This window comes from Streptomyces sp. NRRL WC-3626 (genome assembly GCF_000718785.1).
Lineage (GTDB): Bacteria > Actinomycetota > Actinomycetes > Streptomycetales > Streptomycetaceae > Streptomyces > Streptomyces edwardsiae.
Genome location: NZ_JOCA01000023.1, coordinates 57507 through 113244, shown reverse-complemented (window position 1 = coordinate 113244; position 55738 = coordinate 57507). Strand labels below are relative to the sequence as shown.

Sequence of the window (55738 nt, the reverse complement as noted above, 5' to 3'; positions counted from 1 at the left end):
GGTGTCCTCGCGTCCATCATCAGCGCCCTGGTGATCACCCGGGTGCTGGCCGAGTTCGCCGTGGCCCGCCGCTGGGTGCACCGGCGTCCGAAGATGACCGGTCTGGCGTCCATCGGCCGGGTCCGTACCTACCTCACTCGACGCGACCCCCAGCTGATGCGGCACCCGCGCCGCTGGCTCGCGGTCTCCGCCGTGGTCCTGGTCGTCGCCGGCTCCGGCATCGCGGTGCGCGGGCTGAACTTCGGTGTGGAGTTCACCGGCGGCCGGCTGATCGAGTACTCCACCACGAACACCGTCGACCCGGACCACGCCCGTGAGGCGCTCTCCGACGCCGGTTTCCCGCAGGCCGTCGTGCAGTCCTCCGGGGACAACCGGCTGACGGTGCGCACCGAGGAGCTGACCAACGCGCAGGCCGTCGCGGTGGCCGAGGCGATCGACGAGGCCGGCGGCGGGGCGGAGAAGGTCCGCGACGAGCTGATCGGCCCGAGCCTCGGTGACGAGCTGCGCCGCAACGCGCTGATCGCGCTCGGGCTGGCCCTCGGCGCCCAGTTGCTGTACCTCGCCTTCCGGTTCCGCTGGATGTTCGGCACCGGCGCGGTCAGCGCGCTCGCCCACGACGTGGTCATCCTGACCGGGATCTTCGCGTGGCTGGGCAAGCCGATCGACGGGGTGTTCCTGGCGGCGCTGCTCACCGTGATCGGCTACTCGGTGAACGACTCCGTCGTGGTCTTCGACCGCATCCGCGAGCTGTGGCGGAAGGACAGTAAGGCGCCGTTGGCGCAGGTCACCAACCGGGCCATCCTGCAGACGGTGCCGCGTACCGTCAACACCGGTATCGGTGTGATCTTCATCCTGGCCGCGCTGGCCCTGCTGGGCGGCGACTCGCTGACCGACTTCGCGCTCGCCCTGCTGATCGGCATGCTGGTGGGCACGTACTCGTCGGTCCTGACCGCGTCGCCGCTCGCCATTCAGCTCGACGCGTACGGCAGCGGCCGCAAGGGCGGCCGTGGCCGGGGCGGCTCCGGACGGGCGAAGTCCGGCGCCGGGGACCGTCCGGACCGGACGAGGACCGCCGCGCGGACCCGGTAGCGGCAAGCAGAACCGGCGGAAGGGGAGGGACACCCGCGGATGTCCCTCCCCTTCCGCGAGTCCGCTCCCCTAGGCCGCCACCGTCTCCCCCGGCTGCCGTTCGAACTGGGTGCGGTAGAGCTCGGCGTAGCGTCCGCCGGCGGCCAGCAGTTCCTCGTGCGTGCCGCGTTCCGCGATCCGGCCCGCCTCGACCACCAGGATCAGGTCGGCGGCCCGGACGGTGGACAGCCGGTGGGCGATGACGACCGCCGTCCTGCCCTCCAGCGCCTCCGTGAGCGCCTCCTGCACGGCCGCCTCGGAGGTGTTGTCCAGGTGGGCGGTGGCCTCGTCGAGGATGACGACGCGCTGACGGGCCAGCAGCAGCCGGGCGATGGTCATGCGCTGGCGTTCACCGCCCGAGAGCCGGTAGCCCCGCTCCCCCACGACCGTGTCCAGACCGTCGGGCAGGGCGCGTACGAGGGTGTCGAGGCGGGCGCGGCGCAGGGCGTCCCACAGTTCGGACTCGGCCGCCTCCGGACGGGCCAGGAGCAGGTTGGCGCGCACGGTGTCGTGGAAGAGATGACCGTCCTGGGTAACCATCCCGAGAGTGGCGCGCAGCGAGGCGGCGGTCAGCTCGCGGACGTCGACGCCGCCCACGCGTACGGCCCCCGAGTCGACGTCGTACAGCCGCGGCAGGAGCCCGGCGATGGTCGACTTGCCCGCGCCGGAGGAGCCGACCAGGGCGACGGTCTGCCCGGGTTCGGCGCGGAAGGAGATGCCGTGCAAAACCACGTCACCGCCGCGTGTGTCGAGGGTGGCCACCTCCTCCAGGGAGGCCAGGGAGACCTTGTCGGCGGACGGGTAGCCGAAGTGGACGTCGTCGAACTCGACGGAGACCGGGCCCTCGGGCAGTTCGCGGGCGTCCGGCTTCTCCTGGATGAGGGGCTCCAGGTCGAGGACCTCGAAGACCCGCTCGAAGCTGACCAGCGCGCTCATCACCTCGACCCGTGCCCCGGCGAGGGAGGTGAGCGGGGCGTAGAGCCGGGTGAGCAGCAGGGCCAGGGCCACGACGGCGCCGGGTTCCAGGGTGCCGCCGAGGGCGAGCCGGCCGCCGACGCCGTAGACGAGGGCGAGCGCGAGGGCGGAGACGAGGGTCAGGGCGGTGATGAACACCGTCTGCGCCGTGGCCGTACGGACGCCGATGTCCCGTACGCGGCGGGCGCGGACGGCGAACTGCTCCGACTCCTCCTCGGGGCGTCCGAACAGTTTGACCAGGGTGGCGCCGGGGGCGGAGAACCGCTCGGTCATCCGGGTGCCCATGGCGGCGTTCAGGGCGGCGGCCTCGCGCTGCATCCCGGCCATCCGGCGGCCCATACGGCGGGCCGGGATCACGAACACCGGCAGCAGGGCCAGCGCGAGCAGGGTGATCTGCCAGGAGAGGGTCAGCATGACGGCCAGGGTGAGCACGAGGGTGACCAGGTTGCCGACCACGGTCGACAGGGTGTTGCTGAAGGCGCGTTGGGCGCCGATGACGTCGTTGTTGAGACGGGAGACCAGCGCTCCCGTACGAGTGCGTGTGAAGAACGCGACCGGCATCCGCTGTACATGGTCGAAGACCGCTGTCCGCAGGTCGAGGATGAGTTCCTCGCCGAGAGCGGCCGACAGCCGGCGGCCGAGTACGCCGAGGGCCGCCTCCGCGACGGCGATCAGCGCGATGAGCAGGGCCAGGCGTACGACCGTGGCCTCGGCGCCGCCGGAGACGATGGCGTCCATGACCCGCCCGGCGAGTACGGGGGTGGCGACGGCCAGCGCGGCCGTCGCCGTGCCGAGGAGCACGAACAGGGCCAGCCTGCGGCGGTGCGGGCGGGCGAAGGCGCCGATGCGGCGCAGTGTCGCCCTCGTCAGGGGTCGGTGCTCGTCCTCGGCGGTCATGACGCTGCGCAGCTGTGTCCACGCTGTGGTCTCCATGCTCATGCGGACGACGGTAGAACCTCGAGCATGATTGAGGTCAAGGACGGCCCCGCCCCGCTGCCCGGCCGTCAGCGGGCGTCCGGGCCGCCGCAACCCGCCGTTGGCTCGCGCCGGAGATCCTCGGGGGCTGTGACGGGGACGATCCGCCGGATCCTGTGTGTGCTGCCGCTGCTGCTGGTGACCGTGGTCGCGGTGCGGCACCGGTCGGTGCTGGCCGAGGGGTTCGCCCAGCTGGCGACCGCCCGCTGGCCCTGGCTGCTGGCGGCGGCCGGCGCGACCTGTCTGACCTGGGTGGCGGCCGCGTGCACCCGGCAGGGCGCGGTGCTGGAACGGCTGCCCCGGCGGCGGCTGCTGGCCACGCAGTTCGCGGCGGGCGCGGCGAACCATCTGCTGCCCACCGGGCTGGGCGCGAGCGCGGTCAATCTGCGGTTCATGACGGTGTGCGGGCTCCCGCCGGCCCGTTCCTCGGCGGCGCTGGCGCTGTATCTGCTGGCGGAGTCGGTCGGCCGGGTGGGGCTGCTGGCGGCACTGCTGGTGGCGTTCCCCGGCGCGCTGCGGTTCGGTTCGCTGCTGCCCGAGGGGGCGTTCGGTCCGCTGCTGTTCGCGGTCGGCGGGCTGCTGGCCGTCGTCGTGGTGGCGCTGACGGCCGTACGGCGGCTGCGGCGGATGGTCGTGGGGTTCCTGCGGACGGCGCTGGGCGAGGCGCGGTCGGTCCACGCGCTGCCGTCCCGGGCGCTGGCGCTGTGGGGCGGGGCGCTGGCCTTCCCCGCGCTGCAGGCGGCGGCGCTGGTGCTGGTGGGGCTGGCGTTCGGGCTCGCGGTGCCGCCCGCGCACATGGCGGTGGCGTACTTGGCGGCGACGGTCGCGGTGGCGCTGGTGCCGACTCCCGGCGGGATCGGCTCCGTCGAGGCGGCGCTCGTGGTGGCGCTGGTGGCGGTGGGCGGCGCGGCGGCGGTGGCCACGGCGGTGGTGCTGGTCTTCCGGATCATCACGGTGTGGCTGCCGCTGCTGCCGGGGGCGCTGACGCTGGGCGCGCTGGTGCGGCTGAAGGTCATCTGACCGCCGGGCCGGGCCCGTTGGTACGAGCCGCCCGGTGGGATACGGCAGGATGAGCGATCGCGCCGACCGCAGGTCAGGGACGGTCGGCGCGCCTACTTCCCGTAGAACTCGAACAGGTGACGACACGTGACACGACTTCACATACGCCCGTCGGCCCGGGTGTCCGCCGGAGGTGAGCGGTGACCCGAGCCCTCACCGGACACGATCTGGCGTACGCCGGTATCGCCCTCGTGGCCGGCCTGCTGGCGGCGTTCCTGCTGCGGATGCTGCTGCGCTGGCTGGGCCGGCACGCCGATCGCACCCGCTGGCGCGGGGACGACGTCCTCGTGGACGCGCTGCGCATGATCGCGCCCTGGGCGGCGATCGCGGCGGGTGCGGCCTCCGCGGCGGCGGCGCTGCCGCTGACCCGCGCCGTGCAGCACAGCGTCAACCAGACGCTGACGCTGATGGTCATCTTCGCCGCGACGATCTCGGCGGCGCGGGTCGTGGCGGGGCTGGTGCGTTCCGTCACGCAGTCCCGCTCCGGGGTCGCCGGGTCGGCGACCATCTTCATGAACATCACCAGGATCCTGGTCCTCGCGATCGGCTTCCTGGTGGCGCTGCAGACGCTGGGCATCTCGATCGCCCCGCTGCTCACCGCCCTCGGCGTCGGTGGTCTGGCGGTCGCGCTGGCGCTGCAGGACACGCTCGCCAACCTGTTCGCGGGCATCCACATCCTCGCCTCGAAGACCGTGCAGCCGGGTGACTACATCCGGCTCAGCAGCGGCGAGGAGGGCTATGTCGAGGACATCAACTGGCGCCAGACGACCGTCCGTGAGCTGTCCAACAACCTGGTGGTCATCCCGAACGGGCAGCTCGCCAAGACGAACATGACCAACTTCATGCGTCCCGAGCAGCAGCTGACCATCCTGGTCCAGGCCGGGGTGTCGTACGACAGTGACCTCGAGCAGGTGGAGCGGGTGACGAAGGACGTGGTCGCCGACGTGATGACGGAGATCACCGGGGCGGTGCCGGAGCACGAGCCGGCGGTGCGGTTCCACACCTTCGGGGACTCCCGGATCGGCTTCACCGTGATCCTGGGCGTCGGCGAGTTCAGCGACCAGTACCGGATCAAGCACGAGTTCATCAAGCGTCTGCACCGCCGCTACCGCGAGGAGGGCATCCGCATCCCGTCGCCGGCCCGGACGGTGGCACTCCAGCAGGGCTCGGTGGTGTTCCCGCAGCAGCGCGGCTCGGACGCCGCGGAGGACGACATGACGGCCACCCGGCCCATCTGAGCGCATCGGCCGGGTGATCTCCCGCCGCCCGGGAAGGCCCGCGGCGGGAGATCGACCGGAAGTGGGCGCGGACCCCTGTCGAGCCCGGGTCGGTCACGAGATATCTTGATGTCGAGCAATGTTGCAGACGTGGAGCGGAGCACCCGGTGACTGACTCGACCATCATCTATACGCACACTGACGAGGCCCCGGCCCTGGCGACGTATTCCTTCCTGCCGGTGGTCCGGGCGTACGCCTCTCAGGCGGGTGTCACCGTGGAGACGCGTGACATCTCGCTGGCCGGGCGCATCATCGCCCTGTTCCCGGAGTACCTGGCCGAGGACCAGCGCGTCCCGGACGCCCTCTCGGAGCTCGGTGAGCTGGCGAAGACGCCGGCGGCCAACATCATCAAGCTGCCGAACATCTCGGCGTCGATCCCCCAGCTCAAGGCCGCGATCGCCGAGCTGCAGGGCCAGGGCTACGCGCTGCCGGCCTACCCGGACGACCCGAGGACCGACGAGGAGCGCGACATCCGCGCCCGCTACGACAAGGTCAAGGGTTCGGCCGTGAACCCGGTGCTGCGCGAGGGCAACTCCGACCGCCGCGCCCCCGCCTCGGTGAAGAACTACGCCAAGACCCACCCGCACCGCATGGGCGCCTGGTCCGGCGAGTCCAGGACCAATGTGGCGACCATGGGTGAGAACGACTTCCGCTCCACCGAGAAGTCCGCCGTGATCGCCGAGGACGGCGCGCTGCGCATCGAGCTGGTCGGCGACGACGGCACCACCACCGTGCTGCGCGAGTCCGTGCCGGTGAAGAAGGACGAGGTCGTCGACGCCTCCGTGATGCGTGTCGCCGCGCTGCGCGAGTTCCTGACCGCGCAGGTCGCCCGCGCCAAGCAGGAGGGCGTGCTGTTCTCCGTGCACCTGAAGGCCACGATGATGAAGGTCTCCGACCCGATCGTCTTCGGCCACGTGGTGCGCGCCTTCTTCCCGGAGACGTTCGCGCGGTACGGCGACAAGCTCGCCGCGGCCGGCCTGACCCCGAACGACGGTCTGGGCGGTATCTACAAGGGCCTGGAGTCACTGCCCGAGGGCGCCGAGATCAAGGCGTCCTTCGACGCCGAGCTCGCCGGGGGCCCGGAGCTGGCGATGGTCGACTCCGACAAGGGCATCACCAACCTGCACGTCCCCTCGGACGTCATCGTCGACGCGTCCATGCCGGCCATGATCCGCACGTCGGGCCACATGTGGGGCCCGGACGGCCAGGAGGCCGACACCCTCGCGGTGCTCCCGGACTCCAGCTACGCCGGTGTCTACCAGGCCGTGATCGAGGACTGCCGGGCCAACGGCGCCTACGACCCGTCCACCATGGGCTCGGTGCCGAACGTCGGTCTGATGGCGCAGAAGGCCGAGGAGTACGGCAGCCACGACAAGACCTTCGAGATCGCCACCACGGGCACGGTCCGGCTGGTCGACCAGGCCGGCAACACGGTCCTCGAGCAGACCGTCTCCGCCGGTGACATCTTCCGCGCCTGCCAGACCAAGGACGCGCCGATCCGCGACTGGGTCAAGCTGGCCGTCACCCGCGCCCGCGCCACGGGCGCCCCGGCCGTCTTCTGGCTGGACGCCACCCGCGCCCACGACGCCAACCTGATCGCCAAGGTGGAGCAGTACCTCACGGAGCACGACACCGAGGGCCTGGACATCCGCGTCCTGAACCCGGTGGAGGCCACCAAGCTGTCGGTGGAGCGCATCCGCCGCGGCGAGGACACCATCTCGGTCACCGGCAACGTGCTGCGCGACTACCTCACCGACCTGTTCCCCATCCTGGAGCTGGGCACCAGCGCCAAGATGCTGTCGGTCGTCCCGCTGATGGCGGGCGGCGGCCTGTTCGAGACCGGTGCGGGCGGCTCCGCACCGAAGCACGTGCAGCAGCTGGTCAAGGAGAACTACCTGCGCTGGGACTCCCTCGGTGAGTTCTTCGCGCTGGTGCCGTCGCTGGAGCAGTACGCCTCGGTCACGGGCAACACGCGGGCCAAGGTGCTCGCCGACGCCCTCGACCGCGCCACGGCGACCTTCCTCAACGAGGACAAGTCCCCGACCCGTCGTGTCGGCGGCATCGACAACCGCGGCAGCCACTTCTACCTGTCCCTGTACTGGGCGCAGGAACTGGCCGCGCAGAGCGACGACGCCGACCTGGCGAAGGCGTTCGCCCAGCTCGCCGAGGTGCTCGCCACGAACGAGTCGACGATCGTCGACGAGCTGAACGCCGTCCAGGGCAAGCCGGCCGAGATCGGCGGCTACTACCAGCCCGACCCGGCCAGGGCCGCCGAGGTCATGCGCCCGTCCACCACGTGGAACGAGGCGCTGGCGTCCCTGAGCTGACGCTCCCCGCGTACTCCGCCCCGGCCGGCCTCGCGCCCGGCCGGGGCGGAGCCGTGTCCGGCGGCTGCCCGCTCACCAGTCGCGCGGGGCGATCAGCTCCTCGACGTCGGCGTCCGCGAAACCGTAGGCCCGCGCCACGAACCAGAACTCCCCGCCTATCTCGTCCCGGGCCACCGTCTCGATCTCGCTGCCCGCCTCCACGAAGGCGTCCTGAAGGTCGTTGAACTCCTCGGTGGCGGCGTGGGTCAGCGCGTAGAGCGCGGCGAGGCCGGCGGGGCGCTCCGCCTCGATGCGCTCGCACAGCGCGAGCAGTACGGCCCGGCCGCGGTCCACCACATGGTCGGGGTAGTAGGCGCTCCGGTACAGGGCGCTCAGGAACGGGTGGGCGGTCACCTGCTCGTTGCTGATCGGCATGGGGCCTCGCTGGTCGGCGTTGTCAGTGGGATGTGGCACCTTGATCATGCCGTGCACCACTGACAATCCCCCTGGAGCAGCCGAATGACCGCTACACCGCCGTCCTGCGAACTTCTGGCCGGTGACCCGGACTCCCCCGTGATCCTGCATGTGCCGCATTCCTCGCGGGAGATACCGGCGGACGCGCGGTCCCAGATCGTGCTGGACGACGCCGGCCTCGAGCGGGAGCTCGACCACATCACCGACTCGCACACCGCGGCGATCGCCGAGGCCGCGGCCCTGGCCGCCGGTGTCACGCCCTGGCGTTTCGTGAACGGGCTGTCGCGGCTGGTCGTCGACCCCGAGCGGTTCCCGGACGAGCGGGAAGAGATGCTGGCCGTCGGCATGGGCGCGGTCTACACGCGGACCACGCACAAGGACGTGCTGCGGCCCGACGGTTTCGACCCCGAGCCGCTGGTCGAGCGGTACTTCCGGCCGTACGCGCGGGCGATGACGCGGGCTGTCGCCGGCCGGCTCGCGGCGACCGGGCGGGCCGTGATCATCGACGTGCACTCGTATCCGAGCGCCCCGCTGCCGTACGAGCTGCACGGCGACGGGCCCCGCCCCGAAGTCTGCCTGGGGACCGACTCGTTCCACACCCCGGCCGCCCTGCTCGACGCCGCGCGCGAGGCGTTCGCGCCGTGCGGGGAGACGGGGCTGGACAGCCCGTTCGCGGGGACGTACGTGCCGCTGGAGTTCTACGGCGAGCGTGCGGAGGTGTCCGCCCTGATGGTGGAGATCCGCCGCGACACCTACATGACCGAGCCGGGAGGCCCCGCGGGCCCGGGCCTGCGCGACCTCGCCTCGGCACTCGCCACCCTGATCGACAGGCTCTCCAGCAAGAACAGCCCCTCCGGCGTCTGAGGACCGGGGGTCCGGGGGCAGGGCCCCCGGGGAACGGGAAGGGGCGGCGGGGGCGAAACCCCGGGCCGGCAGCCGGGAGGGGCAACGACCGCCCCTCGGCAATCCGCGAAGGCGTCAGGCCCGGAGCCACTCCGTGACGACCACATCCGCACCCGTGTACAGACGAAGCGCGAACGGACCGGCGGGCGGCTCCGTGGGGCCGAAGCGGCCCAGATCGTCGGCGGTGAGGGAGACCGCCTGCAACGGACCCCCGAGCACCTCCACACGGCCCGGCCGAGGCGGCAGCACCTGCCCCAGCAGCCCCTCCGCCGTCACCTCGACGTCCAGCGTCACCTCCCCGGCGGTGAACGTGAGCATGCGCGGCACGTCCGTCGCTCCCCTGACCGGAATCGCGTCGACCAGTGAGTCGAAGGTCAGCTCGGCCACCCGGGCGTCGAGGTCGTGCAGCGCGTACGCCTCGACCGCGAGCTGCAGCAGCGCCGGAGGGAGCGGGTCCAGGACCGCGGCCGCCTGCCGGAGTTCCTCCTCCAGCAGATCGGTGTCGAAGTCGTCGTTCAGGCCGTCGCTCACGTCGCCCCCCGTTCCTCGAGCCGGGCCCGCAGCCGGCGCAGACAGCGCTGGCGCAGCGGTCCGATGCTGCCCACCGCGATGTCGAGCGCGGCGGACACCTCCTGATAGCTGGGCGGCGGCGACGCGATCAGTACGCGCAGCAACTGCCGGCACCGCTCGCCCAGTTCCTCGAACTCCTGCCACAGCCGCCGCACGCGTTCGCTCTGCGCGGCCGCCTCCTCCGCCTCCAGCAGCGACTGCTCCGGCGCACCGTCCTCGCTGACCCGGTCCAGCAGCTGCGGATCGTCCGTCAGCATCAGCCGGCGGGCGTCCCTGTGCACCTTCAGACATTCGTGCCGCGCGGTACTGGCCAGCCAGGAACCGGCCTTGTCGGGCTCCCGGAGCCGCCCGAGATGCTGGGCGAAACGGAACCACACGGTCTGGTAGACCTCGTGCGCGTCGGCGTCGGAGAGCCGGTGCGAGCGCACCACGGACCACACCAGTGGGCCGAGCCCTTCCACGATCGACTTCCAGGCCGCCGCGTCACCGTCGACAGCGGACCGGACCAACGCGCCGACTTCCCTACGCTCCACGGTCACACCCCTCGTGTACGGCCAGTCATCGTACGCCGTGGAGGGGAACGCTCCGGTCGTCATGTCCGTGCGGTGGGTGGTGAGACGGACACGGGGCGCCAGGTGGGCGGAAGGAGCGCGGGGACGTGCGCCCCGCGCACTTCGGCGTACTCGGTGTTCGCGTCGAGGAGTTGGCGCCGGGCCTTGCGCGGGTCGGTCTCCGCCTGGGCGGTCATGTGGGCGGCGACCATACCGACGGCGACGGGGGTGGCGAACGAGGTCCCGCTCCACTGGGCGAGCCCTTCGAACATCACCTGGTCCGGCTTGCCGGTCGTGCCGTCCTCGCTCAGCACGCCGCTGTGGCGCGGGTGGTGGCAGGTGCAGGCATAGGTGAAGCCGTAGCGGCAGGCGTCGTACGTGGAGTGCTGGTACACGTACGGGACGGGCGTCTCGAAGCCGGTGAGGGCGCCGGTGAGCCGCTCGCCGGGCGCGTACGCCTTCACCCAGCCGCCGTGGTTGCTGAAGCAGGCGCCGAACTCGCCGTCCCCGCGCAGCGCGCCGACGGACAGGACGGCGTTCTCGTAGCCGGGCAGCGCGGCGTAGGCGGCGGGCCAGAAGGGGGTGGCGCTGCCGTTGTTGCCCGCGGCGGCGACCAGCAGCGTGGGGTGGTCGAGCAGTTCGCGCATGAAGGCGTCGACGCCGAGGAGTCCGTCGGTGCGGCCGTTGGACGTGCCGGCGGAGAGGCTGATGACGTCGGGCCAGCCGTCGCGGTCCACGGCCTCGAAGAGTTTCTCGCCGAACTCGGACTCCAGGACGGCCCCGGCGTCGTTGAGCGTGCCGCGGACGGTGATGTCGGTGTTGGGGGCGACGGCGGCGACGAGTCCGGCGATGAACGTGCCGTGCCCGCAGTACTCCCGCAGGACCCCGTCGCCGTCGCACTCCTCCACCTGGGCGTCGCCGCGGGTGTGGGCGAGCAGCGGGTAGGAGCCGTGGTCGTGCATGAGGCCGGTGTCGATCACGAGCACGCCGACGGCGGTCTCGGGGTCGTGGGCGCCGTCCGCGGCGGCCGGGTTGGGCTGTGCGCCGCGCCCCACGGGCACGGGCTCGTCGCCGGGGCAGGCGTTGACGGCGATGGACACCACATGGTTGCGGCTGACGAGGCGGCGGCCGGTGCGGCCCTCCGCCGCAGAGAGGGCGCGCAGGGCTCCCGCGACCGCCGGGTCGCCGCTGCCGTCGCCCTGGCCGGGGTCGGCGACCCGGATGCGGGTGATGCCGGAGCGGTTGGTCTGCGGGCTCGTCCGGCGCACCTGGTCGGGGGTGAGGCCGGCGAAGGTGGTGAAGTGCTGTCGCACGGTGTCCTCGACGACGCGGGCCTCCTCGCCGTCGCGGGCGAGGACGACACCCTTCTCGTAGAGGAACTCGCCCGCGTCGTCCGGCCCCATCGCCAGCGGGACGTCGGGCATGGAGCGCTGGATCTGGGTGAACTGCTCGCGGAATCGCTGTGGTGCCATGGAATTCCTCCACTGGTGCGACGGCGGCCGGTGCCGCGGAGCTGTCGTGTAAGGAGAGCCGGGAAACGGGGGTTTGATACAGCGTCACACCTGTGAGGCGTGATGACCGAGAACTACCATCGTGGGGTGACAGCGGGAAGCGACACGGTGCTGGAACTGCTGCCGATGGTGTTCGCGGACCCCGGTGAGGCGCGGGCGAGGGCGGAACAGGTGCTGGGCGACCGTCCTCCGGCCCTGCACGCCTCCGTGGCCCATCAGGTGATCGGCATCTGGCAGCGCGACTTCGGCGATCTGCGGCTGGCCCTGACCCATCTGCGGCGGGCCCGTACCTGGGCGGCCCGCGCGGACTCGGCGGAGCGGGAGGCGGACGTCCTCGCCACGCTCGGGGTCGCGCTGGTGCACGCGGGGCGCACCCGGCAGGGCATGGACGCGCTGGGGCGCGGTGTGGAGCGCGGCAGCGGGCACACCCGCGCGCGGGTGCTGTTCCGCCGGGCGTACTCGTGGTGGGTGCTGGGACATCACAAGGAGGCGCTGGAGGACGTACGGCGGGCCATTCCCGTACTGCGGCAGGCCGAGGACGTGATCTGGACCGCGCGGGCGCTGACACTGCGGGCGACGGTGCATCTGGCGCTGGGTTCGGTGGAGCGGGCGGTCGCCGACTTCACGGCGGCGGAGGCGTTGTGGGAGACGACGGGCCAGGAGCACGACAAGGCGGACGCGGTGGAGAGCCGGGGGCTGGCCGCGTTCCGCGCGGGTGACATGCCGGCGGCGCTGCGGCTGCTCGACGAGGCGGAGGAGCGGTACGCCAAGCTGGGCACGCCGACGTTCATGCTGAACATCCGGCGCTGCGAGGTGCTGATGGCGGCCGGGCTGGCCGCGGAGGCGCTGGCCGAGGCGGACTCGGCGGTCCGGGCGCTGGACGAGATCGGCGGGCAGTCCACGCGCAAGGCGGAGCTGCTGCTGGCCGCGGCGCGGGCGGCCCGCCTCGCGGGGGAGCCGCAGACGGCGATCGCGCGTGCGGCGCTCGCGGTGCGGCTGTTCGCCGGGCAGCGGCGCACCTGGTGGGAGACGCACGCGCGGCTGGTGCTGATCGGGGCCCGGCACGCGGCCGGGCACGCCTCGGGACGGCTGGTCGCGGACGCGGCGGCGGTGGCCGGGCGGCTGGCCGCACTCGGGGCGCCGGCCGCCCCCGAGGCGTCCCTGCTGGCCGGGCGGATCGCCCTGGACCTGGGTCGGACGGCGGAGGCGGAGCGGCATCTCGCGCTCGCCGCGCGGAGCAGACACGGCGGGCCGCCGCTCGCGCGGCTGACGGGCTGGGCGGCGCAGGCGCTGCGCGCGCGGGCCGCCGGTTCCCCGCGCGGGGTGCTGGAGGCGTGCCGGCGCGGACTGGACGTGCTCGACGACCACCGGATGACGCTGGGCGCCTCCGAGTTGCGGGCCCGCGCCACCGCGCAGGGCGCGGAGCTGGCCGCGCTCGCCCAGCGGGCGAGCCTGGTCTCGGGCGGGCCGCGGCGGCTGCTGGTGTGGAGCGAACGCTGGCGGGCCACCGCGCTGTCCGCACCGCCCACCCGGCCGCCCGCCGACCGCGCCCTGCTCAGCGGTATGACCGCCTACCGGGAGATCGCCGCCCGCGCGGAGGAGGCCCGCATGGAGGGCAGGCCCGTACCGGCGCTGGAGCGGGACCAGCGGCGGCTGGAGCGGGAGATCCGGTCCCGGACGCTGCACATGCGCGGCGAGGCGCCGGACGGCGGGGACGGGTTCGACGTCGGACGGCTGCTCGCGCGGCTGGGGGACGACACGTCCCTGGTCGAACTGGCCGTGCTCGACGGGCGGGTGCAGGTGCTGCTGTGCGGGCGGGGGCGGGTGCGGCGGTTCGAGGCGGGGCTGCTGGCGGCGGCGGAGACCGAGGCCGAGCACATACAGGCGGGGCTGCGGCGGCTGGCCCATCCGGGGGCGCAGGCGCGGCTGCCGGTGGTGGAGGCGGCGGGCCGGCGGCTGGAGGAGCTGCTGCTCGGCCCTGCCGCGGCGCAGCTCGGCGAGGGCCCGGTGGTGATCGTGCCGCCGGGGCGGCTGCACCGGGTGCCGTGGGCGCTGCTGCCGTCGCTGCGGGAGCGGGTGGTGAGCGTGTCGCCGTCGGCGAGCAGCTGGCTGCGTGCCAAGGAGACGGCGCCGCCGCCCGGGGGGCGTCAGGTGCTGGTGCGCGGTCCGGGGCTGGCGACGGGCGGTGCGGAGGTGCCGGAGCTGGCCGCCCGCTACGGCGGTGCGACGGTCCTGGAGGACGACCACGCGACGGTGCCGCGGGTGCTGCGCGAGCTGGACGGGGCGGGTCTCGCGCACATCGCCGCGCACGGCGCGTTCCGCGCGGACGGTCCGATGTTCTCGTCGCTGCGGATGGCCGACGGGCCGCTGATCGTGCACGACTTCGAACGGCTGGACCGCAGTCCGTACCGCATCATCCTGTCCTGCTGCGACACTGCACGGTTCGCGTCGGTGGGGGCGGATGAACTGCTGGGCCTGGTGACGGCGTTGCTGCCGTTGGGGACGGCGGGGGTGGTGGCGTGCAGTTCGCCCGTCAACGATGCGGCGGTCGTCCCCCTGATGGGGGCTCTTCACAGAGGGCTGGGGGCCGGGTTGTCGCTGGCGGAGGCGTTGCGGGACGCGCGGGGAACGCTGCCGTCGGATGCGGTGCATCGGGCCACGGGGTGGGCGTTCAGCGCGTTCGGCGCGGCCTGAACTTCGCCGTGGGCGGCCGCGGGTGGGTGGGGGCCGCTCTCGGACAACGCCGAAAGCCGTACCGGACATCGTCCGGTACGGCTTTCGGGCTACTCGTCGGGACGACAGGATTTGAACCTGCGACCCCTTGACCCCCAGTCAAGTGCGCTACCAAGCTGCGCCACGTCCCGATCGTGATGACGCAGGTCAAGCCTACCCCATCGGTACGGAGGCGAGGTCAACGCCGTATGGCCGGCTCCGGCGTGACCGACCGCTCCGGGTCGGGGCGGCCGGACTCAGCCGGTGGCGACCAGCCGACGCGGATCGCCGTCGCGCTGTGCCGTCCGTGAGGCGCGCAGCGCCGCGATCCCGATGAACACCATCGACGCCGTACCGGCCAGCGCGAAGGCCGTGAAGCCCCGGTCGCCCTGGTCCGCGGCGAGCAACTGGCCGCCGAGCCACGGTCCGAAGACCGCGCCGAAGCGGCCCATGCCGGAGGTCCAGCCGACCGCGGTCGGGGACCCCGCCGCACAGCGTCAACGTTTTTGTTGACAATCTCAGGAACAATGTGAGGGGTGCGGTGGCCGTCAGGCGGTCGGCGGGGTGCCGTGGGTGTGGAAGGACTCGATGGTCTTCAGGCCCCAGGCCTGTCCCCTGGCCCGCTCCGCCTCGGTCCAGGTGATCAGCGGCCAGTCGGGCGCCAGCACCAGCCGGGTGAGCGGATTGCACAGCTCGACGCGGTTGCCGCCGGGCTCGTAGACGTAGAGGAAGAAGGTCTGCTGGATGGCGTGCTTGTGCGGGCCCGTCTCGATGAACACGCCGCTGTCGATGGCGAGGTCGGCGGCGCGCAGGATGTCCTCGCGGGTGTCCGCCGCGAAGGCGATGTGGTGCAGCCGTCCGGAGGAGCCGGTCCAGTCCTCGGTGTAGACGACGTCGTACGACTTGTCGGTGAAGGTCAGCCAACGGGCGGCGATCCTCCCGGAGTCGAGCCTGATCTGCTCGGTGGGCCGGGCGCCGAGGAGGTGTTCCTGGAACTCGGCGTTGGCGAGGACGTCGGAGGCGAGGAAGTTGACGTGGTCGAGGCGGCGGACGCCCACGCCCCGGTTGGGTTTGGCCTGTGGCTGGTTCTTCAGCGCCGGACGCAGTTCCTCGGGCGCCCGGTAGTGCTCGCTCTCCCAGTACAGGGCGTGCTCGTGGCCGTCGGGGTCGGTGGTGAGGTACAGCCTGCCGATACCGGGCTCGTCCTCGGCCCATGTCCCGGGCCGTCCCGCCGCCTTCAGGGCCGCGACCCGGCGGTGCAGCGCCTCCTCGCCCGAGGTACGCAGTGCGAGCCGGCCGAGGCCCGGCTGTTCGCGGGCGGTGAGCACCAGACTGTGGTGTTCGTAGTCGTCGTAGGTGCGCAGATAGACGGTGTCGCCGTCCCGGCCGTTGACCGTCAGGCCCAGGTAGTCCGTGAAGAAGGCGACGCTGGCGTCCAGGTCGGGTGTGAACAGCTGGGCGTGGCCGATATGGGCGATGTCACCGAGCGGCGGAGTCAAGGGTGCCTCCAGGGCGTTGTGCGGGGATCGGCGCCGTGGCGGCGGACCGGGGGAAGACGGTGCCGTCGAGGATCTTGCGTGCGGTGCGGACGACGGCGGTACGGCGGACCACGGCGGAGCCGGGGTCAACGTGGACATCGACCTCCAGGAACCCGGTGGGGTGTTCGACGCGTACGCGGTCGGACTCGGGGAGTTCCGCGATCCCCTCCCCCACGCCGCCCGGGACGCGCAGTCCGGCGGCGACGCTCGCGGCGCCCAGGACGCCGATGGAGGTGTGGCAGCGCACGGGGATGAAGGTGCGGGTGGTGACCGCGCCGCCGTGCCGGGGCGGGGCGAGCAGGGTCGGTTTGGGCACGGTGGCGCCCTCCACGTCCCCGAGGCCCATCAGATGCCCGGCGGCCAGCCGGATCTCCCGGAGGCGGCCGGCGAGCACGAGGTCCTCCTCCAGGTCCCTGGGCGTCTCGTACCCGGTGGCGTTCAGCGCGGCCGCCGGGATCAGCACCACCGGCATGCCGTTGTCGACGCAGGTCACCTCGGTGCCGGCGACGGTGTCGCGGACGTTGCCGGTGGGCAGCAGCGGGCTGCCGCCCTGCGGGAACTCGATGACGACCGGGGCCGCCGTGCCCGGTACGCCCGATATCTCGGCCGTACCGGTGTAGTCGACGCGCCCGCCCGGAGTGGGGAAGGTGGCGACGGCACGTTCGCCGGTGTTGAGCATGCGGACGCGTACGGACGTCCGGTCGTCCCCGGCCGGGACCAGCCCGCGTTCGACGGCGAACGGGCCCACTCCGGCGAGGATGTTGCCGCAGTTCTGCCGGTCGGTGACCTCACAGGTGTCCACGGCGACCTGGAGGAACAGATAGTCGACGTCGGCGTCCGGGTCGGCCGAGCGGGAGACCACGGCGACCTTGCTGGTCAGCGGGTGGGCGCCGCCCAGGCCGTCGATCTGGCGCGGGTCCGGACTGCCCATGATCCGCAGCAGCAGGGCGTCGCGGGCCGCGGGCTCGGCGGGCAGGTCGTCGGCCAGGAAGTAGCCGCCCTTCGACGTGCCGCCGCGCATCAGCATGCAGCGCACCCCGTCGGGGGCGGTCACGATCCTTCCCCGGCCGTGTACTCGTCGTACGACCGGTAGGTCACGCCCAGTTGCTCCAGTTTCTCGCGCAACCCGTAGCGGTCCAGGCCGAGTTGGCCCTCGATGAAGGCGGCGCGGGAGGCGGCCTCCTTCTTCTCGCGTGCCTCGGACGCCTCCGCGACCCGGCGGGCGCGCTCGCGGGGGACGACCACCACGCCGTCGTCGTCGGCGACGATCACGTCACCGGGACGGATCACCTGCCCGTCGACGGCGACCGGTACGTTCACCGAGCCGCCGGTCGCCTTCACGGTGCCCTGTGCGCAGACCGCCCGGGTCCAGGCGGCGAAGCCCATCTCCCGGAGCTCCTGGGTGTCACGGATGCCCGCGTTGATGACCAGGCCGCGCACACCGCGCCGTCGCAGGGCGGTGGCGAACAGTTCGCCGAACATGCCGTCGGTGGAAGGGGAGGTGGTGGTGACGACCAGGAGGTCACCCTCGCCGCACTGCTCCACGGCGGCGTGGATCATCAGGTTGTCGCCGGGCCAGGAGAGCACGGTGACCGCGGTGCCCGCGACCCGTACGCCCTGCTGGACCGGGCGGATTCCGGGGCCGAGCAGACCGGTTCGGCCCATCGCCTCGCTGATCGTGGCCACGCCGTACCCGGCGAGCGCCTCGACGTCCTCGGGCTCGGCCTTCGGGGGGTTGGTGACGACGACGCCGCTCATGCGAGCTCCTTCGCGATCTGCGGGTACGGGCGCATGAACGCCTCGGCCATGGTCTTGTGCGGCAGGCCCAGGTTGGGGCCGGCGTTGCGCCTGAGCTGGACGCCGCGACGGACGGCCAGGTCGGTGTAGTAGTCCCACAGGTGCCGCTGGGCGGCGAGGCACTCCATGGCCTCGCGCTTGGTCTCCCACACCTCGGTGATGTCGAGCAGGACCTCGGGCCTGAAGCCGCTCATCTCGGGCTGGTGCGGCTCGAAGTAGAAGACGGGCGGGGCCCCGATGATCTCGCCCTCGCCCGGATAGCCGACGGCCTGCGCGAGGACGCGGGCCTCCAGGGCCATGCGGTTGGCGGCCGGGTGGTCACCGTTGTACGGGTCCTCGACGGGGTGGGTGAGCACCACGTCGGGCTGGGTGGCGCGGTAGACCTCGACGAGCCGGTCGGTCAGTGAGGGGGTCGCGAGCAGCGGATAGTCGCCGGCGTCGAAGAAGCGGACCTCGGCCCCGAGGGTGGCGGCGGCCTCCTCGGCCTCCGCCCGCCGGATCGCCTTGATCTCGTCCAGCTTCCTGCCCTCCCGCCACGCCTTGGCGGACTCGCCGCGCTCGCCGAAGGTCAGGCAGGCGATGGTGACCTTCTCCCCGCGCGAGGCGGCCAGGGCGATGGCGCCGCCCGCCCGCCACACGAAGTCGCCCGCGTGCGCGGTGACGACGAGCGTCGAACGGGGAACGGCGGCGGGCGCGTTGCCATGCGTCATTACTCGGAATCTCCTTGGTGACAGGTGACGCCCGCCCCGGTGCGTGGGTCAGTCGCGCAGCGCCTCGATCACGCTGGTGAGGTGGGCTCGGACGGCCGCCTCGGCCGCCTGCGGGTCCCTGGCCGCGATCGCCTCGATCATGGCCAGATGCTCGCTCAGGGACTGCTGCGGACGCCCCGGTCGCAGCGCCAGCTGGAAGCGATGCCGCACCAGTTGGGCGTTGAGCCGCTCCAGGAGCTCCACGGCCGTCAGCTGGCCGGAGAACTCGCGGATCCTGGCGTGGAGTTCGTGATTGAGATCCGAGTAGGTGAGCGGTTCACCGTCGGCCACGGCCTTGCGCATCGACGTGCCCAGGTCCTTGAGCTCGGTGACCTGTGCGTCGGTGACGGCGGCCGCCGCCTTCGCCGCGCAGAGACCTTCGAGGACCAGGCGGCATTCGGTGATGGCGACCGCTTCCTCCACGGTCACCACCCGCACCCGTGAACCACGGTTGCGGATCCGCTCCACCAGCCCCTGGGACTCCAGCTCTATCAGCGCGGCCCGGATACTGGCCCGGGTCACGCCGAACTGCTCGGCGAGTTCGTTCTCCACCAGCCGCTGCGCCGGCGCCATGTCGCCGCGCAGGATCGCCTCCCGCAGCTGCCCGAGCGCAAGCTGTTTCGCCTGCTCCCCGGTGCCCGGACGGGCTTGGTTCGGCATGGTTGCCCTCCCTGAGTGAGTGCCTGTCGAACGTAAATCTAGCCAGACAAGATTGTCAACAATTTTGTTCGCCAGATGAGATCCGATGCGGAGGGCGCGACATTTGTCCTGTCAAAAGGTTGACATGATCCCGGTCGCCGCTCAGGGTGGGCGGGACAGCACGGGGAACGGGCCGGAGAGAGGCTTTTCATGGTGGATGCGCTGGGTGTCGCCGTCGTCGGATTCGGCTGGATGGGGCGGGTGCACACCCAGGCGTACGCGCGCGTACGGCACCACTATCCGCAGCTGGCCCTGCGCCCGGAGCTGATCACGGTCGCCGAGGAGGTGCCGGGCCGGGCCGAGGAGGCCGCCGCGCAGTTCGGGTTCGCCTCGACCACCCGCGACTGGCGGGAGGTGGCCGCCGACCCCCGGGTCGGAGCCGTCAGCATCACCGCGCCGAACTTCCTGCACCGCGAGATCGCCGTCGCGATGGCGGAGGCGGGCAAGCACATCTGGATCGAGAAGCCGGTGGGGCTGGGCGCGGACGACGCCCGCGCGGTCGCGGACGCGGTCACGAAGGCGGGAGTCCAGGGGACGGTCGGCTTCAACTACCGCAACGCGCCGGCGGTGGAGGCGGCGCGCGAGCTGATCGCCTCCGGCGGCATCGGGACCGTCACGCATGTCCGTATCCGGCTGTTCAGCGATTACGCCGCCCATCCCGAGGGTGCGCTGACCTGGCGCTACGAGCGCGCCCGCGGGGGCAGCGGGGTGCTCGGCGATCTGGCCTCGCACGGCGTCGACCTGGCCCGGTTCCTGCTGGGCGACATCGCCTCGCTGACCGCGGACACGGCGGTCTTCGTGCCCGAGCGGTCCCGCCCGGCGGGCGCCACGGCCGGCCACTCCCGTGCGGCCGGCGGCGAACTCGGGCCGGTGGAGAACGAGGACTACGTCAGCTGTCTGCTGCGGTTCGCCTCCGGGGCGCGCGGCGTGCTGGAGGCCTGCCGGGTGTCGGTCGGGGAGCAGAACAACTACGGCTTCGAGGTGCATGGCACCGAGGGGGCGGTGTTCTGGGACTTCCGCCGAATGAACGAACTGGGCGTCAGCCGGGGGACGGGGTACCAGGACCAGCCCGTCAGCACGGTCTACGTCGGCCCGGGACACGGTGAGTTCGGCGCCTTCCAGCCGGGTGCCGCGAACGCGATGGGGTACGACGATCTGAAGGTGATCGAGGCGTACCGGTTCCTCCGCTCGGTGGCGGAAGGGGTTCCGTACGGGGCGTCGCTCGCGGACGCGGTCCACAGCGCGGCGGCGCTGGACGCGATGACGCGGTCCGCGGAGAGCGGTGCGTGGGTGACCCTCTGAGCTCTTTCGCCCCCGCCGCCCCTTCCCGTCCCGTCCCGAGGGGCGCTGCCCCTCGACCCCGGACCTGCGGGTCGGTGGGGGTTGATCGCGCAGTTCCCCGCGCCCCTTCAGGGGCGCGGGGAACTGCGCGAAGGGGGTCTGGGGGCGGAGCCCCCGGAGACGGGACGGGAAGGGGCGGCGGGGGCGAGCGAAGTCCGGCCGCGTCACGGCGCGGGCATGTTGTACGGGGTCACCACCTGGATGGCCGAGGGGAGGGTGGGGCCCGCCGGCGGCAGCGCGCCATGCGCCCGCATCACCAGATGGCACGCCTCCCGCACATCGTGCCGCAGGTCGTGGTGGAGCACCGCGGACAACCGGTGCTCCCGCAACAGCCGGGTGTTGTCGTGGTCGAGGTCGTGCGCGACGAAGACCGCGCACTCACGTTCGGCGTCCTCGAAGGCGCGCAGGGTGGCGATGTTGCCGCCCCCGATCGAGTAGACCGCGCGAATCCCCGAGTCGCGTTCCAGCGCGGCCCGCACCAGGTCGTACTGGGTCGCGTCCAGCCCCTGCCCCTCCGCGATCTCGACGAGGGCCCGCCCGGGGAACCGGGCGCGCATCGTGGCGCGGAACCCCATCTCCCGCTCCTCCTCGTTGCGGAAGGAGCCGCTGGAGAGACTCGTGAGCACATTGCCGGGGCGGTCCCCCAGCCACTGCCCCATCAGGTACGCGGCGGTCGCCCCCGCCGCCCGGTTGTCGCTCCCCACATGCCCGATCCGCGCACTCGCCGGCAGATCCGTCACCAGCGTCACCACGGGAACGCCCGCAGCCGCCAGCCGCCCGACGGCAGCCGTGACCTCCGGAACGTCCGGCGCCTTGAGGAACACCCCCTGTGAGCCCCGCCGCCCGATCCGGTCCAGCACCGCGACCAGTTCCCCCACCGGCCCCGTCTCCCGGAAATGGAAGCGGGAACGGATCACCGCCGGGCGCAGGGACGGAAGTTCGGCCTCCAGCGCCGCCCGGACGGCCGTCGAGAACCGCTCCGGCGACTGCATCACGATGTCCACCATGAACGTCCGCCCCACCAGCCGGACCTGCGTGCGCTGCCGGTCGAGGTCGGCGATCGCCCGGTGCACCTCACGCGCGGTGCTCTCCCGCACTCCTCCCCTGCCGTTCAGGACCCGGTCCACCGTGGCCTCGCTCAACCCGGCCTGACGTGCGATTTCCCGGATCGGGAAGGGGTGCCCCATGGCTCGGCTCCTGAGGGGTTTTTGATGGGTCTCTGCTGGTTGTTCGAAGGGTTTGTACTGACAAGAATGGCATCAGCCGCGTCGCTCCGTGACCCGAAGGGACGACCCCATGTCAGCCTCCGCCCACCACCAGACACCCGCCCCGGCCGCCTGGCTGTCCGAGCGGCACTGCGACCTCGACGCCTTCCGCGCCCTGGTGGAGCAGTCGACCGACCTCGACGCCTACCCGCACGCCAGTGCCGTCGAGCGGAACGTGCCGCTGTACGACGCCGACCGGCTCGCCCTCGCCGACCGCCGTGCCGTACAGGCCGAGCTGGTGCGCGCGTTCGCGGACGGCCCCGGCATCGTGGTGATCCGCGGAGCCTTCGCCGATCCGGCGGTGGTGGACCGTATGACCGCCGTGTTCGAGGCTCTGATCGCCGAACAGCGCGCCACGGGCGCCGCCGCCGGCGACCACTTCGCCAAGCCGGGTGCCAACGACCGGGTGTGGAACGCCTTGGAGAAGGCGGCCCTGTACGACCCGGAGGCGTTCGCCGAGTACTACGCGAACGAGGCGACGGCCCTGGTCTCCTCGGCCTGGCTCGGCCCCGGCTACCAGGTCACCTCGCAGGTCAACGTGGTGAACCCGGGCGGTGCGGCACAGACCGTGCACCGCGACTACCACCTCGGCTTCCTCTCCGACGAGGTCGCCGCCCGCTACCCGGCGCATGTGCACCGCCTCTCCCCCGTGCTCACGCTCCAGGGCGCGGTGGCGCACTGCGACATGCCCGTGGAGTCCGGGCCCACGCTGTATCTGCCGCACTCGCAGAAGTACGAGCCCGGCTATCTCGCCTGGCGGCTCCCGGAGTTCCGGGCGTACTTCGAGGAGCACCACGTACAGCTCCCGCTCGCCAAGGGCGACGCGGTGTTCTTCAACCCGGCGCTGTTCCACGCCGCGGGCGCCAACCACTCGGCGGACATCCGGCGCATGGCCAACCTGCTCCAGGTGTCGTCGGCGTTCGGCCGGGCGATGGAGACGGTGGACCGCGAGGCCGTGGCGGGCGCCGTCTACCCGGTGCTCCTGAAGCGCCGGGGCGAGGGCGCGGGCGAACAGTGGCTGGAGAACGTGATCGCGGCGAGCGCCGAGGGCTACCCCTTCCCCACCAACCTCGACAGCGACCCGCCCGTGGAGGGCCTCGCCCCGCCGTCGCAGGCCGATGTCGTACGACGGGCCCTGCGCGAGGGGTGGACCGCGCGGACGCTGCGCGGCGAACTGCGGGCCGGCGCCAAGCGGCGCGAGAGCTGAAGGGACCCGGAGACCGGCATGGGACTTCTCGACGACAAGGTCGTCCTCGTCAACGGCGGCAGCCAGGGCGTCGGCGCGGCCGTCGCGCGGGCCGCGGTCCGCGAGGGCGCGGTCGTGGCCGTCAGCGGGCGGCGCGCCGAACCGGGTGAGGCACTGGTGGCCGAGCTGGCCGCCGCGGGCGGCAAGGCGATGTTCGTACGTGCCGACCTCGCGGACGCCGAACAGGCCAAGGCCTCCGTCACGCGGACGGCGGAGGCGTACGGGCGGATCGACTGCCTGGTGAACTCCGCCGGCCTCACCTCGCGCGGGACCCTGCTCGACACCACACCCGAGCTGTTCGACGAGCACATCGCGATCAACCTCAAGGCGCCGTTCTTCGCCATGCAGGCCGCCGTCGCCGACATGGTGCGGCGCGCGGCACCCGGCACCGTCGTCAACGTCATCACCTCCTCGGCGCACGGCGGACAGCCGTTCCTGGCGCCGTACGTCGCCGCGAAGGCCGGGCTGATCGGCCTCACCCGGAACGCGGCGCACGCCCACCGCTGGGACCGGATCCGGATCAACGGCCTGAACATCGGCTGGACCGCCACCGAGGGCGAGGACGCCACCCAGCGCGCCTTCCACGGCGCCGGGGACGACTGGAGGGAGCAGGCCGCCGCACGGCTGCCGATGGGCAGGCTGGGCCAACCGGACGAGATCGCCGACTTCGTGGTCCTGCTGCTCTCCGACCGCTCCGGGGTGGTCACCGGCTCCGTGATCGACTGGGACCAGAACGTCCTCGGCGGCCTCGACTGATCTCCCCGCACCTCTCCGCCCGTTCGTACCCGCAAGCAAGGAGCACCGTCCCCATGCGCATCGGAATCCTCGGTCTCGGCCGTATCGGCGCCTTCCACGCCGAGACCCTGTCGGGGCTCGACGCCGTCGAGTCCCTCGTCGTCTCCGACCCGTTCGCGGACGCCGCGAAGTCGGCCGCCGAGCGGTTCGGCGCCGAGGTCGCGGACTCTCCCGAGGCCCTGCTCGCCGCCGGGGTGGACGGCGTGGTCGTCGCCGCCGCGACCGACGCCCACCCGGGGCTGATCCTGGCGTGTGTGGAGGCGGGCGTGCCCGTCTTCTGCGAGAAGCCCGTGGCCCGCACCATCGGCGAGGGCGTGGAGGTGCTGAAGGCCGTCGGGGGCCGTGACGTGCCGGTCCAGATCGGTTTCAACCGCCGCTTCGACGCCGGTTTCGTCGCCGCGCGGGCCGCCGTACGCAGCGGGGAGCTGGGCAAGCTGCACACCGTGCGCTCGACGACGCTGGACCCCGCGCCGCCGCCGGCCGCGTACGTCGCCGCGTCCGGGGGCATCTTCCGGGACTGCTCGGTGCACGACTTCGACATCATCCGCTGGGTGACCGGCCGGGAGGTGACCGAGGTGTACGCGGCCGGCGGCAACCGGGGCGCCGACTACATCCGGGAGGCCGGCGACGCCGACACGACCGGCGCGGTCCTCACCCTCGACGACGGCACCCTCGCGGTGGTCTCCAACAGCCGCCACAACGGCCGCGGTCACGACGTCCGCATGGAACTCCACGGCTTCGCCGACTCCATCGCGGTGGGCCTGGAGGAAAAGCTGCCGCTGCGGTCGGTGGAGCCCGGCACGACCTTCCCGGCGGGCACCCCGCACGACTTCTTCATGGACCGCTTCACGGACGCCTACCGCGCCGAACTCACCGCGTTCACCGAGGTCGTGGCGGGCTCCCGCCCCTCGCCGTGCACGATCGCGGAGGCCCTCGAAGCGGGCTGGATCGCGGAGGCGTGCACACTGTCCCTGCACGAGCACCGTCCCGTCACCGTCGAGGAGGTACGGCAGGCATGAGCGAGTCCGGCCGGGAACCCCTGCGTATCGGCGTCCTGGGAGCCGCGCGGATCACCGAGCGCTCCCTCGTCGTCCCGGCCCGGACGACCGGCCACCGCCTGGTCGCGGTGGCCGCCCGCGACCGCTCCCGCGCCGAGGCGTTCGCCGCGGCCCACGGCGTGGAGCGGGCTCTCGGCTCGTACGCCGAGCTGCTGGCCGACCCCGAGGTCGACGTCGTCTACAACCCGCTCGCCAACGGCCTGCACGGGCCGTGGAATCTGGCGGCGCTGGCCGCGGGCAAGCACGTCCTGAGCGAGAAGCCGTCGGCGAGCAACGCGGCGGAGGCGGAGGAGGTCCGGGAGGCGGCCGCCCGGTCGGGCGCGGTCTTCATGGAGGCGTTCCACTACCTGTTCCATCCGGTCACGCGGCGGCTGCACGAGCTGCTGGCCTCCGGTGAGCTCGGTGAACTCCGGCATGCACAGGCCATGGTGGCGATCCCCGCGCCGGAAGCCGCCGACCCCCGCTGGTCGTTGTCCCTGGCGGGCGGTGCGCTGATGGACCTGGGCTGTTACGGCGTGCACGCGCTGCGGATGCTCGCGCCGTGGGCGGGCGGTGCGCCGCGTGTGCTGTCGGCTCGGGCCGGTGAGCGTGCGGGGGCGCCGGGGGTGGACGAGTGGCTGGACGCCGGCCTCGGCTTTCCGTCCGGCGCGACGGGCAGCGCGCGGTGCCATATGGCGTACGACCGGCTGGAGATGAGCATGCGGATCGTCGGCAGCCGGGGCGAGGCGACGGCCCCGAACTTCGTGCTTCCGCAGCAGGACGACCGAGTCATCGTCCGCACCCCGGACGGCGAACGCACGGAACATCTCGGCACCCGGTCGTCGTACGCGTACCAACTGGAGGCGTTCGCGGCCCGGGTACGCGCCGATGCGCCGCTTCCTCTGGACGCGGACGACGCGGTGGCGACGATGCGGCTGATCGACGCGTGCTACGAGTCGGCGGGGCTGCCCCCGCGCCCTCGCAGCACGGCCTGACCACTACGCCCGTACAGCGGGGCCTTGTTGAACGGTGCCCCGCGTTGTTGGCTGTGCCCACCCTCCCCCCTTGCCTGAAAGGCGGGGGAGGTGCCCCCATCGCCCTGCGGAACGACTGCCCACAGCGGCGGAAGGTGCTACTTGTACAGCTCGGGCCGCTCGACCAGGTCGACCTCCACGCGGCCGCCGGTGTCCAGCGCCCGTACCCCCGCCTCGCACACCGCCGCCGCGGCGTAGCCGTCCCACGTGCTCGGCCCCGTCACCTCACCGCGCCGGGTCGCGTCGACCCAGGCCTGGACCTCGTCGTCGTACGCCTGCGCGAAGCGTTCGGTCCAGTCCTGGGCGATCGCGCCGCCCCAGCGGCCGCCCAGGTTGGTGACCAGCGCGTGCCCGTCGCCGATGCGGGCGGTGCCGCGTTCGCAGACCACCTCGGCCTGTACCTGGTAGCCGAAACCGCAGTTGACGAAGATCTCGACGTCGGACAGCGCGCCCCCGTCCGTCTCCAGCACGACGAACTGCGGATCGAGCAGCCCGTCGGGCGCTCCCGCGGACGGCGTGGGCCGCAGTACCGTCACTGCGGCGATCTCATGCCCGAGCAGCCACCGTGTGGCGTCCACCTCATGGGCCACGGAGTCGGTGATGAGCATCCCGCTCGTGAAGAACGGCGCGCTCGCCACATTGCGGTGCCGGTTGTGCAGCATCAGCGGCCGCCCCAGCTCCCCCGTCTCCAGCAGCGCCTTGAGCCGCACGTACTCGGCGTCGTAGCGGCGCATGAACCCGACCTGCACCCGGCGGTGCCCGAGGGCCGCTTCGGCCTCCATGACGCGCAGCGCGGACGCCGCGTCCGGAGTGAGCGGCTTCTCGCACAGCACCGGCAGATCTCGCTCGAAGGCGGAGAGCAGGGCCGCCTCGTGGGCCGGTCCGGAGGAGGCGATGAGCACGGCGTCGACGTCGGCCGCCGCCATCGCGGCGGCCGGGTCGGTGTGGACACCGCAGCCGTCGATGCCCGCGGCGGCGGCCTCGGCGCGCCGGGCGTCGAGGTCCACGACGGCGGTGACCCGCGCGCCGCTGACCACCCGGTCGATCCGGCGTACATGGTCCGCGCCCATACGGCCGGTGCCGATGACGGCGACACCGAGCGGTTCGCGCCGGCTCATCGTGTCCCTCCGGTTCGTCAGGCGCCGCAGGAGCGGAGGAACTTGCGGGTGCGTACGGCGATGGGGAGCGGCTTGTCCGGTTCGCAGGGGTACATGTCCTGCTCGACGATGGCGAACAGGTCGACGCCCAGCTTCTGCGCGGCCGTGAGGACCGGGCCCAGCTCGGGAACGCCGGCGGGCGGTTCGCACATCACCCCGCGCTGCACGGCCGGTCCGAACGGGACCTCGTTCTTGACGACGTCGGCGAGGATCTCCGGGTCGACCTGCTTGAGGTGGAGGTAGCCGATGCGTTCGCCGTAGGTCTCGATCAGCTTGACGCTGTCGCCGCCGCAGTAGGCGTAGTGGCCGGTGTCCAGGCAGAGGTCGACCAGGTCGGAGTCGGTCGAGTCGAGGAAGCGCTCGACGTGCTCCTCGGTGTCGATGTGGGTGTCGGCGTGCGGGTGGACGACGATGTCCAGGCCGTACGTGTCCTTCACCTCGCGGCCGAGGCGTTCCATGCCCCGGGTGAGGTGGCCCCACTGCTCGGTGGTGAGTTCGGGCTCCTCGAGGATCTCGGCGGTCTTGTCGTCGCGCCAGAAGGACGGGATGACCACCAGATGCTTCGCGTCCATGGCCTGGGTGAGGGCGGCGACGCGGCTGACCTGTTCCCAGGTGCTGTCCCATTCGGAGGGACCGCGGTGCAGTCCGCAGAAGATGGTGCCGGCGGAGACCTTGAGGCCGCGCTTCTTCACCTCGTCGCCGAGGCGTGCCGGGTCGGTGGGGAGGTAGCCGTAGGGGCCGAGTTCGATCCAGGAGTAGCCGGCCTCGGCGACCTCGTCGAGGAAGCGCTGCCAGGGCACCTGCTGCGGGTCGTCGGGGAACCAGACGCCCCAGGAGTCGGGGGCGGAACCGACCCGGATGCGGTCGAGCGCGACTGCCATGTCAGGACTTTCCTTCCGGAGTTGCGGCTACGGGGGCCTGGAGGTCGCCCTCCTCGGGGAGTTCCTCGGTGTCGACGCCGCCGACCTGCGCCAGCTCGTGCTTGAGCGCGGCCAGTTCGGCGCCGCCGGCCATGTGGTTCGTCAGCTCCTCGAGGCCGACCTCGCTGCGGGTGGCGCTGAGTTCCAGGGTGCCCAGGCGCAGCACGCTGAAGTGGTCGCCGACCATATAGGCGTGATGCGGGTTGTGGGTGATGAAGATGACGCCGAGGCCGCGGTCGCGGGCCATGGCGATGTACTTCAGGACCACACCGGACTGCTTGACGCCGAGGGCGGCCGTCGGCTCGTCCAGGATCAGCACGCGTGCGCCGAAGTGGACGGCGCGGGCGATGGCGACGCACTGGCGCTGGCCGCCGGAGAGCGTGCCGATGGGCTGCTCCAGGTCGTCCAGGACGATGCCCATGTTGCGCAGTTCCTCGTCGGCCGTCCTCTTCATACGGTCGATGTCGAGGCGGCGGACGGGCCAGGGGCCCCTGGTCAGCTCGGAGCCGAGGAAGAAGTTCCGCCACACCGGCATCAGCGGGACGACGGCGAGGTCCTGGTAGACGGTGGCGATGCCCTTGTCGAGGGCTTCGCGCGGGGTGGAGAAGCGCACCGGCTCGCCGTCGACGAGGAACTCGCCCTCGGTGTGCCGGTGCAGCCCCGAGACGATCTTGATGAGGGTGGACTTGCCGGCGCCGTTGTCGCCGAGGACGCACGTCACCTTGCCGGGATGGACGGTGAGGTCGACGCCGTGCAGGGCGCGGATGTTGCCGTAGGACTTGCCGGCCGCGCGGAGTTCGACCAGGGGGCGGTCGCCGTCGGACGCGGTACCGGTGGTCTTGTCGGTCATTTCGGTCACCTCCGGGTCGCCTGGCGCTGGACCCACAGATTGATGAGGACGGCGCCGAGCAGCATCACGCCGAGGAAGGCCTTGAACCAGTCCGGGTTCCAGCCGGCGTAGACGATGCCCTGCTGCACCATGCCGAACATGAAGGCGCCGAAGACCGGGCCGATCGCGCTGCCGGCGCCGCCGGTCAGCAGACAGCCGCCGATGACGGCGGCGGCGATGTAGATGAGCTCCTGGCCCACGCCCTCGCCGGACTGCACGGTGTTGAAGGAGAACAGGTTGTGCATGCCGACGAACCATGCGCCGAAGCCGACCAGCATGAACAGGGAGATCTTGGTGAAGGTGACCGGGACGCCGACCGCGCGGGCGCTCTCCTTGTTGCCGCCGACGGCGAAGATCCAGTTGCCGTACTTGGTGCGCAGCAGTACCCAGGTGGCGAGGGCGGCGAAGACGAACCACCACACCACGGTGATCTTCACCTGGACGCCGCCGAGGTCGAAGCTGGAGGCGAAGAGGGCCTTGGCCTGGTCGAAGCCCTCCATGTCGGCGATGCTGTCGGTCGCGACGTTGCCGGTGACGAGCTTGGTCACCGCCAGGTTCACGCCCTGCAGGATCAGGAAGGTGCCGAGGGTGACCAGGAAGCTGGGCAGCCCCGTCCTGACCAGCAGCCAGCCGTTGAAGGCGCCGATGGCCAGGGAGACCACCAGGGCGACGATCACGCCCACCCACACGTTCAGGGTGAGCTGGTAGCTGAGCATGCTCGCGGTCAGTGCCGAGGTCACGACGGCGACACCGGCCGAGAGGTCGAACTCGCCGCCGATCATCAGCAGGGCCACGGGCAGCGCCATGATCCCGATGACGGACGACTGGTACAGGATGTTCGCCATGGAGCTGCCGTCGCGCATCGGCGCCGCGGTGATCAGGAAGAACACCATGACGGCCACGGCTCCGAGGAACACGCCCACCTCGGGGCGGGCCAGGAGCCGCAGTGCGAGCGGGCGGCGCCGGGTGCGGCCGTCGCTCTGTTTCGGGCCGGGGGCCGGCGGTGGGGTCACCGCCGGCTCAGCCTGTTGGGCCATGCTCATCACCGAGTGCCCTTCGCGGCGTACTCGGAGACCGCGTCGACGTTGGACTTGTCGACGAACGCCGGGCCGGTCAGCACCGGCTGCTCGCCGCCGCCGCTGTAGTTGCCGTTGTTCTTGTAGAGCCACAGGCCGTCGACGGCGAGGTAGCCCTGCAGGTAGGGCTGCTGGTCCACGGCGAACTCGATGTCGCCGCCCGAGATCGACTTGGTGAGCTCCTTGTTGAGGTCGAAGGTGGCGACCTTCGCCTTGCTGCCCGCGTCGCCCACCGACTGCACCGCGGTCGGCGCGAAGGGCGCGCCGAGGGTGACGACGTAGTCGATGGCGGAGTCCTGCTTCAGCTTGGCGGTGATGGTCGACTTCACGGACGGCATGTCGGTGCCGTTGACGTTGAGGATCTGGGTCTCGCCCTCGAAGGTCTTCTTCACGCCGTCGCAGCGCTGGGTCAGGCCGACGTTGCCCTGCTCGTGGATGACGCAGACGGCGTTCTTGGCGCCGACCTCGTTCAGCTTCTTGCCGAACGCCTCGCCCGCGACGGACTCGTCCTGGCCGAAGAACTCGAGCAGGTCGAGGTCCTTCCAGTCGGTCAGGCCGGAGTTGAGGCCGACGACGGGGATGTCCGCCGCGTTGGCCTTGGCTATGACGGCCTTCAGCGCGTCCGGCTTGGCAAGCGTGACCGCGATGCCGTCGACCTTCTGGTCGATCGCGTTCTGCACCAGGGTGGCCTGGCTGCCGGCGTTCGGGTCGGCGGAGTAGACGAGGTCGATGTTGTCCTTGGCGGCGGCGGCCTCGGCGCCCTTGCGCACGATGTCCCAGAAGGTGTCGCCGGGCGCCTGGTGGGTGACGAGGGCGACCTTCATACGGGGCGTGTTCGCCTTGCCCGCCGACGCGTCGGCTCCACCCTCCTCGGACTTCTTGCCGCCGGAGTCACTGGAGCAGCCGGCGAGGGCCAGGGTGGCTGCCGCCGCGACCGCGACGAACGGCGCGATTCTGCGGGAGCGGGTGTGCGAAGAGCGGTCCATCTGTCCTGCACCTCACTGTGCTACGCGGGGAAAGGGCGGGAGTCCGAGGATCCGGTGCCTCGGAAGTCCGGGTGTGCCATAGAACACGGCGGTCATGCTGGGACGCGATCCAATCCCCAGAAGCCTCCGCTGTCAATACTTTGTTAAGACATCAGTTCACGTACTAGTCCGAATGTAAGTACAAACTATTGACATCGCCGCCCTCGGAGACCTACACCTGTGGGGTGGCAGGTCCCTGGAATCCACGTCCCCACCGTGGCAGGGCGCTTTGGGACCCGCATCCCCAGTAGCTCGAGAGGCGTCGCTCAATGGCCGACTCACCACCATATTTCGACCTGATCACCATGGGACGCATCGGGGTCGATCTTTATCCACTGGAGACCGGGGTTCCGCTGGCGCGGGTGGAGACTTTCGGGAAATTCCTGGGCGGATCGGCCGCGAATGTCGCGGTTGCGGCCGCCCGGCTGGGCCGTTCCGTGGCGATCGTCACCCGCACCGGTGACGACCCCTTCGGCACGTTCCTGCACGAGGCTCTGCATGAGTTCGGCGTGGACGACCGCTGGGTCACCCCGGTCTCCGCGTACCCGACCCCGCTCACCTTCTGCGAGATCTTCCCGCCGGACGACTTCCCCCTGTACTTCTACCGCCGCCCCAAGGCCCCGGACCTGGAGATCCACGCCGACGAGCTGGACCTGGCCGCCGTACGCGCGGCCGGGATCTTCTGGATCACCGGCACGGGTCTGAGCGAGGAACCGAGCCGCTCGGCCACCCTCGCCGCCCTGGAGGCCCGCGCCCGGGCCGGGACGACCGTCTTCGACCTGGACTGGCGCCCGATGTTCTGGCGCGACCCGGACCAGGCCCGCCCCTACTACCGCGAGGCGCTGCGGCATGCCACGGTCGCGGTCGGCAACCTCGACGAGTGCGAGATCGCCACCGGGGTGCGTGAACCGGAGGCGTGCGCGCGGGCGCTGCTGGCGGCCGGTGTGGAACTGGCCGTGGTCAAGCAGGGCCCGCGCGGTGTGCTGGCGGTGCATCGCGACGGCACCCGGGCCGAGGTACCCCCGGTGCCGGTCGAGGTGGTCAACGGTCTCGGCGCGGGTGACGCCTTCGGCGGTTCGCTCTGCCACGGTCTGCTCTCCGGCTGGGACCTGGAGCGGACCATGCGCCACGCCAACGCCGCCGGCGCCCTCGTCGCCTCGCGCCTCGCCTGTTCGTCCGCCATGCCGACCGGGCGGGAGGTCGCGGACCTTCTCGCGCGGTCCGCCCCGCCGGTCCCGGCGGACCTGCCGAGCCAGTCCTGAACGGAGCCCTTCCTTGAATCTCAGCATCCCCGACCTCACCGCGGTCCGGGCCCGCAATCCGGAGGCCGTCGCCGAGGCGGCCGCCCGCCGGGCGCGCCGCCCGCTGATCGGCGACAGCGGCCGGCTGATGATCGTGGCCGCCGACCACCCCGCCCGGGGGGCGCTCGGCATCGGTGACCGGCGGCTGGCCATGGCCCACCGCGCCGATCTGCTGGAACGTCTCTGCATCGCGCTGTCCCGGCCGGGCGTCGACGGGGTGCTGGCCACGGCCGACATCCTGGAGGACCTGCTGCTCCTCGGGGTGCTGGAGAACAAGGTCGTCATGGGTTCGATGAACCGGGGCGGTCTGGCCGGCGCGTCCTTCGAGATGGACGACCGCTTCACCGGCCACCGCGCCGAGGACATCGCGCGGATGGGCTTCGACGCGGGCAAGCTGCTGGTCCGTATCGACTACGACGACCCGGGCTCGCTGGCCACCCTGGAGTCCTCGGCCCGCGCGGTGGACGCGATGGCCGAGCGCCGGCTGCCGGTGTTCGTGGAGCCGTTCATCTCGCGCCGGGTGGACGGCCGGGTCCGCAACGACCTGTCCGCCGAGGCCGTCACCCGCTCCATCGCCATCGCCTCCGGTCTGGGCGGCACCTCCGCCTACACCTGGCTGAAGCTCCCCGTCACCGACGACGTCGAGGCGATGCCGGAGGTGCTGGCGGCCTCGACGCTGCCCGTCGTACTCCTCGGCGGCGAGGTCGGCGACCAGGAGGCGGCGTACGAGCGGTGGGGCAAGGCGCTGCGGCTGCCGACCGTGATGGGGATGGTCGTCGGCCGCTCGCTGCTCTATCCGGCGGAGGGAAGTGTGGAGACCGCGGTGGACACGGCCGTCGGCCTGTTGTGAGAAGCCCGTTGCGACACGGAGGCATGGCATGACACATCACCTTCCGGCCGGCGGGGCGCCGGCCGGCCCGTACGCCGTCGACGTGAGCCCGGAGTCGGCGGGCTGGGGCTACTCCAGTCTGCGTGTGCTGGAACTGCCGCCCGGCGGCGCGCACACCTTCGACGCGGGTGACAGCGAGTGGATCGTGCTGCCGCTGAGCGGCGGCTGCACGGTCACGGCCGACGACGACTTCGGCCACGACACCTTCGAACTCACCGGCCGCACGAGTGTGTTCGACGGTGTCACCGACTTCGCCTACGTCCCGCGCGACGCCCGCGCGACGGTCGCCTCGGCGGGCGGCGGCCGGTTCGCGCTCACGGGCGCCCGCTGCACCCGCCGGCTGCCTGCCCGCTACGGGCCCGCCTCCGACGTCCCGGTCGAGCTGCGCGGCACCGGCAACTGCTCACGGCAGGTCAACAACTTCGGTGCGGCGGCCCCCGCCGGAGGCGGTGCGGGACAGGGCTTCGAGTGCGACAAGCTGATCGCGGTCGAGGTGCTCACGCCGGGCGGCAACTGGTCGTCCTTCCCGCCGCACAAGCACGACGAACACCGGCCCGGCGAGGAGTCCGTGCTGGAGGAGATCTACTACTTCGAGTTCGCCGCCCACGACGGCACCCCCGGTCTCGGCTACCAGCGGGTCTCCCCGTCCGGTCCGGGCCGCGGGACGGATGTGCTGGCCGAGGTGCGCGACGGCGACGTCGTCCTCATCCCGGACGGCTGGCACGGCCCGTCCATGGCCGTGCCGGGGCATCACATGTACTACCTCAACGTCATGGCGGGTCCGGAGGCCGAACGCGCCTGGCTGATCTGCGACCACCCCGACCACGCCTGGATCCGCGACACCTGGCCCGAGCAGCCGGCCGACCCCCGCCTTCCCCTCTACACCGCACCGGAGAGGTCCGTATGAGCGCCGCCACCCGCCGACTGACGACCGCCCAGGCCCTGGTGCGGTTCCTGTCCGCGCAGTACACCGAACGCGACGGCGTGCGCCGCCGGCTGATCGCGGGCACCTGGGGCATCTTCGGCCACGGCAACGTGGCCGGCGTCGGGCAGGCACTCGTCGAGTACCGCGATGTGATGCCGTACCACCAGGGCCGCAACGAGCAGGCGATGGTGCACGCCGCCGTCGGTCACGCCCGCCAGCTCAACCGGCTCTCGGCGCAGGCGGTCACGACCTCCATCGGCCCCGGCGCCACCAACCTCGTCACGGGCGCCGCCCTCGCCACCATCAACCGGCTGCCCGTACTCCTGCTCCCCGGTGACTACTTCGCCTCCCGCGTCGCCGATCCGCTGCTGCAGCAGCTCGAACACCCCGTCGAGGCCGATGTGTCGGTCAACGACACGCTCCGCCCGGTGTCGCGCTGGTTCGACCGTGTCACCCGCCCCGAGGCCCTGATCGCCTCCGCGCTGAACGCGATGCGGGTACTCGCCGACCCGGCCGAGACCGGCGCGGTGACGCTGGCACTCCCGCAGGACGTGCAGGCGGAGGCGTACGACTGGCCCGAGGAGTTCTTCGCCGACCGCGTCTGGTCCGTACGGCGTCCCGCCCCGGACCCGGCGGAACTGGCGGCGGCCGCCGCTGCGGTACGGGCGGCTCGGCGGCCGCTGATCGTCGCGGGCGGCGGGGTCCACCACAGCGAGGCCGAGGAGGCGCTGAGGGCGCTGGTGGAGGCCACCGGCATCCCCGTCGCCTCCACCCAGGCCGGCAAGGGCTCCCTGCGCCACGACCACCCCGCCGACCTCGGCGGCATCGGCCACACCGGCACGGCGGTGAGCGACGAACTCGCCCGCACCGCCGACCTGGTGATCGGGGTCGGCACCCGCTACTCCGACTTCACCACCGCCTCCGGCACCCTTTTCCGGCACCCGGACGTCCGCTTCCTCAACCTCAACATCACCGGCTTCGACGCGCACAAGCTGGCGGCCCGCACCCTGGTCGGCGACGCGCGGACCTCGCTGGAGCAGCTGGCCGGGGCGCTGGCCGGCCATCGTGTGCAGGAGTCGTACGAGGCGGAGTACCGGGCCGGCAAGGAGCGTTGGGAGCGGGTCGTGGAGACCGCCTTCCGCGCGGACGACGACACGGCCGTACCGACGCAGACGCAGGTCCTCGGCGCGCTCGACGCGGTGGTCGGCGACGAGGACGTGGTGATCAACGCGGCCGGTTCGCTCCCCGGCGACCTGCACAAACTCTGGCGCGCGCGCAGCCCCCGCCAGTACCACCTGGAGTACGGCTACTCCTGCATGGGCTACGAGATCCCGGCCGCCCTCGGAGTGCAGCAGGCCGCGCCCGGCACACCCGTGTGGGCGCTGGTCGGCGACGGCACCTACCTGATGAACCCGACCGAGATCGTCACCGCCGTCCAGGAGAACCTCCCCGTCAACCTGGTCCTGGTGCAGAACCACGGGTACGCCTCCATCGGCGGCCTGTCGGAGTCGGTGGGCGCGGAGCGCTACGGCACCGCCTACCGGCACCGGGCCGCCGACGGCTCCTTCACCGGCGCCCCGCTGCCCGTGGACCTCGCCGCGAACGCGGCCAGCCTCGGCATGGACGTCCTGCGCGCCAAGACCGTACGGGAGCTGCGCGGCGCGCTGGCCGAGGCGCGGGCCTCCGGCCGGCCGACGTGCGTGTACGTCGAGACCGACCCCGCCGCGACCGCTCCCCCGGCCGAGGCCTGGTGGGACGTGCCGGTGGCCGAGGTGTCCGCCCGTGAGGCCGCCGTGGAGGCGCGCACACGGTACGACGCCGAGGTCGCCGGCCGCCGCCGCCACCTCTGACCCCGCCCGCACCGCTCCAGAGAGGACCGTCCATGGCGAAGACCGGTGGCCCCGCACGTGCCGCGACCGAACCCGCGCTGAGCACGCTGGACTTCGCCCTGGACCGGGGCAGTCCGGTGCCGCTGTACTACCAGCTCGCGCAGCAGCTGGAGGCGGCGATCGAGCAGGGCGTCCTCGCCCCGGGCAATCTGCTGGGCAACGAGGTCGACCTGTCCGTACGGCTGGGGCTGTCCCGGCCCACCGTCCGCCAGGCCATCCAGTCCCTCGTCGACAAGGGGCTGCTGGTCCGGCGGCGGGGGGTGGGCACCCAGGTGGTGCACAGCCAGGTCAGACGGCCCCTGGAGCTGAGCAGTCTCTACGACGACCTGGAGGCGGCCGGGCAGGGCCCGACCACGCGGGTGATGCGCAACGAGACGGTCCCGGCGCCCGCGGCGGTGGCGGCGGCCCTCGGACTGGCCGAGGGCACCGAGGTCGCCCTCCTGGAACGCCTGCGCCGCACCCACGGCCGGCCGGTCGCGCTGCTGTGCAACTACCTGCCGCCGGACCTGCTCGCCCTGGACACCGACCGGCTGGAGGCGACCGGCCTGTACCGGATGATGCGCACGGCCGGCATCACCCTGCACAGCGCCCGCCAGACCGTCGGCGCCCGCGCGGCCACCGCGGCCGAGGCGTCCCGCCTGGACGAGAAGGAGGGCGCCGCCCTGCTCACCATGCAGCGCACGGCCTACGACGACACCGGGCGCGCGGTGGAGTACGGCACCCACATCTACCGCGCGTCCCGGTACTCGTTCGACTTCCAGCTGCTGGTCAGGCCGTGAGGCGTGCTCAGTGCGCGGCGTCGAGCCGGGCCCACTGCTCCGGCGACAGCTCCAGGTCCACCGCGGCCAGGTTCTCGTCCAGCTGCGCCACCGACGACGCCCCGGCCAGCGGGAGGATCGGCAGCTCGTGACCGAGCTGCCAGGCCAGCACGACCTGGCCCGGCGTCGCCCCGGTCTCCCGGGCGACCTCGTGCAGCACGGCGAGGCGGGCCGGGGTGCCCGGGTGGTCGTAGTCGCCGGCGAGCCGCTCGGGGCGGGCGTAGGCGCCGCCGAGCAGCGGTGAGTAGGCGACCAGGGTGAGGCCGGGCTCGGCGCGCAGATAGCCGGCCATCTCGGGGCCCACGTGGCCCAGGTTGCCGTCGGGGAACAGGTCGCTGGGCACGTCGGAGCGGGGCCGCAGCAGGCTGTGGTGGTACTGCAGGACCTCGTATCCGGGCAGTCCGGCCTGTGCCGCGAGGGCTCGGGCCCGCTCCACCCGCCACACGGCCTGGTTGCTCACCCCGAGCAGGCCCACCGTGCCCTCGGCGACCAGTTCCCCGAAGGCCTCGACCGTCTCGCGCTGGGGGACGGTGTGGTCGTCGATGTGCGCGTACAGCAGGTCCAGCCGCTCCATGCCGAGCCGCTCGCGGCTGCGCTCGGAGGCCTCCCGGATCACCTTCGCGGACAGGCCCTCGGGGTTGTCGGTGTAGCTGGTGCCGGGGGCGAGGGGGCGGGCGCCGAGCTTGGTGGCGACGACGATCTCGTCACCGGCCCCGCGGCTGCGGCGCCAGCGGCCGAGCAGTTCCTCGCTCTGTCCGCCCTGGCCGCCGTCGGTCCAGAAGGCGTAGTTGTCGGACGTGTCGATGAAGTTCCCGCCGGCCTCGACGTAGCGGTCGAGTACGGCGAAGGAGGTCTTCTCGTCGGTCATGGACCCGAACAGCATCGCCCCGAGCGCGAGCACGCTCACCCGGCGGCTGTGCGGACCCGTGCCGATGGTGCAGTACTTCATGGGTGTTCCCTCCCGTTTCGCACCCCGTTGTCGGGGCACGGATCGGGAGTCTTCCGCTTGAAGAGCGCTCCAAGTCAAGCGTGTCGGATCTGCTGAAACTGATCCACTCCGCGATCGCGTCCTGAGACAGGGAGTCGAGCGGACGGGAAGCGACGTGGCACAGCGCAGGTGGTCGTGGGCGCGCGGGCGGGTACTCGCGGGGTCGGCCGTACTGACGGCGGGGCTGCTGGTGTTCCACCGGCTGGTCCCCAACTCCGTGGGCCGGGCGGGCAGTCTGCTGGAGGTGTTCCTGCCGTGGCTCGGGCTGGTGGTCGTGGTGCTCCTCGTCGTGGCCCTGCTGCGCCGTTCGGCCACCGCCCTGGTGGCCCTGCTGCTGCCGGCGGTGGCGTGGACGTACCTCTTCGGCGGGCTGTTCCTGCCCGCCGGGAAGTCCGGCCCGCGTGAGCTGGTGGTGGTGCAGCACAACGTCAGCGACGTGAACACCGATCCGGCGGGCACGGCCCGTGCCCTGGCCGCCGCGCGGCCCGACCTCATCGCCCTGCAGGAAGTGGTCCCGGCCGCACTGCCGGTCTACGGGAGGACGCTCGCGCGGGAGTATCCGTACCACGCGGTCCGGGGCACCGTCGGGCTGTGGTCGAGGCATCCGCTCACCGGCGCCCGCGCGCTCGACATCAAGCCGCGGGACATCACCGAGCCCTGGAGCCGCGGACTGCGGGCCGTGGTCCGCACGCCGTACGGCGAGGTCGCCGCGTACGTGGCGCACCTGCCGTCGGTCCGGGTCGGGGCGGGCGGCCTCACCTCGGCCCGGCGTGACGAGAGCGCCGGTCTGCTGGGCGAGGCGGTCGCCGCCGAACCGCTGGGCACGGTGATCCTGCTGGGAGACCTCAACGGCACGGTCGACGACCGCGGGCTGTCGCCGCTCACCTCGCGGATGAACGTGGCCCGGCGGGGCTTCGCCTTCAGCTTCCCGGCCGGTCTCCCGCTGGCCCGGATCGACCAGGTCATGGCCCGCTCGGCGACGGTCACCGGCATCCGCGCCCTGCCGGCCACCGGCAGCGACCACCTGCCGGTGACCGCGCGGATCACCCTGCGCTGAAGCGCCTGCCCCGGGACGGCCGCCGCGTAGAGTGCGACACGTCGATCCATCAGCTGGAAGACCGGGCGCAGGGAGGGCACATGGCCAAGGTGGTGGATGCCGTCGAGATTCGCCCCCGGGTCTTCTACCGGACGATTCAGATCGGTCCCGTCTTCTTCGAGGAGCCTCCCGCGGACGACGATGTCGTCGAGATCCCGGGGGACGGTCTGAGGCTGAACTCCAGCGACAACGACTTCTACCCGCTGGTGCGCCTGGAGGTCTGGGACGGTCCCGCGTCCAGGCCCTCCGAGGACTGGGACTACGAGCGCGATTTCCGCGCATCGTCGAGCGGACACGTGTCGGTCGTGGACCTGGGCGGTGTCGCGTACGGCATGATCCAGGTCCCGTCCGGCACCTACGTCCTGCGACTCCTGTGCCGGGGCCGGGAACACCTGGTGGCGACCCTGGCCCTCGATCCCTTCCCGCCCGAGGGGCCGCACGAGGACCCCCTGGAGTTCTGGCTGCTGCAGATGTGGCCTGCCGGCTGATCCGGGCGGATCAGCCGGCAGGCCTTCGGGTCGGCGATCAGCGTCGGGGGCCTACTTCAACGTCCCCCCGCCGGGGGTCATCCGGAACGTGATGAACCGCGGCTTGTAGATGCCCGGATCACGGTAGTGATCAGCACCGGCCTCGACTCGGCTGTCCATGCTGTTCACGTTGTACGAGAGCGTATAGGGGCCCGCCCCACCGTTGAGCATCGAGCTGTGGACGTGTGCGTTGTAGCTGATGATGTTCGGGTTCCCGTAGCTGCCCCAGGGTCCCGGTTCGGGCATACGGTAGACGTCCGTCTCCAGTTGGAAGGGTCCGTGCGGAGAGCAGGACACGGATGCCTTGATCTCCCCGCTGAAGGCTTCCTTGCTGGTCTGGCTGACCACCATGAATCCGCCGTGCCACGGGGTGACGCTGTACTCGTTCGCTATTCCGTTGTGGACGTTGGCTGCCTGCTTCTCGCTCTTCATCCAGCCGCCGGCACCCGGATTGAGGTACTCCCACGTCCCCGTGAGGTCGGTGCCCTTGACGCGGGCGATGCGCATCTTCTTGTCCAGCGGGGCGTCGTCCACTCCGTAGATGTACGTGTAGCCGTCGCCGCTCAGGCCGGCGGGCATGAGCGCGGATCCCCAGCCCACCCCGGGTGTCGAGGGCACCGGATCGACGTACAGGGGCTCATGTCCGTGCGCCGTGCCGAGGTCGTCGAGCGAGAAGGTCGCCACGAAGTTGGCCTTGTGCGCGAAGTCCCATGAGCCTGGGCCGAACTTGTAGTACTCCTGGAAGAGCACCTGGAGGTAGGTGACGCCACCCTCCTTGTGCAGCTGACCGTCGCCGAGCCAGTACCAGTGTTGGTCCGCGGCGGGCTTCATGAGACCTTCGGGCCTCGTCTTGGGCCCGCCTCGCAGGGTGGTGAGCTGCTGGCCGTTCTGCACCACGATGGTGCTGTTGACGAGCGGTGCGCTCGTCGGCCTGGTGCCGTCGCTGTTGAGCGGGCCCAGGAAGGTGTCCGAGAAGAGCCAGAGGATGCGACCGTCCGGGAGCTCGACGGAGTAGGTGGAGTCCCCACCGGTCCATCCGTCGGGCGTCGTCCTGGCGTAGTCCAGGAAGGTCTTCTCCGGTGCGGTGCCGGTCTTCACATCGGAGACGACCGGCTGCCGGAGATCACAGGAACGGTTCGACACCGGAGAAGAGACGCCCACCGGCTCCTCGACCCCGGCGTAGGGGCCTCCGTCTGCCGCCCGGACGTCGACGTAGAACTCATCCGTGTTGATGATCCGGTCGGCGAGATAGAAATCATTGAGGAGTCGCCCGGCCGCCCCGTTGTCGGCCTTGGTCAATGGCCTCACCGAGAAGTGAGCCGTGCCGTCCTCGTCCTGCGCGTCACCTGTCCAGGCTCCTTCCCTGGTCGAAGCCATCGGGTATTCGTCGCAGTCGCGCGTGTTTCCTCTGGAGTATTCTTTGCCGAAATTCACCTTGCAGGTCGCGGTCGACTTGTCCCGGTTCTTTCCATGGAGGACATCGTTTTCGCTGCCGGTTGCTCCCGCCAGCCGGTCGAGCGGCATACCGCTCCGCACCGATCCGGGAATCATCTTGGAGCCCACACTGGGCGGCCTGGTGAGGTTCGGCTTGAACTGGGCCGTCCACACGTGCTTCGCGGTTTCGGCGACGTCGGACTTCGCCATGAACTTCCAGGTGGATATGACTCCGTCGAAGACGCATCCGTAGGAGGGGATACCTACCGGCCACTTCATGTACGAAGCCGAGTCGCAGCGGAATCCGGTGGTGCCAGGAGCTATGACGATTCCCGGAACCGGATACTGCTGAGCCACCAGAGAATTGAGGGAGAAGTCGAAGTACGCGATCTTGTCACCGGTGAGGGCTCCTTCGGGAGACGTGTACTCCCAGTCCACGTGACCCGCTGCCATCCATCCCGCTATGGTGTCGACGCGCCCGTTTCCCGGGTCCGCGGTGCAGGGCTTGTCCGCGGAAAAGCTGATGCAGTTGCCGAAGAAGGAAAGATTGTCCGTGAGGCGTGGAGCTCCGAAGACCTTTGGCTGGTCCAGTTGCATCCAGTACCGCACCTTGCGAGCACCGGGATCGCTCTTCTCCTGATATCCCTGCCCCATGATTCCCACACGGAACTGAACGCTTCCGATCTCCACGCACCCGTTTCCGGGCGGCGGACCCTTGCATTTGTCGTAGGAGGAGTAGCTTCCGATGAGTGAGCTGCACCACTGCCAGTGGCTGATGACGAGAGAAGTCTTGTCGCCGTACGGAGCGGTATAGCATTCCGTCATCGACACGGAAGGGAAGTCTCCGGCGAGCCGGGGCTCGGCTTTCCTGCTCTGCTGGATTTTCTCCGCGTGGCTGTTCCTCTTCAGGGTCTGTCCTGGCGTCTCCTGCTGAGACCGCTCGACACGCTCCTTGAGGTTCCCGGACGCTTCGGGCCACTCGGCGGGACTCCCGTCGGGGCGCGTGACGGTGAACCGGCCGGCCGGCTCCCCCTCTTCCTGGGCCTGGGCCGCGGGCGCCATCAGGGATAACAGCACGGAGAACATGATCACCCCGAGCCAGGTCGCCCTGTGCCTCATGGATCTTATGGATCTTCGCAAGCGGAATCCTCCACCTTTCCGGACACGTCGAAACGCGCCGTGGGTAAGCACCCACAGCGCATTCGGATCATCACATAACGAGGTCGCACACGTGCTCGAATAAGCACATCCACGCAGAGATACGGCTCGAATACGTGGGCCCGAGATGCAAAGCGGGCGCACCCTCTGGGCATTATTCGGCGGATCATGCGACTTTTCCGACCGGTCACTCGTCGGTCGGCTTACGGGGCGGGGGACCCGGCGAATCGCGCGTGGTCGCTGCTGGAGTCGCGTCTGCCACCGCCGGGGCGGTCGGCGGAACGGCCATCGCACGGTCCCGGGAACGATCAAGGGCCGCTTCAGATGATCTCTGAAACGGCCCTTGACCCGCGACTTCGTAAAGTCGGGACGACAGGATTTGAACCTGCGACCCCTTGACCCCCAGTCAAGTGCGCTACCAAGCTGCGCCACGTCCCGGTGCGCTCACGTGCGGTGAACCGCGTGATCGCGCGAACAGCACTTTACCCCACACCCCCGGGACGCCCCGAATCGGACCGGGCGCGGGACAATCGGCGCATGGGCAGCATGGAGAGCACGTCGTCGGACCGGACGGTCGCCGCGCGGGACCGGGACAGCGAGGGGCGGGCGCGCAACGCGCGGCCGCGTGACGGCCTTGGGCGGCCCCTCCCGTACGGCGCGCCGGGTGTGGCCCGGCAGCCGGAAGGGGTCGTACGGCGGCCGGAGGAGAGTGTCGCGGAGGCGCAGCGGCTGCTGGACGAGGGGAAGCCGTTCCACGCGCACGAGGTGTTCGAGGACGCCTGGAAGTCGGGGCCCCAGGAGGAGCGCGAGCTGTGGCGGGGGCTGGCCCAGCTCGCGGTGGGCCTCACCCATGCCGCGCGCGGGAACGTCACCGGCGGGGCGCGGCTGCTGCGGCGCGGGGCCGGGGCGGCGCAGGCGTGGGCGGCGGAGGGCGGGTTCCGGCCGCACGGGATCGATCTGGCGGGTGTGATCGCCTGGGCGGGGGAACTGGCGGCCGAGGTGGAGGACGGCACCGTGGTGGACGCGGGTGCGCGGGCACCACGGCTGCGCTGACGGCCGGGTGGGATGCGCCCTACGCGTTGTCGGTGGCGTGCGGCAGACTCGGGGCGTGCGAGAGATTCATGTCATCGGTATCGGCGCGGGCGACCCCGACCAGCTGACCCTGCAGGCCGTCAAGGCGCTGCGGGACACGGACGTGTTCTTCATCCTGGACAAGGGTGAGGCGAAGGCGGACCTGACCGGGCTGCGCCGCGACATGCTCGAGGCGCACATACCGGGGGGCGGCTACCGCGTCGTCGAGGCGCGTGACCCGGAGCGGGACCGGAAGGCCGGGGGTTCTGCCTACTCCCCCGCCGTCGGGGACTGGCGCAGCGCCCGCGCGGACATCTACGAGCGGCTGATCTCCGAGGAACTGGGCGAGGAGCAGACCGGGGCGTTCCTGGTGTGGGGCGATCCGTCGCTCTACGACAGCACGATCGGCATCCTGGAGGAGGTGCTGGAGCGCGGCCGGGTCGTCTTCGGCTTCGACGTCGTGCCGGGCATCAGCAGTGTGTCGGCGCTCGCCGCCCGGCACCGTACGGGGCTCAACCGGGTCGCCCGCCCGGTGCAGATCACCACCGGACGGCGGCTCGCCGAGGGGTTCCCGGAGGGCGTGGACGACGTGGTGGTGATGCTGGACGCCCACCAGAGCTTTCGCGCGTACGCCGACCAGGACGTGGACATCTACTGGGGCGCCTACATAGGCACCCCGGACGAGATCCTGGTCTCCGGACCGCTCGCCGAGGCCGCGCCGCGCATCGAGCACCTCCGCGCGAAGGCCCGCGAACGCAAGGGCTGGATCATGGACACCTACCTGCTGCGCAGGCGCCCGGACGAGAGCTGAGCGGCAGCTCCGGGCCGGGCACGGCCACCCGCCGGGTCATGGCCGGTCGAGGACGTCCAGCCGGTGCGGGGCCGTCGGTACGTCGGGGACCGCCGTCACCCCGGCCGGCGCAGAACGACCAGCGGCAACCCGGTGACGGCCGCCGCACGTGCCGCGTTCGCCGTGATGGCCGCGGCGAAGGCGTGCGTGGCGTCGACGACCGCGTCCACGCGCTGTGCGCCCAGCCAGTCCGCCAGTCCCTCCGTGCCGCCGAAACCGCCCACGCGGACCTCGCCCCCGGCCCCCGGGGCACCGGCCCGCCCGACGAAGATCGGCGTCCGGCCGCACACATGTCCGCACACCACCTACGATGACGCCGGGTGACGGGAGGAACCATGGCCGTGGACTGGAGTGGGCGGAGCTATCACGCCCAGCGATGGGCGGCGCGGGGAGCGCTGGCCGCCGCGGCGCTCGCGGTGGCGACTCCCCTTGTGTACGGCGGGCTGCGCGGTCTGCTGCTGCTGGTGTGCGGGGTCGCGGGACTGGGGCTCAGCGCGGCCGCCGTGTGGTGGACGCTGACCCAGCGGGGCCCGCTGCGCTGGGTGTCCGCGCTGGTCGCCGTCTGTGTTCCGGCGGGTCTGATCGCCCTGTTCGCCGTGACGTTGTTCTGGGCGCTGCTGGTGTCCCTGACCCTGTGGGGACTGGCCGTGTGGAGCGGCAGGTTCGCGTTGCGCGGGCCGGGCGGCGGGCACCACGCCGAAGTGCGGGAGCGGCGGCTGCCGCCGCCCCGGAGGCCGGTGCTGATCATGAATCCCCGGTCGGGCGGCGGCAAGGTGGGCCGGTTCCGGCTGCGGGAGAAGGCGGAGCGGCTGGGCGCCCAGGTGGTGCTGCTGGAACCCGGCGAGCAGCACGACGTCACCGCGCTGGCCCGCCAGGCCGTGGCGGACGGCGCGGATCTGCTGGGGGCGGCCGGCGGAGACGGCACCCAGGCGCTGGTGGCGGCGGTGGCGGCCGAGCACGACATCCCGTTCCTGGTGATCAGCGCCGGTACGCGCAATCACTTCGCCCTGGACCTCGGCCTGGACCGCGGGAACCCGGCCGCCTGTCTCGACGCGCTCACGGACGGCGTCGAGCTCCGCGTCGACCTGGGTTTCGCGGGCGAGCAGCCGTTCGTGAACAACGCCTCCTTCGGCGCGTACGCGGCGATCGTGCAGAGCCCCGCCTACCGCGACGACAAGATCGGCACGAGTCTGGAGATGCTGCCCGGCCTGCTCACCGGGCGGGAGGGGCCCCGGCTGGTCGCGCGCGCCGGGGACACCACGCTCACCGCGCCGCAGGCCGTGCTGGTCAGCAACAATCCGTACCGCACCGGCGACCCCTTCGGTCTCGGCCGGCGGGAGCGGCTGGACGGCGCCGCGCTCGGTGTCCTCGGGGTGAAGCTGGAGGGCGCCATCAGTGCCGCCGCCCTGCTGCTGAACCCGGAGCCGAGCGGGCTGACCATCGTGACCGCCACCGAGGTGCACGTCGAGGCGGACCGGGCGGAGATCGAGGCCGGGGTCGACGGTGAGGCGATGGTGCTGCCCGCGCCGGTCCACTGCCGTATCGCCCCCGGCGCGCTGCGCGTCCGGGTCCCCCGCAGGCGGCCCGGCGTCACCCAGGCCCCGCCCCGGCTGGACTGGCGGCGGCTGCGCAAGCTGGCGGCGACGGTCGGCCGTACCGCCGCGCCCAGCCGGCTCCACCGGCCGCACCCCGCGCCGTACGAGCCGCAGCCGCCGGCCGTACCGCCCACGGACCCGGACGAGCCGGGCGGGCGGAGCGAGGCGGCCGGGCCCCGCTCAGGGCACCAGTAGCTGTACACCGCCCACCACGGTCGCCGCGATCACCAGCCGCTCGAACAGCCGCTGGTTGATCCGGTCCACCGCCCAGCGGCCGAGGAGCGCGCCGGGCACCACGAACAGCACGAGCGCCGCGTCCAGGAGCAGCGAGTCGGCGTCGATCAGGCCCAGGCCGGCGCTGAAGGGCAGCTTGGAGGTGTTGACGATGAGGAAGAAGAACGCCGAGGTGCCCAGGAAGCCGAGCTTCCGGAAGCCCGCGGAGAGCAGGTACATCGACATCACCGGACCGCCGGCGTTGGCGACCATGGTGGTGAAGCCGCCGAGGACGCCGTAGGAGCGGGCCTTGGCCCGGCCCGCCCGGGTGCTGACCCCGTCGGGCTCCCGGTCCGCGGCGGCGGTCCGCCGCCGCCACACCGTCACCCCGGCCATCAGCAGCAGGATCGCGCCGATCGAGATCCGTACGATCCCGTCGTCGGCCCACACCAGGAACAGGGTGCCGGCGACGACGCCCGCCGCGACCGCCGGGAACAGCCGCCACAGGGTGGGCCAGTGGGCGTGCCTGCGGTAGGTGAGGACGGCGAGGATGTCACCGGCGATCAGGATGGGCAGCAGGATGCCGGTGGAGGCCCTGGCGGGCAGCACCGCGGCGAAGATGGCGAGGCTGACCGTGTTGGCCCCGCTGACGGCGGTCTTGGAGAAGCCGACGAGCAGGGCCGCGAAGGCGAGCGCGGCGAACTCCCAGCCGTTGAGGTCCCAGGGCGTCATCATGTTCATTACGGGGACAGATGCTATGCGCAGGCAATCGGCGGCCGTAAGGAGCGTCTCGCCCTGTGACGCCCGGGGTGCCGGTCAGTGCCTCTCGACCAGCAGCGCGCTGCCCTGTCCCACACCCACGCACATGGTCGCCAGGCCGCGTCCGGCGCCGGTGCGGCGCATGCGGTGCAGCAGGGTGGTGAGGATGCGGGCGCCGGAACAGCCCAGCGGGTGGCCGAGCGCGATCGCGCCGCCGCTGGGGTTGACCAGCCCGGGGTCGATGCCGAGCTGGTCGACGCAGGCCAGGGCCTGGGCCGCGAACGCCTCGTTGAACTCGGCCTCCTGGAGGTCGCCGATGGTCCAGCCGGCGCGGGCGAGCACCTTGCGGGTGGCGGGGACGGGGCCGATGCCCATGACGTCCGGGTGGACGCCGGCGGAGGCGCCGGCGACATAGCGGCCGAGCGACTCCAGGCCAAGCTCGTCGAGGGCCTCCTCGCTGACGAGGATCAGGCCGGCGGCGCCGTCGTTCATCGGGGAGGCGTTGCCCGCGGTGACGGAACCGCCCGTGCGGAACACGGGCTTCAGGCGGGCCAGCTTCTCGATCGAGGTGTCCTCGCGGACGCACTCGTCGGTCTCGACGACCACGCCGTCCGGGCGGGTGACGGGGAGGAGTTCGTCGTCGAAGTGGCCGTTCTTGCGGGCCTCGGCGGCGCGCTGGTGGCTACGCAGGGCGAACTCGTCCTGGCGTGCGCGAGGGACGTCGTACCGGGCGGCGACCTCCTCGGCGGTCTCGCCCATGGCCAGCAGCCCGTGGAGTTCCTTCATCGCGGGGTTGACCAGCCGCCAGCCGAGCCGGGTGTCGACGGTCTCGATGCGGTGCGGGAGGGCCTCGTCGGGGCGGGGCAGCACGAAGGGGGCCCGGCTCATCGACTCGGAGCCGCCGGCGACGACGATGTCGGCCTCGCCGGCCGCGATGGCGCGGGCGGCGGTGGTCACGGCCTCGAGGCCGGAGGCGCACAGCCGGTTGACGGTGGCGCCGGGGACGGACTCGGGCAGCCCGGCGAGCAGCGCGGCCATCCGGGCGACGTTGCGGTTGTCCTCGCCGGCCTGGTTCGCGGCGCCCCAGTAGACGTCGTCGACGCGGGCCGGGTCCAGCGCGGGCACGTCGGCGACCAGCCCGCGGATCACGGCGGCGGCGAGATCGTCGGGCCGTACGGTGGACAGGGCTCCGCGCAGTTTGCCGATGGGGGTGCGGCGGGCGGCCGCGAAGTGGACGGGACGCACGACAGGACTCCTGACCGATGCCGACGGCTGTGCTGCGGGGCGGCACCCATTAATTAGCACCGCTAGTTTTTGACTATAGACCGCGGGTGGCCCCCTGGGAAGATCCTGGCCGGCCGCCGCGGGGGTTTGTCCCGGACGGCCACGGGCACCCGCGCGTCGACGGAGTGGTCGCGCGGGGCGCCGGACGCCGCCGCGCCGGACCACCCGACGACACGAGAAGGAGGAACGGCACCCCATGACCGTTGTGAGGAGCACCCTGCCCGACGAGGCCCGCCGGGTTTCCGGCGAGGCCCTCCAGGACACCCTGGTGGACCTGCTCGGGCTGTCACTGATCGCGAAGCAGGCGCACTGGAACGTCGTGGGCCCGCGGTTCCGTTCCGTTCACCTCCAGCTGGACGAGGTGGTCTCCACCGCGCGCACCCACGCCGACACGGTGGCGGAGCGGTCCTCCGCGCTCGGCGTGCCGCCGGACGGCCGTCCGGAGACCATCGCCAAGGTCTTCTCGCTGCCCGCCCCGAAGGAGGGCTGGCTGCGCGACTCCCAGGCCGTGGAGGTGATGACGGAGGCGCTGGGCGCGGCCGTCACACGGCTGCGCGAGCGCATCGACGCCACCGAGAAGGCGGACCTGGTCACCCAGGACCTGCTGATCTCGATCACCGCGGACCTGGAGAAGCAGCGCTGGATGTTCGAGGCGGAGAACCACCCGGGCGCTTCCTGAACCGCCTGGCGGGTCCTGAACCGCCCGGGGGTCGTGAACCGCCTCGCGGGTCCTGGACCCCAGGGCGGGCGCCGACCGATCCGGGCGGTCCCGGCGGCTCCGGGCGGTCCCGAGCCGCCCCGCCCGGGAAACACACGCACGTAAGGGGCACATGATGACCGACGCCCTCGAGATGGACGCGCTGTGGGACGAGTTCCACCGCGTGGTGAACATGACGTCGGCGGAGCTGGCCGCCTGGCTGCGGGTGAGCGAGGCCGGTGAGACGACGGAGCCGCTGCCCGACCGGGCCGGCGACGAGACGGGACAGCACGTCCTCGCCATCCTGCAGAAGCGCCGCACCGACCTCACCGACGACGATCTGCGGGTGATGGAGGAGGTCGTGGACGCCGTGACCGAGCAGACGGACATGGAGAACGAGCCCACGGCCGAGGACACCCCCCGCCGGCACCACCTGATGTCCCTCGGCCACGACCCGCTCAAGGCGTGAGCCGTGGCCGGCCGGGACGAGCGGGTGGTGCGCGCCCTCGTCGGCGCGCACGGCACGACGTACGCGGAGGAGGCCGGGATCAGGCTGCGGGACACCCCTCAGCCGCTGTACCGGCTGCTGGTGCTGGCCCATCTGCTCAGCGCCCGGATCAGGGGATCGATCGCCGTGGCCTCCGCCCGCGCCCTGTACGAGGCGGGCCTGCGTGACCCCCGCCGTATGGCGGAGGCCACGTGGCAGGAACGGGTGGACGCGCTCGGCCGGGGCGGCTACCGCCGCTACGACGAGCGCAGCGCCACACAACTGGGCGACGGCGCCCGGCTGCTGGCCGAACGCTGGGGCGGTGATCTGCGCAGGCTCCGCGAGGAGGCGCATGGCGACGTGGGTGAACTGCGGCGCCTGCTGCGGGAGTTCCCCGGCATGGGACCGGCCGGTGCCGACATCTTCCTGCGCGAGGTCCAGCGTGTCTGGCCGGAGGCGGCGCCCGAGCTGGACGCCAAGGCCCTCCAGGGCGCGCGGCGGCTCGACCTGCCCGAGGACCGGGAGCGGCTCCTCGGCCTCGCGGGACGTACCGAACCGGCGGTCCTCGCGGCCGCGTTGGTCCGTGCGGCGATCGACAAGGACGTGGCCGAGGACTCGCTGGAGCACGCCGGTGCCCGGTGACCAGCCGTCAACACGGGTTTCCCCCTCCCTCATTCGCGGGACAACGTGATCACCGCGGGGCACAATGGCCGTCGGTGGCCCGCTACGGCCGCCACGGGCGAGGGAGAGGGAGAGACCGTGAGTGAGAGCCACACCCCGCCGAGCGGCTCGGCCAGAGTCAACACCGGTGTGGCGCACAACGCGCGCGTGTGGAACTACTGGATCGGCGGCAAGGACAACTACGAGGTCGACCAGCGGGTCGGCGAGCACGTCGCCTCGATCAACCCCGTCATCCGGGACATCGCCCGCGCCGACCGGGACTTCCTGGGCCGGGCGGTGACGTATCTGGCCGGTGAGCGCGGTGTGCGGCAGTTCCTCGACATCGGCACCGGCCTGCCGACGGCGGACAACACCCATGAGATCGCGCAGCGGATCGCGCCGGACTCACGGATCGTGTACGTGGACAACGACCCGATCGTGCTCGTCCACGCCCGCACCCTGCTCACGGGCACGCGCGAGGGCGCCACCGCCTACATCGACGCCGATGTGCACGACCCGGACGCCATCCTGGAGCGCGCCGCCGGCACCCTGGACGTCACCCGGCCCATCGCGGTGATGATGCTGGGCATCCTGAACTTCGTGCTCGACACCGCCAAGGCGCGGGAGATAGTCCGCAGCATCATGGCGAAGGTGCCCCCGGGCAGCTTCCTGGTGCTCACCCACCCCACGTTCGACACCGAGGTCGGCGGCGAACTGCAGGTCCCGGCCATGGAGTTCTGGAACGCCAACGCCACTCCCCCGATCACCGCCCGCAGCGCCGCGGACGTCACCGCCTTCTTCGACGGTCTCGATCTGATCGAGCCCGGTCTGGTGTCCTGCTCGCGCTGGCATGCCACGTCCGACGCCCCCGCGGTGCCGCAGTACGGCGCGGTGGCCGTGAAGCCCTGCACGCTGAAAGTATGATCAAGCAATGTCTGACATGACCGAAACCACGCCGGGCTGGCTGTCCTCCGACGATCTGGAGATGGCACGCGCCCAGATGCCGATCCTGTACGTCGAGGCCGTGCCCGTGCGTGTCGACGACAGCGGTGAAGTCACCAGCGTCGGGCTGCTGCTGCGCATAGGGCCCGACGGGACGGTCAGCCGGACCCTGGTCTCCGGCAGGGTGCTGCACCACGAGCGGGTCCGCGACGCCCTGCTGCGCCATCTGGAGAAGGACCTCGGCCCGGTGGCGCTGCCCCGCGTCCCGGCGTCGCTGCAGCCGTTCACGGTCGCGGAGTACTTCCCCACGCACGGCGTCACCCCGTTCCACGATCCGCGTCAGCACGCGGTGTCGCTGGCGTACATCGTGCCGGTGACGGGCGACTGCCGGCCCCGGCAGGACGCCCTCGACCTGGTGTGGTTCAGCCCGCGGGAGGCCTTGTCGCAGGCGGTGCAGAGCGAGATGCCGGGCGGTCACGGAGTGCTGCTGAAGCAGGCGCTGGCGCACGCCGGCTGTGTGGTCTGAGGGACCGCCCCTCAGTGCTTCTCCGGGTGGGTGAGGTTGCTCCCGGTCGACGGGTCGAAGACATGGGCCTTGCCCATGTCGACCCGGAGTTCGACGGGCGCGCCCTCACGGGCCCGGGTGGCGGCGTTCAGCCGGGCCACGATCTGCTGGCCGCCCCCGGCCCCGGTGTCGCGTACACCGGAGTCCGTGGCGAGTTCCTCCAGTTCGGCCGTCGTCACCGGGCCGCCCTCCGCGCTGAAGTAGACGTACGCGTCGGAGCCGAGCGACTCCAGCACGTCCACGGTGGCGGTGACGACGGGGCCGCCGGTCCCGTGCGCCAGGCTCGCGTCCTCGAAGGCCTCGGGTCGCAGCCCGACGATGACCTCGCGGGGCGCGTCGCGCTCCTCGAGCGCCCGGATCGTACGGTCGTCGAGGGGCAGGTCGCCGAGCGGGGTGCGCAGGGCTCCGCCCGACAGGGAGGCGTGGAGGAAGTTCATCGCCGGTGAGCCGATGAAGCCGGCCACGAACAGGTTGCGCGGCATCTCGTAGAGCTGGGCGGGGCTGCCGACCTGCTGCACCAGGCCCTGCCGCATCACCACGACCCGGTCCCCGAGGGTCATCGCCTCGGTCTGGTCGTGGGTGACGTACACGGTGGTGGTGCCCAGGCGGCGTTGCAGCCGGGAGATCTGGGTGCGCATCTGCACCCGGAGTTTGGCGTCGAGGTTGGACAGCGGCTCGTCCATGAGGAACGCCTCGGGGTCACGGACGATCGCCCGCCCCATGGCGACCCGCTGGCGCTGGCCGCCGGAGAGGTTGGCGGGCTTGCGGTCCAGGAACTCGCCGAGGTCGAGCACCCGGGCGGCCTCCTCCACCTTGCTGTCGATGACCGCCTTGTCGACCTTCGCCAGCCGCAGCGGGAACCCCATGTTCTCCCGCACGCTCATGTGCGGATACAGGGCGTAGCTCTGGAACACCATGGCGACGTCGCGCTCCTTGGGCGCGAGGTCGTTGACGACCCGGCCGCCGATGCGCAGGGTGCCCTCGGTGATGTCCTCCAGCCCGGCGATCATGTTCAGGGTGGTGGACTTGCCGCAGCCGGAGGGTCCGACCAGGATCACGAACTCGCCGTCGGCGATGTCGAGGTCGACGTCCCGTACGGCGAGGGATCCGTCGGGATAGCGCTTGGTGACTCCCTCTAGGACGATCTCGGCCATGGGTGGCGCCTCCTTGCCTTCGGGCTCATCCCTTGACCGCCCCGGAGGTCAGTCCGGCGACGATCCGCCGCTGGAAGAGCAGGACGAAGATGATGATCGGGACGGTGATCACCACGGCCGCGGCGGCGATCGACCCGGTGGGCTGCTGGAACTGCGAGCTGCCGGTGAAGAACGCGATCGCGGCGGGGACCGTGCGCGCGGACTCGGTGGAGGTCAGCGAGATCGCGAACAGGAAGTCGTTCCAGCAGAAGATGAACACGAGGATGGCGGTGGTGAACACGCCGGGCGCGGCCAGCGGCACGATGACCAGCCGGAAGGCCTGCGCCGGGGTGGCCCCGTCGACCTTGGCGGCCTTCTCCAGGTCCCAGGGGATCTCCCGGAAGAACGCCGACAGGGTGTAGATCGCCAGCGGCAGCGAGAACGTCATGTACGGGATGATCAGCCCGGTCCAGGTGTCGAAGATCCCGATGATCCGCTCGATCTCGAACAGCGGGGACACCAGGGAGATCGGCGGGAACATGGCGATGAGCAGCGACATGCCGATGAGGAGCCGCTTTCCGGGAAACCTCAGCCGGGCCACCGCGTAGGCGGCCATGGTGCCGAGGACCACCGCGATCACGGTGGCGATCAGGGCGATGCCGATCGAGTTGACCAGCGCGCGGGTGAACTCGGAGGTCTCGAAGATGCCCCGGTAGTTCTCCCAGGTCCAGTCGCGGGGGATGTAGTTGCCGTCGGTGAGGGTGCCGGGGTCCTTGAACGACAGGGCGGCGATCCACCACACCGGGAACAGGGCGTACAGCACCACCACGACGTTGACGACGCCCCAGCGGGTGGCGTGGGACCTGCCGACGGCGGCCATCAGCGCTTCACCTCCGCGCCCGGTGCCGCGGCGCCGAACAGCCTGACGAAGGTGAAGGCGATGATCCCGACACAGAGGAAGATCAGGACCGAGATCGCCGACCCGATGCCCAGGTTCAGCGCGGTGAACAGGTTGTCGTAGCCGAGGATCGACAGGGAGCCGGTGCCCTGCGCGCCCGAGGTGAGCACGTAGATGTTGTCGAAGATCCGGAAGGCGTCGAGGGTGCGGAAGAGGAGGGCGACCAGGATGGCCGGTTTCATCAGCGGCAGCATGACCCTGGTGAACCGCTGCCAGGGGGTGGCGCCGTCGACCATGGCCGCCTTCAGGGTCTCCTCGGGGACGAGGGCGAGGCCGGCGAGCAGGAGCAGCGCCATGAACGGGGTGGTCTTCCACACCTCGGCGAGGACGATCAGCCACAGCGCGGGCCACTGCTCGGTGAGCGGGGCGTCGCCGCTGGGCAACAGGTCGGCGAGGTAGCCGAGTTCGGGTGTCCAGGCGTACTGCCAGGAGAAGGCGGCGACGACGGTGACGATGCCGTACGGGACGAGGACCGCGGTGCGTACGGTGCCGCGGGCGAAGAGCGTGCGGTGCATCACCAGGGCGAGGCCCATGCCGAGGACGAGTTCGATGGCCACGGACACGGCGGTGAGGAACACGGTGACCCAGAAGGCGTCCCACCAGAACGGGGAGGTCAGTACGGACCCGTAGTTGCTCAGGCCCACGAACTCCGCCCGGTCGGGGAAGCGCAGGTCGTAGCGTTGCAGCGAGAGGTAGACCGCGTAGCCGATGGGGTAGGCGGTCACGGCGGTCATGACGAGGACGGCGGGTGCGCACAGCAGCCAGCCGAGCCGGCGTTCCTGCCGGGCGCCGGCGGAGATCTCCTTCCGGCTCCGCGATTTGGCCTTCGCAGGCTCCGCCATGGTGCTCACGGGATCACACCCTCGGATCGCAGGGCCTGGTCGATCTGTTCCCGGATGGTGCCGACCGCGCTCTTCGGATCGATTCCGGAGGGCGGGGACAGGGCATGGGAGACGGCGATCGACACGTTCTGGTAGGCGGGGGTGAGCGGCCGTACGCTCGCGGACTCCAGGGCGGCCAGCACCTCCTGGGAGAAGGGGTACGCCTTCTTGAAGGCGGGTTCGTCGTAGAGGGCGCGCAGGGTGGGCGGGAGTCCGCCGTCGAGCGCGGCGGTGAGCTGGTTCTCCCGGTCGCGCAGGCACAGGGCGGCCTCGAAGGCGAGGTCGGGGTGGCGGGAGTAGGCGCTCACGGCGAGGTCGATGCCGCCGATGGTGGGGCGGGCGGGACGGCCGGCGTCGACGCGCGGGTACGGCGCCCAGCGGAAGTTCTTGAACAGCGCCGGGTTGTTCGCCTTCATCGACGGATAGACGAACGGGTAGTTGATCTCGAAGGCGGCCGTGCCGGACTCCATGGCGAGTCGGTTCTGGTCCTCCATCTGGTTGGGCAGGGAGGGGTCGGCGGCCGGGGAGTTCGCGAGTTCCCGCATGACCGTGGCGGCCCGTACGGCGGGCGGGCCGAGGGAGGGCTCGGTGGCGCTCGGGTTGAGAATGGTGCCGCCCGCGCTGTTGATGAGCGAGTTGAACCAGACGGTGAGGCCCTCGTACTGGGCACCCTGGATCTCCACGTAGTGCGGTTCTCCCCGCCGGGCGAGATCGCGGGACATGTCGATCATCTCGGCCCAGGTGGCGGGCGGGGTGGGCACCAGATCCGTGCGGTACCACAGGAGCTGGGTGTTGGTGTTGTACGGGACGGCGTACAGCCTGCCCTTCCAGGTGGCCGTCTGCAGGGGGACGCGGAGGGTGCCCTCGGTGGCCCGCCGCTTCGCCTCGCCGGTCCACTCGCGGATCCAGCGGGCCTCGGCGAACTCGGCGGCCCAGGTGACGTCGAGGCCCAGGATGTCGAGGGAGTCGTCCTCGGCGGCGAGCCTGCGCACCATCTGCTGGCGCTGGCCGTCGGCCGCGCGGGGCAGTTTCTGGTAGCTGATGCGGTAGCGGCCGCCGGATGCCCGGCTGCAGCGGTCGGCGGCCTGCTGCAGGGCACCGGAGTCGTCGGGGAAGTTGTACCAGTTCAGGGTGGGCCGGGAGGTGTCCCCGTCACCACCGCAGGCGGCGAGCGCGGAGGCCAGCAGGGTCAGCGCGACCAGCACACGCGTCCGTCGCACCACGCGCTCCACACCTCGCTTCCGGGACAGCGGCGCGGGCGCGGGGAAACCCCGCGGCGGCGCCTACCCGGCGAAGACTAAACAGGGCGAAGTGTCACATCAAGGACATCCGCCGGCGACTCACCCATGGCGGTCGGTGTGCGGGGCCGGTTCGCCCCGCGGGAGACATGACGAAGAGGCCGTCCCGGGTGTCCCCGGTACGGCCTCCGACCTGCGATGTCACAAGTCGGGACGACAGGATTTGAACCTGCGACCCCTTGACCCCCAGTCAAGTGCGCTACCAAGCTGCGCCACGTCCCGTTGCCCGTCTGACCTGGGGATTCCCCCGGCTGAACGCGCACGGAAACCATACCGCACTCCGGGCGGTGATCGCGCACGCGTTTACGGCC

At 71.7% G+C, this 55738-nt stretch carries 51 protein-coding genes, 3 tRNA genes and 1 pseudogene (1 of these 55 running past the window's edge); 26 read left to right on the top strand and 29 right to left on the bottom strand.

All coding sequences use genetic code 11. The features are described from left to right. A protein-coding gene (gene secD, locus IF28_RS0128630) for a protein translocase subunit SecD (protein WP_051713916.1) crosses the window boundary here: on the top strand, positions 1-1089 show its final stretch. It extends 1218 nt beyond the left edge of the window; only the last 1089 of its 2307 coding nucleotides appear in the window; the start codon falls outside the window, past its left edge; the stop codon is at positions 1087-1089. A 69-nt stretch (positions 1090-1158) separates the two neighbouring features. Here the strand turns inward: secD and IF28_RS0128625 are convergent, their stop codons facing one another. Continuing rightward, positions 1159-3036 (bottom strand): ABC transporter ATP-binding protein, encoded by a 1878-nt coding sequence (locus tag IF28_RS0128625; RefSeq protein WP_037894191.1) that lies wholly within the window; start codon positions 3034-3036, stop codon positions 1159-1161. 162 nt (positions 3037-3198) lie between these two features. Here IF28_RS0128625 and IF28_RS0128620 point away from each other — a divergent pair, with 162 nt between their 5' ends. The 3 genes from IF28_RS0128620 (at position 3199) to IF28_RS0128610 (ending at position 7741) form a co-directional block, all read left to right on the top strand. After that, positions 3199-4098, top strand: a complete 900-nt coding sequence (locus IF28_RS0128620) for a lysylphosphatidylglycerol synthase transmembrane domain-containing protein (protein WP_030226023.1) — start codon at positions 3199-3201, stop codon at positions 4096-4098. Positions 4099-4277: 179 nt separating this feature from the next. Beyond that, a complete protein-coding gene (locus IF28_RS0128615; protein WP_030226020.1) occupies positions 4278-5375 on the top strand; it encodes a mechanosensitive ion channel family protein in 1098 nt (365 codons plus the stop codon). A gap of 146 nt (positions 5376-5521) precedes the next feature. After that, a complete protein-coding gene (locus IF28_RS0128610) occupies positions 5522-7741 on the top strand; it encodes an NADP-dependent isocitrate dehydrogenase (RefSeq protein WP_030226016.1) in 2220 nt (739 codons plus the stop codon). Positions 7742-7813: 72 nt separating this feature from the next. On the opposite strand, the gene IF28_RS0128605 is transcribed toward IF28_RS0128610, so the two are convergent. Beyond that, positions 7814-8155 carry a DUF5713 family protein gene (locus IF28_RS0128605; protein ID WP_030226013.1) on the bottom strand — a complete coding sequence of 114 codons (342 nt, stop codon included), beginning with the start codon at positions 8153-8155 and terminating at the stop codon, positions 7814-7816. 84 nt (positions 8156-8239) lie between these two features. Here IF28_RS0128605 and IF28_RS0128600 point away from each other — a divergent pair, with 84 nt between their 5' ends. Continuing rightward, positions 8240-9058, top strand: a complete 819-nt coding sequence (locus tag IF28_RS0128600; RefSeq protein WP_030226010.1) for an N-formylglutamate amidohydrolase — start codon at positions 8240-8242, stop codon at positions 9056-9058. A gap of 114 nt (positions 9059-9172) precedes the next feature. Here the strand turns inward: IF28_RS0128600 and IF28_RS0128595 are convergent, their stop codons facing one another. From IF28_RS0128595 to IF28_RS0128585, 3 genes are read right to left on the bottom strand one after another with little or no spacing between them, the layout of a single operon-like run. Continuing rightward, on the bottom strand, positions 9173-9628 hold the full coding sequence (locus IF28_RS0128595) for a hypothetical protein (protein WP_030226007.1): 456 nt from the start codon (positions 9626-9628) through the stop codon (positions 9173-9175). Beyond that, positions 9625-10200, bottom strand: a complete 576-nt coding sequence (locus IF28_RS0128590; RefSeq protein WP_030226003.1) for an RNA polymerase sigma factor — start codon at positions 10198-10200, stop codon at positions 9625-9627. Before IF28_RS0128590 ends, IF28_RS0128595 begins: the two co-directional genes overlap by 4 nt. 59 nt (positions 10201-10259) lie before the next feature. Continuing rightward, complete coding sequence (locus tag IF28_RS0128585; RefSeq protein ID WP_030226001.1) at positions 10260-11690, bottom strand: S8/S53 family peptidase; 1431 nt, start codon at positions 11688-11690, stop codon at positions 10260-10262. A 165-nt stretch (positions 11691-11855) separates the two neighbouring features. Here IF28_RS0128585 and IF28_RS0128580 point away from each other — a divergent pair, with 165 nt between their 5' ends. Next, a complete protein-coding gene (locus tag IF28_RS0128580) occupies positions 11856-14423 on the top strand; it encodes a CHAT domain-containing protein (RefSeq protein WP_030225999.1) in 2568 nt (855 codons plus the stop codon). Between the two features lie 96 nt (positions 14424-14519). Here IF28_RS0128580 and IF28_RS0128575 read toward each other — a convergent pair. From IF28_RS0128575 to IF28_RS0128545, 7 genes are all read right to left on the bottom strand, one after another. Further along, positions 14520-14593: transfer RNA gene (locus IF28_RS0128575), tRNA-Pro, on the bottom strand. 105 nt (positions 14594-14698) lie between these two features. Further along, positions 14699-14893: a hypothetical protein gene (locus IF28_RS0128570; RefSeq protein WP_030225997.1), complete on the bottom strand. Its 195-nt coding sequence runs from the start codon at positions 14891-14893 to the stop codon at positions 14699-14701. Between the two features lie 96 nt (positions 14894-14989). Continuing rightward, positions 14990-15940, bottom strand: coding sequence for a VOC family protein (locus IF28_RS0128565; protein ID WP_030225995.1), 951 nt, complete (start codon positions 15938-15940; stop codon positions 14990-14992). Continuing rightward, positions 15921-17006: a 4-oxalomesaconate tautomerase gene (locus tag IF28_RS0128560; protein ID WP_037894227.1), complete on the bottom strand. Its 1086-nt coding sequence runs from the start codon at positions 17004-17006 to the stop codon at positions 15921-15923. Before IF28_RS0128560 ends, IF28_RS0128565 begins: the two co-directional genes overlap by 20 nt. A gap of 23 nt (positions 17007-17029) precedes the next feature. Then, on the bottom strand, positions 17030-17737 hold the full coding sequence (locus IF28_RS0128555) for a 4-carboxy-4-hydroxy-2-oxoadipate aldolase/oxaloacetate decarboxylase (protein ID WP_030225990.1): 708 nt from the start codon (positions 17735-17737) through the stop codon (positions 17030-17032). Then, positions 17734-18486, bottom strand: coding sequence for a PIG-L deacetylase family protein (locus IF28_RS0128550; protein ID WP_030225988.1), 753 nt, complete (start codon positions 18484-18486; stop codon positions 17734-17736). The genes IF28_RS0128555 and IF28_RS0128550 overlap by 4 nt, the downstream gene beginning before the upstream one ends. 48 nt (positions 18487-18534) lie before the next feature. After that, positions 18535-19185: a GntR family transcriptional regulator gene (locus tag IF28_RS0128545; RefSeq protein ID WP_030225984.1), complete on the bottom strand. Its 651-nt coding sequence runs from the start codon at positions 19183-19185 to the stop codon at positions 18535-18537. 189 nt (positions 19186-19374) lie between these two features. Here IF28_RS0128545 and IF28_RS0128540 point away from each other — a divergent pair, with 189 nt between their 5' ends. Beyond that, the gene (locus IF28_RS0128540) at positions 19375-20526 is read left to right on the top strand and encodes a Gfo/Idh/MocA family protein (RefSeq protein ID WP_030225981.1); all 1152 of its coding nucleotides are present in this window, start codon (positions 19375-19377) and stop codon (positions 20524-20526) included. A 203-nt stretch (positions 20527-20729) separates the two neighbouring features. Here the strand turns inward: IF28_RS0128540 and IF28_RS0128535 are convergent, their stop codons facing one another. Then, the gene (locus IF28_RS0128535) at positions 20730-21752 is read right to left on the bottom strand and encodes a LacI family DNA-binding transcriptional regulator (protein ID WP_030225978.1); all 1023 of its coding nucleotides are present in this window, start codon (positions 21750-21752) and stop codon (positions 20730-20732) included. A 109-nt stretch (positions 21753-21861) separates the two neighbouring features. On the opposite strand from IF28_RS0128535, the gene IF28_RS0128530 reads away from it, so the two are divergent. Genes IF28_RS0128530 through IF28_RS0128515 form a run of 4 tightly spaced genes read left to right on the top strand, consistent with a single transcriptional unit; the run spans position 21862 to position 25903 of the window. Then, on the top strand, positions 21862-23037 hold the full coding sequence (locus tag IF28_RS0128530; protein WP_030225975.1) for a phytanoyl-CoA dioxygenase family protein: 1176 nt from the start codon (positions 21862-21864) through the stop codon (positions 23035-23037). An 18-nt stretch (positions 23038-23055) separates the two neighbouring features. Further along, complete coding sequence (locus IF28_RS0128525) at positions 23056-23832, top strand: SDR family oxidoreductase (protein WP_030225971.1); 777 nt, start codon at positions 23056-23058, stop codon at positions 23830-23832. Positions 23833-23885: 53 nt separating this feature from the next. Next, entirely contained in the window at positions 23886-24890 is a 1005-nt protein-coding gene (locus tag IF28_RS0128520) for a Gfo/Idh/MocA family oxidoreductase (protein WP_030225969.1), read from the top strand. After that, entirely contained in the window at positions 24887-25903 is a 1017-nt protein-coding gene (locus tag IF28_RS0128515) for a Gfo/Idh/MocA family protein (protein WP_030225965.1), read from the top strand. Before IF28_RS0128520 ends, IF28_RS0128515 begins: the two co-directional genes overlap by 4 nt. Before the next feature lie 137 nt (positions 25904-26040). On the opposite strand, the gene IF28_RS0128510 is transcribed toward IF28_RS0128515, so the two are convergent. Genes IF28_RS0128510 through IF28_RS0128490 form a run of 5 tightly spaced genes read right to left on the bottom strand, consistent with a single transcriptional unit; the run spans position 26041 to position 30970 of the window. After that, positions 26041-27060: a Gfo/Idh/MocA family protein gene (locus IF28_RS0128510; protein WP_030225962.1), complete on the bottom strand. Its 1020-nt coding sequence runs from the start codon at positions 27058-27060 to the stop codon at positions 26041-26043. A gap of 17 nt (positions 27061-27077) precedes the next feature. After that, positions 27078-27980, bottom strand: coding sequence for a sugar phosphate isomerase/epimerase family protein (locus tag IF28_RS0128505; protein WP_030225961.1), 903 nt, complete (start codon positions 27978-27980; stop codon positions 27078-27080). A gap of 1 nt (position 27981) precedes the next feature. Continuing rightward, the gene (locus tag IF28_RS0128500) at positions 27982-28869 is read right to left on the bottom strand and encodes an ATP-binding cassette domain-containing protein (RefSeq protein WP_030225960.1); all 888 of its coding nucleotides are present in this window, start codon (positions 28867-28869) and stop codon (positions 27982-27984) included. Between the two features lie 5 nt (positions 28870-28874). Further along, positions 28875-29951, bottom strand: a complete 1077-nt coding sequence (locus IF28_RS0128495; protein ID WP_030225959.1) for an ABC transporter permease — start codon at positions 29949-29951, stop codon at positions 28875-28877. Beyond that, positions 29951-30970 carry a sugar ABC transporter substrate-binding protein gene (locus tag IF28_RS0128490; RefSeq protein ID WP_030225958.1) on the bottom strand — a complete coding sequence of 340 codons (1020 nt, stop codon included), beginning with the start codon at positions 30968-30970 and terminating at the stop codon, positions 29951-29953. Before IF28_RS0128490 ends, IF28_RS0128495 begins: the two co-directional genes overlap by 1 nt. 308 nt (positions 30971-31278) lie before the next feature. On the opposite strand from IF28_RS0128490, the gene iolC reads away from it, so the two are divergent. From iolC to IF28_RS0128465, 5 genes are read left to right on the top strand one after another with little or no spacing between them, the layout of a single operon-like run. After that, a complete protein-coding gene (gene iolC, locus IF28_RS0128485) occupies positions 31279-32271 on the top strand; it encodes a 5-dehydro-2-deoxygluconokinase (protein ID WP_030225955.1) in 993 nt (330 codons plus the stop codon). 13 nt (positions 32272-32284) lie between these two features. Further along, the gene (locus tag IF28_RS0128480) at positions 32285-33160 is read left to right on the top strand and encodes a Cgl0159 family (beta/alpha)8-fold protein (protein WP_030225952.1); all 876 of its coding nucleotides are present in this window, start codon (positions 32285-32287) and stop codon (positions 33158-33160) included. A gap of 28 nt (positions 33161-33188) precedes the next feature. Beyond that, complete coding sequence (gene iolB, locus IF28_RS0128475; RefSeq protein WP_030225949.1) at positions 33189-34106, top strand: 5-deoxy-glucuronate isomerase; 918 nt, start codon at positions 33189-33191, stop codon at positions 34104-34106. Further along, positions 34103-35974, top strand: a complete 1872-nt coding sequence (gene iolD, locus IF28_RS0128470; RefSeq protein WP_030225947.1) for a 3D-(3,5/4)-trihydroxycyclohexane-1,2-dione acylhydrolase (decyclizing) — start codon at positions 34103-34105, stop codon at positions 35972-35974. The genes iolB and iolD overlap by 4 nt, the downstream gene beginning before the upstream one ends. A gap of 32 nt (positions 35975-36006) precedes the next feature. Continuing rightward, positions 36007-36792, top strand: a complete 786-nt coding sequence (locus IF28_RS0128465; protein ID WP_030225943.1) for a GntR family transcriptional regulator — start codon at positions 36007-36009, stop codon at positions 36790-36792. Between the two features lie 7 nt (positions 36793-36799). On the opposite strand, the gene IF28_RS0128460 is transcribed toward IF28_RS0128465, so the two are convergent. After that, the gene (locus IF28_RS0128460) at positions 36800-37780 is read right to left on the bottom strand and encodes an aldo/keto reductase (protein WP_030225939.1); all 981 of its coding nucleotides are present in this window, start codon (positions 37778-37780) and stop codon (positions 36800-36802) included. Positions 37781-37934: 154 nt separating this feature from the next. Between IF28_RS0128460 and IF28_RS0128455 the strand changes: the two genes are divergently transcribed. Next, positions 37935-38876 carry an endonuclease/exonuclease/phosphatase family protein gene (locus IF28_RS0128455; protein ID WP_234325361.1) on the top strand — a complete coding sequence of 314 codons (942 nt, stop codon included), beginning with the start codon at positions 37935-37937 and terminating at the stop codon, positions 38874-38876. Positions 38877-38956: 80 nt separating this feature from the next. Then, complete coding sequence (locus tag IF28_RS0128450) at positions 38957-39403, top strand: hypothetical protein (protein WP_030225934.1); 447 nt, start codon at positions 38957-38959, stop codon at positions 39401-39403. Between the two features lie 51 nt (positions 39404-39454). Here IF28_RS0128450 and IF28_RS37170 read toward each other — a convergent pair whose 3' ends face one another. Together IF28_RS37170 and IF28_RS0128440 are read right to left on the bottom strand one after the other, a co-directional pair. Beyond that, the gene (locus IF28_RS37170; protein WP_158713722.1) at positions 39455-42016 is read right to left on the bottom strand and encodes a NucA/NucB deoxyribonuclease domain-containing protein; all 2562 of its coding nucleotides are present in this window, start codon (positions 42014-42016) and stop codon (positions 39455-39457) included. A 382-nt stretch (positions 42017-42398) separates the two neighbouring features. Continuing rightward, positions 42399-42472, bottom strand: a tRNA-Pro gene (locus IF28_RS0128440). Between the two features lie 99 nt (positions 42473-42571). On the opposite strand from IF28_RS0128440, the gene IF28_RS0128435 reads away from it, so the two are divergent. Together IF28_RS0128435 and cobF are read left to right on the top strand one after the other, a co-directional pair. Continuing rightward, a complete protein-coding gene (locus tag IF28_RS0128435; protein WP_030225927.1) occupies positions 42572-43087 on the top strand; it encodes a DUF309 domain-containing protein in 516 nt (171 codons plus the stop codon). 55 nt (positions 43088-43142) lie between these two features. Continuing rightward, positions 43143-43916, top strand: coding sequence for a precorrin-6A synthase (deacetylating) (cobF, locus tag IF28_RS0128430; protein ID WP_030225924.1), 774 nt, complete (start codon positions 43143-43145; stop codon positions 43914-43916). A gap of 98 nt (positions 43917-44014) precedes the next feature. On the opposite strand, the pseudogene IF28_RS0128425 reads toward cobF, so the two are convergent. Next, a pseudogene (locus IF28_RS0128425) lies at positions 44015-44260 on the bottom strand (precorrin-6A/cobalt-precorrin-6A reductase); the annotation flags it as partial. Between the two features lie 30 nt (positions 44261-44290). On the opposite strand from IF28_RS0128425, the gene IF28_RS0128420 reads away from it, so the two are divergent. Further along, the gene (locus IF28_RS0128420) at positions 44291-45745 is read left to right on the top strand and encodes a diacylglycerol/lipid kinase family protein (RefSeq protein WP_030225918.1); all 1455 of its coding nucleotides are present in this window, start codon (positions 44291-44293) and stop codon (positions 45743-45745) included. Here IF28_RS0128420 and IF28_RS0128415 read toward each other — a convergent pair. Continuing rightward, a complete protein-coding gene (locus IF28_RS0128415; RefSeq protein ID WP_030225915.1) occupies positions 45731-46504 on the bottom strand; it encodes a sulfite exporter TauE/SafE family protein in 774 nt (257 codons plus the stop codon). The two genes, IF28_RS0128420 and IF28_RS0128415, sit on opposite strands and share 15 nt — an antisense overlap. Before the next feature lie 75 nt (positions 46505-46579). After that, the gene (locus tag IF28_RS0128410; protein ID WP_030225913.1) at positions 46580-47767 is read right to left on the bottom strand and encodes a thiolase family protein; all 1188 of its coding nucleotides are present in this window, start codon (positions 47765-47767) and stop codon (positions 46580-46582) included. A gap of 235 nt (positions 47768-48002) precedes the next feature. On the opposite strand from IF28_RS0128410, the gene IF28_RS0128405 reads away from it, so the two are divergent. The 5 genes from IF28_RS0128405 to IF28_RS0128385 all read left to right on the top strand — a co-directional run bounded on the left by IF28_RS0128405 (position 48003) and on the right by IF28_RS0128385 (position 51118). After that, the gene (locus tag IF28_RS0128405) at positions 48003-48485 is read left to right on the top strand and encodes a Dps family protein (RefSeq protein ID WP_030225910.1); all 483 of its coding nucleotides are present in this window, start codon (positions 48003-48005) and stop codon (positions 48483-48485) included. 154 nt (positions 48486-48639) lie between these two features. After that, positions 48640-48972, top strand: coding sequence for a DUF3140 domain-containing protein (locus IF28_RS0128400; RefSeq protein WP_030225908.1), 333 nt, complete (start codon positions 48640-48642; stop codon positions 48970-48972). A gap of 3 nt (positions 48973-48975) precedes the next feature. After that, positions 48976-49632: an endonuclease gene (locus IF28_RS0128395; protein ID WP_030225905.1), complete on the top strand. Its 657-nt coding sequence runs from the start codon at positions 48976-48978 to the stop codon at positions 49630-49632. Between the two features lie 117 nt (positions 49633-49749). Beyond that, on the top strand, positions 49750-50574 hold the full coding sequence (locus tag IF28_RS0128390) for an SAM-dependent methyltransferase (protein ID WP_030225901.1): 825 nt from the start codon (positions 49750-49752) through the stop codon (positions 50572-50574). A 16-nt stretch (positions 50575-50590) separates the two neighbouring features. After that, a complete protein-coding gene (locus IF28_RS0128385; protein WP_030225899.1) occupies positions 50591-51118 on the top strand; it encodes an NUDIX hydrolase family protein in 528 nt (175 codons plus the stop codon). Positions 51119-51129: 11 nt separating this feature from the next. Here IF28_RS0128385 and IF28_RS0128380 read toward each other — a convergent pair whose 3' ends face one another. The 5 genes from IF28_RS0128380 to IF28_RS0128360 all read right to left on the bottom strand — a co-directional run bounded on the left by IF28_RS0128380 (position 51130) and on the right by IF28_RS0128360 (position 55649). Continuing rightward, positions 51130-52311 carry an ABC transporter ATP-binding protein gene (locus IF28_RS0128380; RefSeq protein WP_030225896.1) on the bottom strand — a complete coding sequence of 394 codons (1182 nt, stop codon included), beginning with the start codon at positions 52309-52311 and terminating at the stop codon, positions 51130-51132. Between the two features lie 25 nt (positions 52312-52336). Then, positions 52337-53170: a carbohydrate ABC transporter permease gene (locus IF28_RS0128375; protein WP_030225892.1), complete on the bottom strand. Its 834-nt coding sequence runs from the start codon at positions 53168-53170 to the stop codon at positions 52337-52339. Beyond that, positions 53170-54090: a carbohydrate ABC transporter permease gene (locus IF28_RS0128370; RefSeq protein ID WP_051713924.1), complete on the bottom strand. Its 921-nt coding sequence runs from the start codon at positions 54088-54090 to the stop codon at positions 53170-53172. The genes IF28_RS0128375 and IF28_RS0128370 overlap by 1 nt, the downstream gene beginning before the upstream one ends. Before the next feature lie 5 nt (positions 54091-54095). Further along, entirely contained in the window at positions 54096-55349 is a 1254-nt protein-coding gene (locus tag IF28_RS0128365) for an ABC transporter substrate-binding protein (protein WP_030225889.1), read from the bottom strand. 226 nt (positions 55350-55575) lie between these two features. Further along, positions 55576-55649, bottom strand: a tRNA-Pro gene (locus tag IF28_RS0128360). Positions 55650-55738: the final 89 nt, after the last annotated feature.

What these genes read in the sequence shown, in the direction of transcription:
- IF28_RS0128600 (WP_030226010.1), top strand. Translation starts at nt 8,240, where the DNA reads ATGACCGCTACACCGCCGTCCTGCGAACTTCTGGCCGGTGACCCGGAC.
- IF28_RS0128550 (WP_030225988.1), bottom strand. Translation starts at nt 18,486, where the DNA reads ATGACGCATGGCAACGCGCCCGCCGCCGTTCCCCGTTCGACGCTCGTC.
- IF28_RS0128585 (WP_030226001.1), bottom strand. Translation starts at nt 11,690, where the DNA reads ATGGCACCACAGCGATTCCGCGAGCAGTTCACCCAGATCCAGCGCTCC.
- IF28_RS0128625 (WP_037894191.1), bottom strand. Translation starts at nt 3,036, where the DNA reads ATGGAGACCACAGCGTGGACACAGCTGCGCAGCGTCATGACCGCCGAG.
- IF28_RS0128465 (WP_030225943.1), top strand. Translation starts at nt 36,007, where the DNA reads ATGGCGAAGACCGGTGGCCCCGCACGTGCCGCGACCGAACCCGCGCTG.
- IF28_RS0128580 (WP_030225999.1), top strand. Translation starts at nt 11,856, where the DNA reads ATGGTGTTCGCGGACCCCGGTGAGGCGCGGGCGAGGGCGGAACAGGTG.
- IF28_RS0128515 (WP_030225965.1), top strand. Translation starts at nt 24,887, where the DNA reads ATGAGCGAGTCCGGCCGGGAACCCCTGCGTATCGGCGTCCTGGGAGCC.
- IF28_RS0128415 (WP_030225915.1), bottom strand. Translation starts at nt 46,504, where the DNA reads ATGAACATGATGACGCCCTGGGACCTCAACGGCTGGGAGTTCGCCGCG.
- IF28_RS0128400 (WP_030225908.1), top strand. Translation starts at nt 48,640, where the DNA reads ATGACCGACGCCCTCGAGATGGACGCGCTGTGGGACGAGTTCCACCGC.
- IF28_RS0128380 (WP_030225896.1), bottom strand. Translation starts at nt 52,311, where the DNA reads ATGGCCGAGATCGTCCTAGAGGGAGTCACCAAGCGCTATCCCGACGGA.
- IF28_RS0128510 (WP_030225962.1), bottom strand. Translation starts at nt 27,060, where the DNA reads ATGAGCCGGCGCGAACCGCTCGGTGTCGCCGTCATCGGCACCGGCCGT.
- IF28_RS0128460 (WP_030225939.1), bottom strand. Translation starts at nt 37,780, where the DNA reads ATGAAGTACTGCACCATCGGCACGGGTCCGCACAGCCGCCGGGTGAGC.
- IF28_RS0128525 (WP_030225971.1), top strand. Translation starts at nt 23,056, where the DNA reads ATGGGACTTCTCGACGACAAGGTCGTCCTCGTCAACGGCGGCAGCCAG.
- IF28_RS0128405 (WP_030225910.1), top strand. Translation starts at nt 48,003, where the DNA reads ATGACCGTTGTGAGGAGCACCCTGCCCGACGAGGCCCGCCGGGTTTCC.
- IF28_RS0128500 (WP_030225960.1), bottom strand. Translation starts at nt 28,869, where the DNA reads ATGACCGACAAGACCACCGGTACCGCGTCCGACGGCGACCGCCCCCTG.
- IF28_RS0128555 (WP_030225990.1), bottom strand. Translation starts at nt 17,737, where the DNA reads ATGAGCGGCGTCGTCGTCACCAACCCCCCGAAGGCCGAGCCCGAGGAC.
- IF28_RS0128530 (WP_030225975.1), top strand. Translation starts at nt 21,862, where the DNA reads ATGTCAGCCTCCGCCCACCACCAGACACCCGCCCCGGCCGCCTGGCTG.
- IF28_RS0128560 (WP_037894227.1), bottom strand. Translation starts at nt 17,006, where the DNA reads ATGCTGATGCGCGGCGGCACGTCGAAGGGCGGCTACTTCCTGGCCGAC.
- IF28_RS0128520 (WP_030225969.1), top strand. Translation starts at nt 23,886, where the DNA reads ATGCGCATCGGAATCCTCGGTCTCGGCCGTATCGGCGCCTTCCACGCC.
- IF28_RS0128540 (WP_030225981.1), top strand. Translation starts at nt 19,375, where the DNA reads ATGGTGGATGCGCTGGGTGTCGCCGTCGTCGGATTCGGCTGGATGGGG.
- IF28_RS0128490 (WP_030225958.1), bottom strand. Translation starts at nt 30,970, where the DNA reads ATGGACCGCTCTTCGCACACCCGCTCCCGCAGAATCGCGCCGTTCGTC.
- IF28_RS0128450 (WP_030225934.1), top strand. Translation starts at nt 38,957, where the DNA reads ATGGCCAAGGTGGTGGATGCCGTCGAGATTCGCCCCCGGGTCTTCTAC.
- iolD (WP_030225947.1), top strand. Translation starts at nt 34,103, where the DNA reads ATGAGCGCCGCCACCCGCCGACTGACGACCGCCCAGGCCCTGGTGCGG.
- IF28_RS0128570 (WP_030225997.1), bottom strand. Translation starts at nt 14,893, where the DNA reads ATGGGCCGCTTCGGCGCGGTCTTCGGACCGTGGCTCGGCGGCCAGTTG.
- IF28_RS0128605 (WP_030226013.1), bottom strand. Translation starts at nt 8,155, where the DNA reads ATGCCGATCAGCAACGAGCAGGTGACCGCCCACCCGTTCCTGAGCGCC.
- IF28_RS0128495 (WP_030225959.1), bottom strand. Translation starts at nt 29,951, where the DNA reads ATGAGCATGGCCCAACAGGCTGAGCCGGCGGTGACCCCACCGCCGGCC.
- IF28_RS0128435 (WP_030225927.1), top strand. Translation starts at nt 42,572, where the DNA reads ATGGGCAGCATGGAGAGCACGTCGTCGGACCGGACGGTCGCCGCGCGG.
- IF28_RS0128545 (WP_030225984.1), bottom strand. Translation starts at nt 19,185, where the DNA reads ATGCCGAACCAAGCCCGTCCGGGCACCGGGGAGCAGGCGAAACAGCTT.
- iolB (WP_030225949.1), top strand. Translation starts at nt 33,189, where the DNA reads ATGACACATCACCTTCCGGCCGGCGGGGCGCCGGCCGGCCCGTACGCC.
- IF28_RS0128385 (WP_030225899.1), top strand. Translation starts at nt 50,591, where the DNA reads ATGACCGAAACCACGCCGGGCTGGCTGTCCTCCGACGATCTGGAGATG.
- IF28_RS0128535 (WP_030225978.1), bottom strand. Translation starts at nt 21,752, where the DNA reads ATGGGGCACCCCTTCCCGATCCGGGAAATCGCACGTCAGGCCGGGTTG.
- IF28_RS0128370 (WP_051713924.1), bottom strand. Translation starts at nt 54,090, where the DNA reads ATGGCGGAGCCTGCGAAGGCCAAATCGCGGAGCCGGAAGGAGATCTCC.
- IF28_RS0128375 (WP_030225892.1), bottom strand. Translation starts at nt 53,170, where the DNA reads ATGGCCGCCGTCGGCAGGTCCCACGCCACCCGCTGGGGCGTCGTCAAC.
- IF28_RS0128420 (WP_030225918.1), top strand. Translation starts at nt 44,291, where the DNA reads ATGGCCGTGGACTGGAGTGGGCGGAGCTATCACGCCCAGCGATGGGCG.
- IF28_RS0128505 (WP_030225961.1), bottom strand. Translation starts at nt 27,980, where the DNA reads ATGGCAGTCGCGCTCGACCGCATCCGGGTCGGTTCCGCCCCCGACTCC.
- iolC (WP_030225955.1), top strand. Translation starts at nt 31,279, where the DNA reads ATGGCCGACTCACCACCATATTTCGACCTGATCACCATGGGACGCATC.